Source organism: Variovorax paradoxus (assembly GCF_902712855.1).
Classification (GTDB): domain Bacteria; phylum Pseudomonadota; class Gammaproteobacteria; order Burkholderiales; family Burkholderiaceae_C; genus Variovorax; species Variovorax paradoxus_Q.
This window is the reverse complement of the sequence record NZ_LR743507.1, coordinates 2,315,608-2,369,634: the sequence shown is the minus strand read 5'-3', so window position 1 is coordinate 2,369,634 and position 54,027 is coordinate 2,315,608. Positions and strand designations below refer to the sequence as shown.

The 54,027-nt window shown below is 67.5% G+C and carries 59 protein-coding genes (2 of these 59 cut by a window edge); 22 read left to right on the top strand and 37 right to left on the bottom strand.

Annotated features, from left to right (window positions below; translation table 11 throughout):
- On the bottom strand, positions 1 to 1,377 hold the 5' portion of the coding sequence (locus AACL56_RS10675) for an indolepyruvate ferredoxin oxidoreductase subunit alpha (RefSeq protein ID WP_339089811.1). The gene continues 816 nt to the left of window position 1, outside the view; 1,377 of the gene's 2,193 nt are visible here — the first part of the coding sequence; the start codon lies at positions 1,375 to 1,377; its stop codon lies off the left edge, out of view.
- A gap of 144 nt (positions 1,378 to 1,521) precedes the next feature.
- On the opposite strand from AACL56_RS10675, the gene AACL56_RS10670 reads away from it, so the two are divergent.
- Positions 1,522 to 2,007, top strand: coding sequence for a MarR family winged helix-turn-helix transcriptional regulator (locus AACL56_RS10670; protein WP_339089810.1), 486 nt, complete (start codon positions 1,522 to 1,524; stop codon positions 2,005 to 2,007).
- Between the two features lie 18 nt (positions 2,008 to 2,025).
- Here AACL56_RS10670 and AACL56_RS10665 read toward each other — a convergent pair whose 3' ends face one another.
- The 6 genes from AACL56_RS10665 to orn all read right to left on the bottom strand — a co-directional run bounded on the left by AACL56_RS10665 (position 2,026) and on the right by orn (position 8,730).
- On the bottom strand, positions 2,026 to 2,910 hold the full coding sequence (locus tag AACL56_RS10665) for a quinone oxidoreductase family protein (protein ID WP_339089809.1): 885 nt from the start codon (positions 2,908 to 2,910) through the stop codon (positions 2,026 to 2,028).
- Positions 2,907 to 3,704 (bottom strand): alpha/beta fold hydrolase, encoded by a 798-nt coding sequence (locus AACL56_RS10660; protein ID WP_339089808.1) that lies wholly within the window; start codon positions 3,702 to 3,704, stop codon positions 2,907 to 2,909. Before AACL56_RS10660 ends, AACL56_RS10665 begins: the two co-directional genes overlap by 4 nt.
- Positions 3,701 to 4,705, bottom strand: coding sequence for a 3-hydroxybutyryl-CoA dehydrogenase (locus AACL56_RS10655; RefSeq protein ID WP_339089807.1), 1,005 nt, complete (start codon positions 4,703 to 4,705; stop codon positions 3,701 to 3,703). The genes AACL56_RS10660 and AACL56_RS10655 overlap by 4 nt, the downstream gene beginning before the upstream one ends.
- The gene (locus tag AACL56_RS10650; RefSeq protein ID WP_339089806.1) at positions 4,695 to 5,768 is read right to left on the bottom strand and encodes an NAD/NADP-dependent octopine/nopaline dehydrogenase family protein; all 1,074 of its coding nucleotides are present in this window, start codon (positions 5,766 to 5,768) and stop codon (positions 4,695 to 4,697) included. The genes AACL56_RS10655 and AACL56_RS10650 overlap by 11 nt, the downstream gene beginning before the upstream one ends.
- A gap of 211 nt (positions 5,769 to 5,979) precedes the next feature.
- A complete protein-coding gene (locus tag AACL56_RS10645; protein WP_339089805.1) occupies positions 5,980 to 7,842 on the bottom strand; it encodes a DEAD/DEAH box helicase in 1,863 nt (620 codons plus the stop codon).
- Between the two features lie 291 nt (positions 7,843 to 8,133).
- A complete protein-coding gene (orn, locus tag AACL56_RS10640; protein ID WP_339089804.1) occupies positions 8,134 to 8,730 on the bottom strand; it encodes an oligoribonuclease in 597 nt (198 codons plus the stop codon).
- A 58-nt stretch (positions 8,731 to 8,788) separates the two neighbouring features.
- On the opposite strand from orn, the gene AACL56_RS10635 reads away from it, so the two are divergent.
- From AACL56_RS10635 to rsgA, 3 genes are read left to right on the top strand one after another with little or no spacing between them, the layout of a single operon-like run.
- Complete coding sequence (locus tag AACL56_RS10635) at positions 8,789 to 10,048, top strand: M48 family metallopeptidase (RefSeq protein WP_339089803.1); 1,260 nt, start codon at positions 8,789 to 8,791, stop codon at positions 10,046 to 10,048.
- A gap of 34 nt (positions 10,049 to 10,082) precedes the next feature.
- A complete protein-coding gene (locus tag AACL56_RS10630; protein WP_339089802.1) occupies positions 10,083 to 10,439 on the top strand; it encodes a 4a-hydroxytetrahydrobiopterin dehydratase in 357 nt (118 codons plus the stop codon).
- A 12-nt stretch (positions 10,440 to 10,451) separates the two neighbouring features.
- Positions 10,452 to 11,405: a ribosome small subunit-dependent GTPase A gene (gene rsgA / locus AACL56_RS10625; protein WP_339089801.1), complete on the top strand. Its 954-nt coding sequence runs from the start codon at positions 10,452 to 10,454 to the stop codon at positions 11,403 to 11,405.
- Between the two features lie 10 nt (positions 11,406 to 11,415).
- Here the strand turns inward: rsgA and AACL56_RS10620 are convergent, their stop codons facing one another.
- The 8 genes from AACL56_RS10620 to rpsP form a co-directional block, all read right to left on the bottom strand.
- Positions 11,416 to 12,441 carry a hypothetical protein gene (locus tag AACL56_RS10620; protein WP_339089800.1) on the bottom strand — a complete coding sequence of 342 codons (1,026 nt, stop codon included), beginning with the start codon at positions 12,439 to 12,441 and terminating at the stop codon, positions 11,416 to 11,418.
- 26 nt (positions 12,442 to 12,467) lie between these two features.
- Positions 12,468 to 13,556: a histidinol-phosphate transaminase gene (gene hisC, locus AACL56_RS10615; protein WP_339089799.1), complete on the bottom strand. Its 1,089-nt coding sequence runs from the start codon at positions 13,554 to 13,556 to the stop codon at positions 12,468 to 12,470.
- A 15-nt stretch (positions 13,557 to 13,571) separates the two neighbouring features.
- Positions 13,572 to 14,573: a CobD/CbiB family protein gene (locus AACL56_RS10610; protein ID WP_339089798.1), complete on the bottom strand. Its 1,002-nt coding sequence runs from the start codon at positions 14,571 to 14,573 to the stop codon at positions 13,572 to 13,574.
- A 52-nt stretch (positions 14,574 to 14,625) separates the two neighbouring features.
- Positions 14,626 to 15,345: a CoA pyrophosphatase gene (locus tag AACL56_RS10605; protein WP_339089797.1), complete on the bottom strand. Its 720-nt coding sequence runs from the start codon at positions 15,343 to 15,345 to the stop codon at positions 14,626 to 14,628.
- Between the two features lie 155 nt (positions 15,346 to 15,500).
- Positions 15,501 to 15,881, bottom strand: a complete 381-nt coding sequence (gene rplS, locus AACL56_RS10600; protein ID WP_339089796.1) for a 50S ribosomal protein L19 — start codon at positions 15,879 to 15,881, stop codon at positions 15,501 to 15,503.
- A 111-nt stretch (positions 15,882 to 15,992) separates the two neighbouring features.
- Positions 15,993 to 16,739, bottom strand: coding sequence for a tRNA (guanosine(37)-N1)-methyltransferase TrmD (gene trmD, locus AACL56_RS10595; RefSeq protein ID WP_339089795.1), 747 nt, complete (start codon positions 16,737 to 16,739; stop codon positions 15,993 to 15,995).
- Between the two features lie 16 nt (positions 16,740 to 16,755).
- Positions 16,756 to 17,310, bottom strand: coding sequence for a ribosome maturation factor RimM (rimM, locus tag AACL56_RS10590; RefSeq protein ID WP_339089794.1), 555 nt, complete (start codon positions 17,308 to 17,310; stop codon positions 16,756 to 16,758).
- A gap of 17 nt (positions 17,311 to 17,327) precedes the next feature.
- Positions 17,328 to 17,591 (bottom strand): 30S ribosomal protein S16, encoded by a 264-nt coding sequence (gene rpsP, locus AACL56_RS10585; RefSeq protein ID WP_007831311.1) that lies wholly within the window; start codon positions 17,589 to 17,591, stop codon positions 17,328 to 17,330.
- A 180-nt stretch (positions 17,592 to 17,771) separates the two neighbouring features.
- On the opposite strand from rpsP, the gene AACL56_RS10580 reads away from it, so the two are divergent.
- Together AACL56_RS10580 and AACL56_RS10575 are read left to right on the top strand one after the other, a co-directional pair.
- On the top strand, positions 17,772 to 18,296 hold the full coding sequence (locus AACL56_RS10580) for a GNAT family N-acetyltransferase (RefSeq protein ID WP_339089793.1): 525 nt from the start codon (positions 17,772 to 17,774) through the stop codon (positions 18,294 to 18,296).
- A 7-nt stretch (positions 18,297 to 18,303) separates the two neighbouring features.
- Positions 18,304 to 18,750 (top strand): hypothetical protein, encoded by a 447-nt coding sequence (locus AACL56_RS10575; protein WP_339089792.1) that lies wholly within the window; start codon positions 18,304 to 18,306, stop codon positions 18,748 to 18,750.
- Positions 18,751 to 18,848: 98 nt separating this feature from the next.
- Here the strand turns inward: AACL56_RS10575 and AACL56_RS10570 are convergent, their stop codons facing one another.
- The 6 genes from AACL56_RS10570 to hda all read right to left on the bottom strand — a co-directional run bounded on the left by AACL56_RS10570 (position 18,849) and on the right by hda (position 24,268).
- On the bottom strand, positions 18,849 to 19,859 hold the full coding sequence (locus AACL56_RS10570; protein WP_339089791.1) for an inorganic phosphate transporter: 1,011 nt from the start codon (positions 19,857 to 19,859) through the stop codon (positions 18,849 to 18,851).
- Positions 19,860 to 19,873: 14 nt separating this feature from the next.
- Positions 19,874 to 20,518, bottom strand: coding sequence for a DUF47 domain-containing protein (locus tag AACL56_RS10565; RefSeq protein ID WP_012746613.1), 645 nt, complete (start codon positions 20,516 to 20,518; stop codon positions 19,874 to 19,876).
- A gap of 115 nt (positions 20,519 to 20,633) precedes the next feature.
- Positions 20,634 to 21,242, bottom strand: a complete 609-nt coding sequence (locus AACL56_RS10560) for a trimeric intracellular cation channel family protein (protein WP_339089790.1) — start codon at positions 21,240 to 21,242, stop codon at positions 20,634 to 20,636.
- An 18-nt stretch (positions 21,243 to 21,260) separates the two neighbouring features.
- Positions 21,261 to 21,914, bottom strand: a complete 654-nt coding sequence (gene folK, locus AACL56_RS10555) for a 2-amino-4-hydroxy-6-hydroxymethyldihydropteridine diphosphokinase (RefSeq protein WP_339089789.1) — start codon at positions 21,912 to 21,914, stop codon at positions 21,261 to 21,263.
- Positions 21,911 to 23,554, bottom strand: coding sequence for a polynucleotide adenylyltransferase PcnB (gene pcnB, locus AACL56_RS10550; protein WP_339089788.1), 1,644 nt, complete (start codon positions 23,552 to 23,554; stop codon positions 21,911 to 21,913). The genes folK and pcnB overlap by 4 nt, the downstream gene beginning before the upstream one ends.
- Before the next feature lie 27 nt (positions 23,555 to 23,581).
- Positions 23,582 to 24,268: a DnaA regulatory inactivator Hda gene (gene hda, locus AACL56_RS10545; protein WP_283957789.1), complete on the bottom strand. Its 687-nt coding sequence runs from the start codon at positions 24,266 to 24,268 to the stop codon at positions 23,582 to 23,584.
- Between the two features lie 151 nt (positions 24,269 to 24,419).
- Here hda and purM point away from each other — a divergent pair, with 151 nt between their 5' ends.
- From purM to AACL56_RS10520, 5 genes are all read left to right on the top strand, one after another.
- Entirely contained in the window at positions 24,420 to 25,460 is a 1,041-nt protein-coding gene (gene purM / locus AACL56_RS10540) for a phosphoribosylformylglycinamidine cyclo-ligase (protein ID WP_339089787.1), read from the top strand.
- Between the two features lie 48 nt (positions 25,461 to 25,508).
- Positions 25,509 to 26,600 carry an AI-2E family transporter gene (locus tag AACL56_RS10535; RefSeq protein WP_339089786.1) on the top strand — a complete coding sequence of 364 codons (1,092 nt, stop codon included), beginning with the start codon at positions 25,509 to 25,511 and terminating at the stop codon, positions 26,598 to 26,600.
- 121 nt (positions 26,601 to 26,721) lie between these two features.
- Positions 26,722 to 27,282, top strand: coding sequence for an isochorismatase family protein (locus AACL56_RS10530; protein ID WP_339089785.1), 561 nt, complete (start codon positions 26,722 to 26,724; stop codon positions 27,280 to 27,282).
- Positions 27,279 to 27,938 (top strand): DJ-1/PfpI family protein, encoded by a 660-nt coding sequence (locus AACL56_RS10525; protein ID WP_339089784.1) that lies wholly within the window; start codon positions 27,279 to 27,281, stop codon positions 27,936 to 27,938. Before AACL56_RS10530 ends, AACL56_RS10525 begins: the two co-directional genes overlap by 4 nt.
- Positions 27,893 to 28,903 (top strand): GlxA family transcriptional regulator, encoded by a 1,011-nt coding sequence (locus AACL56_RS10520; protein WP_339089783.1) that lies wholly within the window; start codon positions 27,893 to 27,895, stop codon positions 28,901 to 28,903. The genes AACL56_RS10525 and AACL56_RS10520 overlap by 46 nt, the downstream gene beginning before the upstream one ends.
- Positions 28,904 to 28,958: 55 nt before the next feature.
- On the opposite strand, the gene AACL56_RS10515 is transcribed toward AACL56_RS10520, so the two are convergent.
- From AACL56_RS10515 to murJ, 6 genes are all read right to left on the bottom strand, one after another.
- Positions 28,959 to 30,251: an RNA polymerase sigma factor gene (locus tag AACL56_RS10515; protein WP_339089782.1), complete on the bottom strand. Its 1,293-nt coding sequence runs from the start codon at positions 30,249 to 30,251 to the stop codon at positions 28,959 to 28,961.
- Between the two features lie 4 nt (positions 30,252 to 30,255).
- On the bottom strand, positions 30,256 to 30,681 hold the full coding sequence (locus tag AACL56_RS10510) for a YciI family protein (RefSeq protein ID WP_339089781.1): 426 nt from the start codon (positions 30,679 to 30,681) through the stop codon (positions 30,256 to 30,258).
- Between the two features lie 16 nt (positions 30,682 to 30,697).
- Positions 30,698 to 31,129, bottom strand: coding sequence for a YciI family protein (locus tag AACL56_RS10505; RefSeq protein WP_339089780.1), 432 nt, complete (start codon positions 31,127 to 31,129; stop codon positions 30,698 to 30,700).
- 123 nt (positions 31,130 to 31,252) lie between these two features.
- Positions 31,253 to 31,678 carry a bleomycin resistance protein gene (locus tag AACL56_RS10500; RefSeq protein ID WP_339089779.1) on the bottom strand — a complete coding sequence of 142 codons (426 nt, stop codon included), beginning with the start codon at positions 31,676 to 31,678 and terminating at the stop codon, positions 31,253 to 31,255.
- The gene (locus AACL56_RS10495) at positions 31,675 to 32,529 is read right to left on the bottom strand and encodes a SirB1 family protein (RefSeq protein ID WP_339089778.1); all 855 of its coding nucleotides are present in this window, start codon (positions 32,527 to 32,529) and stop codon (positions 31,675 to 31,677) included. Before AACL56_RS10495 ends, AACL56_RS10500 begins: the two co-directional genes overlap by 4 nt.
- 51 nt (positions 32,530 to 32,580) lie before the next feature.
- On the bottom strand, positions 32,581 to 34,134 hold the full coding sequence (murJ, locus tag AACL56_RS10490; RefSeq protein WP_339089777.1) for a murein biosynthesis integral membrane protein MurJ: 1,554 nt from the start codon (positions 34,132 to 34,134) through the stop codon (positions 32,581 to 32,583).
- Between the two features lie 130 nt (positions 34,135 to 34,264).
- Here murJ and rpsT point away from each other — a divergent pair, with 130 nt between their 5' ends.
- Positions 34,265 to 34,579 (top strand): 30S ribosomal protein S20, encoded by a 315-nt coding sequence (gene rpsT / locus AACL56_RS10485; protein ID WP_007831346.1) that lies wholly within the window; start codon positions 34,265 to 34,267, stop codon positions 34,577 to 34,579.
- 95 nt (positions 34,580 to 34,674) lie between these two features.
- Here the strand turns inward: rpsT and AACL56_RS10480 are convergent, their stop codons facing one another.
- Positions 34,675 to 35,085: a DUF3579 domain-containing protein gene (locus AACL56_RS10480; RefSeq protein WP_339092843.1), complete on the bottom strand. Its 411-nt coding sequence runs from the start codon at positions 35,083 to 35,085 to the stop codon at positions 34,675 to 34,677.
- Positions 35,086 to 35,246: 161 nt separating this feature from the next.
- Here AACL56_RS10480 and AACL56_RS10475 point away from each other — a divergent pair, with 161 nt between their 5' ends.
- The 3 genes from AACL56_RS10475 (at position 35,247) to AACL56_RS10465 (ending at position 37,827) form a co-directional block, all read left to right on the top strand.
- A complete protein-coding gene (locus tag AACL56_RS10475; RefSeq protein ID WP_339089776.1) occupies positions 35,247 to 36,455 on the top strand; it encodes an aspartate aminotransferase family protein in 1,209 nt (402 codons plus the stop codon).
- Positions 36,452 to 37,396, top strand: coding sequence for an ornithine carbamoyltransferase (argF, locus tag AACL56_RS10470; protein ID WP_339089775.1), 945 nt, complete (start codon positions 36,452 to 36,454; stop codon positions 37,394 to 37,396). Before AACL56_RS10475 ends, argF begins: the two co-directional genes overlap by 4 nt.
- Positions 37,397 to 37,518: 122 nt before the next feature.
- On the top strand, positions 37,519 to 37,827 hold the full coding sequence (locus AACL56_RS10465; RefSeq protein WP_339089774.1) for a YkgJ family cysteine cluster protein: 309 nt from the start codon (positions 37,519 to 37,521) through the stop codon (positions 37,825 to 37,827).
- Between the two features lie 77 nt (positions 37,828 to 37,904).
- Here the strand turns inward: AACL56_RS10465 and AACL56_RS10460 are convergent, their stop codons facing one another.
- Positions 37,905 to 38,864, bottom strand: a complete 960-nt coding sequence (locus tag AACL56_RS10460) for a LysR family transcriptional regulator (protein WP_339089773.1) — start codon at positions 38,862 to 38,864, stop codon at positions 37,905 to 37,907.
- 86 nt (positions 38,865 to 38,950) lie between these two features.
- On the opposite strand from AACL56_RS10460, the gene AACL56_RS10455 reads away from it, so the two are divergent.
- The 7 genes from AACL56_RS10455 to AACL56_RS10425 all read left to right on the top strand — a co-directional run bounded on the left by AACL56_RS10455 (position 38,951) and on the right by AACL56_RS10425 (position 45,990).
- Positions 38,951 to 39,958, top strand: a complete 1,008-nt coding sequence (locus AACL56_RS10455) for a tripartite tricarboxylate transporter substrate-binding protein (RefSeq protein WP_339089772.1) — start codon at positions 38,951 to 38,953, stop codon at positions 39,956 to 39,958.
- 10 nt (positions 39,959 to 39,968) lie between these two features.
- Positions 39,969 to 41,081: a M14 family metallopeptidase gene (locus AACL56_RS10450; RefSeq protein ID WP_339089771.1), complete on the top strand. Its 1,113-nt coding sequence runs from the start codon at positions 39,969 to 39,971 to the stop codon at positions 41,079 to 41,081.
- A gap of 70 nt (positions 41,082 to 41,151) precedes the next feature.
- Complete coding sequence (gene kynB / locus AACL56_RS10445) at positions 41,152 to 41,802, top strand: arylformamidase (protein WP_339089770.1); 651 nt, start codon at positions 41,152 to 41,154, stop codon at positions 41,800 to 41,802.
- Between the two features lie 11 nt (positions 41,803 to 41,813).
- Positions 41,814 to 43,124 (top strand): kynureninase, encoded by a 1,311-nt coding sequence (kynU, locus tag AACL56_RS10440; RefSeq protein WP_339089769.1) that lies wholly within the window; start codon positions 41,814 to 41,816, stop codon positions 43,122 to 43,124.
- A gap of 13 nt (positions 43,125 to 43,137) precedes the next feature.
- Complete coding sequence (locus AACL56_RS10435) at positions 43,138 to 43,623, top strand: hypothetical protein (protein ID WP_339089768.1); 486 nt, start codon at positions 43,138 to 43,140, stop codon at positions 43,621 to 43,623.
- A gap of 16 nt (positions 43,624 to 43,639) precedes the next feature.
- Entirely contained in the window at positions 43,640 to 44,476 is an 837-nt protein-coding gene (gene kynA / locus AACL56_RS10430; protein ID WP_339089767.1) for a tryptophan 2,3-dioxygenase, read from the top strand.
- 263 nt (positions 44,477 to 44,739) lie between these two features.
- The gene (locus AACL56_RS10425) at positions 44,740 to 45,990 is read left to right on the top strand and encodes an SMI1/KNR4 family protein (RefSeq protein ID WP_339089766.1); all 1,251 of its coding nucleotides are present in this window, start codon (positions 44,740 to 44,742) and stop codon (positions 45,988 to 45,990) included.
- Positions 45,991 to 46,023: 33 nt separating this feature from the next.
- Here the strand turns inward: AACL56_RS10425 and AACL56_RS10420 are convergent, their stop codons facing one another.
- The 8 genes from AACL56_RS10420 to efeU form a co-directional block, all read right to left on the bottom strand.
- Positions 46,024 to 47,208 (bottom strand): FAD-dependent monooxygenase, encoded by a 1,185-nt coding sequence (locus tag AACL56_RS10420; protein WP_339089765.1) that lies wholly within the window; start codon positions 47,206 to 47,208, stop codon positions 46,024 to 46,026.
- Between the two features lie 4 nt (positions 47,209 to 47,212).
- Positions 47,213 to 47,518: a DUF6587 family protein gene (locus AACL56_RS10415; protein ID WP_339089764.1), complete on the bottom strand. Its 306-nt coding sequence runs from the start codon at positions 47,516 to 47,518 to the stop codon at positions 47,213 to 47,215.
- Positions 47,519 to 47,593: 75 nt separating this feature from the next.
- Positions 47,594 to 49,489: a ferrous iron transporter B gene (gene feoB / locus AACL56_RS10410; protein ID WP_339089763.1), complete on the bottom strand. Its 1,896-nt coding sequence runs from the start codon at positions 49,487 to 49,489 to the stop codon at positions 47,594 to 47,596.
- Positions 49,482 to 49,781 carry a FeoA family protein gene (locus AACL56_RS10405; protein ID WP_339089762.1) on the bottom strand — a complete coding sequence of 100 codons (300 nt, stop codon included), beginning with the start codon at positions 49,779 to 49,781 and terminating at the stop codon, positions 49,482 to 49,484. The genes feoB and AACL56_RS10405 overlap by 8 nt, the downstream gene beginning before the upstream one ends.
- A 204-nt stretch (positions 49,782 to 49,985) precedes the next feature.
- The gene (gene efeO / locus AACL56_RS10400) at positions 49,986 to 50,822 is read right to left on the bottom strand and encodes an iron uptake system protein EfeO (protein ID WP_339089761.1); all 837 of its coding nucleotides are present in this window, start codon (positions 50,820 to 50,822) and stop codon (positions 49,986 to 49,988) included.
- 38 nt (positions 50,823 to 50,860) lie between these two features.
- Complete coding sequence (gene efeB, locus AACL56_RS10395) at positions 50,861 to 52,186, bottom strand: iron uptake transporter deferrochelatase/peroxidase subunit (RefSeq protein WP_339089760.1); 1,326 nt, start codon at positions 52,184 to 52,186, stop codon at positions 50,861 to 50,863.
- Between the two features lie 28 nt (positions 52,187 to 52,214).
- The gene (gene efeO / locus AACL56_RS10390; protein ID WP_339089759.1) at positions 52,215 to 53,402 is read right to left on the bottom strand and encodes an iron uptake system protein EfeO; all 1,188 of its coding nucleotides are present in this window, start codon (positions 53,400 to 53,402) and stop codon (positions 52,215 to 52,217) included.
- 9 nt (positions 53,403 to 53,411) lie between these two features.
- On the bottom strand, positions 53,412 to 54,027 hold the 3' portion of the coding sequence (gene efeU / locus AACL56_RS10385) for an iron uptake transporter permease EfeU (RefSeq protein WP_339089758.1). Its footprint extends 221 nt past the window's final position; the window shows 616 of its 837 coding nt (coding positions 222-837); the start codon falls outside the window, past its right edge; the stop codon is at positions 53,412 to 53,414.

Here is a 54,027-nt window from a genome sequence, read left to right as displayed (position 1 = left end):
CGAGAACAGGTGGCAGCCGATGTCGGCGCTCACGTGGTGCGGCCCGAGTTCGCGCTCGACCAGCTTCATCGCGCTGAAGATCGGACGCTCGGGGCAACCGGTGCAGAAGCCCGGTGGACGGGCATGCACGACTTCGCCCAGCGTGGTGGATGGCAATGCAGGCTCCGGCGCCGCATCGACACCGACTGCCGCGACTTCCACCAGCGGGATCACCTTGCGCACCGGCGCAGGCACGGGCAAAGGTGCAAGGCGCTGATAGCGCTCGCAGAAAGTGCGTGCGCCTTTCAGCAGTTCGGCAGCGGTGTATTCGCCGGCCACGGGCAGCATGTCCTTGCCATGCAGAACGGTGTTCGAGCCAGCGTGGCGCAGGATGGTCGCGAGGTTCTGTTCGACGAAGTTGGGCTGGCCTTCTTCCACCACCATCACTGCGCGCTTTCCTTCGCAGAAGCGGATCACTTCGCTTTCGATGACCGGATAGGCCACGTTCATCACGTAGAGCGGCACCTGGGTGTTGCCGTAGACGTCGGCGAGACCCAATCGCTCGAGCGCGCGAAGCAGCGTGTTGTAGCTGCCGCCTTGCACGATGATCCCGATGTCGTCGGCGTCCTCGGAGAAGAACTCGTTGAGCTGGCGCTCCTCGATGAAACGCACCGCTGCAGGCCAGCGGTCCCTCACCTTTTCCTGCTCGTGCACGAAGCTCGCGGGCGGCAGCACGATGCGGCTGACGTCGCGCTGCGGGTTCTCAAGCGCATCCTTCAACGTGAACCTGGCGCGCTTGTTGTCGCCAGCGATGAAGTGGCCATGCACATGGCACGCACGGATGCGCAACTGGAGCATCACGGGCGTGTTGCTGGCTTCCGAAAGATCGAAGCCCTGCTTCACCGCATCGACGATGCTCGGCAGGTTGGGACGAGGATCGAGCAGCCACATCTGCGACTTCATCGCGAACGCATGGCTGCGTTCCTGCATGATGGACGAACCTTCGCCGTAGTCTTCGCCCACGATGACAAGCGCGCCGCCGGTGACGCCGCCCGAGGCCAGGTTGGCGAGCGCGTCGGACGCGACGTTGGTGCCCACGGTGGCCTTGAAGGTGACGGCGCCGCGCAGCGGATAGTTGACCGATGCCGCAAGAGTGGCTGCAGCAGTGGCTTCGCTGGCACTGTTCTCGAAACGGATACCCTGCTCGGCGAGGATGTCCTGCGCATCGGCCAGCACGTCCATCAGGTGCGATATCGGTGCACCCTGGTAGCCCGCCACATAGGAAACCCCGGACTCGAGGAGGGCCTTGGTCACGGCCAGAATGCCTTCTCCACGAAAGACCTCGCCCCCGGAGAGCCGCAGCTTCTTGACTTCTTCGACGAACGAACGCTCAGCCATGTGGGTCCTTGTTGTCTATCGTGGGACGATGCGCTTCAGCTGCCACATCGTGCTTTCTATAATGTTGACAAATGAATGTATCCACAATCATGAATTACCCTAGACATGCAAGCAGCGTGCCCGCCACATGCACGGGGCGCGTTCATGGCTGAGCCCTCAACACCCGAGTCGGCCTCGCATCGCTTCGTCGACGACTATCTGCCGGCGCTGCTCGCGCAGGCCAGCCAGTTGATCTCTTCGGAGTTCCACGAGGTTGCGCGGCAGCAGGGGTTCTCCATCTCCGAATGGCGTGTGATGGCTTCGCTCGCAGGCAGCGAAGCGATCAGCATCGGCCAGCTCGCGCAGGTGACGGTGACCAAGCAGCCCACGGTGACGCGGCTGCTGGACCGCATGGAGGCACGAGGACAGGTCGAGCGACTGCCCCACGAAAGTGATCGCCGCATCACGCTGGTGCGCATCACAAGGCAAGGGCTGAAGGCGGTCGAGCACCTGATGGAACTTGCTCGCGACCACGAGCGGCGCGTGCTGGAGCCCTTCGGGTTGCGGCGCGCCGAAGAGCTCAAGCACACCTTGCGGCAGATGATCGACTTGCACGTGCATGTGCCCGTCGAGGAGCCGGAAGAGGAGTGAAGCGTTCGGGCTCGCCGATCAGGGGCGAGCCACGAGAACCGCGCGTCCGCGGTGGCCGCGTTGCGCAATCCAATCCAGAGCCCGGGCCGCATCGGCGAGCGCGAACGGCCGGACGTCCAGATGCAGGCGGCCATCGGCCAACCTTGCAAGCAGTTCGGGCGCGGCAGCACGGCCCGCTGATTCACGTCGAAACATGTTGAGCGGCAGGAGCGCAACATCGCGTTGCAGGAAGTGTGCAATGTCCAGCTGCAACGTTGGCCCAGCTGTGTAGCCGATCAGCACGGCACGCCCGCCGGGTCGTACTGCAGGAAGGACTTTCGAGAGAATGTCGCCGCCGACGGTGTCTATCAGCAAGTCGGCGCTGGCGACTGGTGGCGCCTCGGCATTCGGGTCGACCGGCGTCGCCACGCAACCCAGGTCGCTGGCGAGTTGCATCACGAGCGAACCGACGGCGCCGCTCGCACCGCTCACAAGCACTTCTTCCCCGGGCTGCAGCTTGGCCACGTCGTGCAATGCAACCCATGCGGATGTGCATGGAGAGAAGAACGCGGCACCCAGCGTCATCGCGACGCCGTCGGGCAACAGTCCCAGCGCTTCGTCGGGCGCCTCGACGAGTTCGCACCAGGTGCCATCGAAGAGCGTGCCGAGCCCGCTGCCACGCAGCCACACGCGCTGTCCTATGCTGTGGCGATCGCTCGCAACGACAACCCCCGCGGCTTCCACGCCCGGCGTGTACGGCAGCGGCGGGTGGCGCAGGAAGCTGCCGCGCCACACGGTGCGGTCGATATGGCCAACCGTGGCGGCTTCCATGCGCACGATAGTGCGGCCCGGGCGGGCGACAGGGTCCGCGACCTCTTCCAGCACGGGCTCGGCATTGAAGCCATGGACACGCACGGCCTTCATGGCAACGTTGCCAGGAAGTCGAGCACCGTCTGCGCGAAAACCTCGGGCATCTGGTCGGGCAGCGGCACCATGCCGCCGTCGATATCGACGATGCGTGCACGCGGCAGGTGATGCTGCAGTTCTGCCGCATGCGGGGCAGCGAAAGGATCGAGGGCGGCTCGAACGATCAACGTGGGCTGCACGAGGCGTCCGATCCGGTCTTCCATGCGGTACGACGCGACGGCACGGTGACCCTCCTCGACACGCTCGACCTTCAGTGCATCGCGCACGAAAGCCTCGAGCAGATCAGGGCGTCCCGGCGGATAGAAACCCTGGCGCTTCTGCCACAACGCAGCGAGATGCGAACCGTCTTCACTGGGTGCAACTTCGTCGATCGGCGGACGTTGGGCACGCGCGCGACGGAAATGCTCGTCGGTGAAGGGTGTCGACGACAGCACGAGGCTGCGAATCCGATCGGAAAACGCGGCAGCCAGTTCGACTGCCACCACGCCGCCGGTGTGATGTCCGACCACGTCGACCTGCACGATGTTCAGCACGTCGAGCAGCTCACACGCCACGCGCGCCCATTGCTCGATGCTCGCGGGCACGCCGCCATCCTCGGAATCGCCGAAGCCGGCGGTGTCCATTGCAATGGCACGGCGATGCACGCCGATCAACGGCAGCACCGCACGGTACTCGGCCCAGCTGCGCGGCGACTGGTGCAGCAGCAGCACGGCAGGTGCTTGCGCGTCCCCGCATTCCGCGTAGTGCACCTGCCCCACCGACAGGTCCGCAAAGGCGCGGCGGATGTTCATGGCAAGGTCTCGTCGGCGGGCGCACGCCACAGGCCTGCATGACGCAGTTCGCCGAGCGTGCGCGAGAGCACATCGCGCCGGTAGGCCGGAATGTCGCGGCCTTCGTAGCTGTAGAAGCCGCTGCCGCTCTTCAGACCCAGGCGGCCCTGCTCGACCATGCGGCCGACGATGGACGGCGCTGTGTAGCGGCCGGCATCGAGCGAGGCCGACAACTCTCGGCTTGCGTGATGAAGAATGTCGCAACCACCGAAGTCGATGAACTCGACCACACCCAGCGCGGCGAAGCGCAGGCCCAGGCCATATCGCGTGGCCTTGTCGATCTCTTCGGCAGTAGCAGCGCCCTCTTCGATCATGCGTGCGGCTTCGTTCATCACCAGCGCCTGCAGCCGCGGCACGATGTATCCGGGCGAAGCGCCGCAGACCACGGGCAGCTTGCCGATCTCTTCCATCAGCGCCTTGGTCCGCGCGAGCACGGCACCGTCGGTGGCCGGATGGCAGCTGAGCTCCACGACCGGAATCACGTAAGCCGGATTGAGCCAGTGCATGTTGAGGAAGCGCTCCGGCAGCCGCACGAGCGCCGCCAGCTGCGTCACGAGGATGCTGCTGGTGGTCGAGGTGAGGATGGCGTCGTCGCGGCAATGGCGGTTGAGATGCTCGAACGCCTCGCGCTTGGCCTCCATCGTCTCCGGCACGCCTTCGAACACGAGTTCCGCCGCCGCGAGGGCCTGCGGAGCGTCGGAGGCTTTGACGAACTCGACGCGTGCGGCGATTCGCTCGATCTGCGCCGCGTCGATCACGCCGAGTTGCGCAAGACCCGAGAGGCTGCCTTCGATCTCGGCCCTGGCCTCGTCACGCAGGCGCTGCCACGCGTCGTCGGTGCGCGGGCGCAGGTCGATCAGCGAAATGCGGCGACCGGCATAGGCGAACGCGATCGCAATGCCGCGCCCCATGCGGCCCGCGCCGACCGCCGCAAAGCGCGGCAGCGCAGCTTCATTCGCCATCGTGCAGCCTCTGCTTGAGCTGGGCGGCGCTCAGGTCGGCCAGGCCCAGGCTTTCGAATGTGCGAGGACCGCGGCGCAGATCGCGACCGAGAAATCCACCCACGATGGCCAGCAGGCCATGCGCGATGGGAGCGTCCACGCCCGCATGGCGCGCGGCCGACGCCAGAAAAGCCAGGCCGAGCTCGGTGTCCTCGGTGATGTAGCGGTGCGAGTGCAGGTCGATGTTCTCGCGCCAGTCGCCCGATTTCACGAGCTGCTTGTGCGCGTCGCCGTACATCCACTGGTCGTTGTTGTAGTGGTCGGCCAGCGGATAGTGCGGCGCGTGCTGCCCGAAGGCCTCGCGCACTGCAATGCGCTCCTGGTCGAGCCGATCGGTCACATCGCGCACTGCACGTTGTGTGCCTTCGTTGTGGATGTCCCACCGTTCGAAGTGCTGCAGCGGCGCGGCGTTCATCACCATCAGCGGCGGATGGATGATGGGGCCGGCATTCATCAGCGCGCCCGAGAGCGCGTCGCCACAGCCATGCACGGCGGGGTAGGCCTTGCGGATCACTTCGATGGCCTGCGCCTCCTTGCGAGCCGGGTAGACGCCGGTGGGCAGCCGGATGGCGCGGATGGTGACGTTGACCTCCCGCTCGCCGTGCTTGCGCGCCAGATAGGGCAAGGTGCCGGTCTCGGCCCAGGCGACGTCCGCTCGGCTGCCGGCGTCCTTCACCGTCTTCGCCATCACATAGCTGCCGAAAGTGCCTGGCGGCAGGAAGACCACCTGGCCGTCGACGAGATGCGGCGCCATCGCAAGTGCGATGTCGTGCTGCGCAATGGCGGGCGTGGGAATGACGATCAGCTCGGCACCGTTCAGCGCGGCGCCGATGTCGGCGGTGGCCAGTGCAATCGGAGCCTCGCGAGCGCCGTCGGCGTCCTTCAGCGTGATTGCACCGGCGCGAATGACCGGCTCAAGCGCGGCGGCATCGCGGCGCCACAGGCGCACTTCATGGCCGGTTTCAGACAGGTCGGCGGCGGCTGCGTAGGCGCCATGACCACCCCCAAGAATCGCAATTTTCATGTCGAAAGTCGAAAAGCAGGTGTCGAAGAACCGGCGGCCGCAGGACGGACCCGGAGGAGCAATGCGCCATTACATTACTTTTCATCGATTCAGATGTCAATCAATATCCGACAACACCCGACCGCTCGGAAACCCGAGATGAAAAAGCCCGCGTTCGTGAGAAGCGCGGGCTTTCGGGGGACGAAGCGGCTGTCATGCCGCTCGACAAGAATCAGCGGCTGGGCTTGAACGAACGCTTTTGCGCGTCGCGGGGCACGAACACCTTGCCCTGGCCGCCATGGCCTGCGCCGCGGGGCGCGAAGCCTTCGCGCGGAGCGAAGCCGCCGCCGTCGCCGCGGCCGCCACCATGACCGTGGCCGCCACGCGGAGCGCTGTCGCCCCAGCCCGGCTTGCGGCCGTAGCCACCTTCGTCACGACCGCCACCGAAACCGGCGTTCTGGCCCTGGAAGCCACGTGGGCCCGGTGCACCCGGACCGCGCGAATTGCGGTCGTTGAAGCCGCTGGCGCCGGCATAGCCACCGCCGTTGTTGCCACGATAACCACCACCGCCGCCGAACTTGCGGTCGCGCGAATGGTTGTCGCCGCGGCCGCCGCGGAATTCGCCTTGCGGCGGGCGCGACTGCGGCATGCGCTGTTGCGGCTCCATGCCCGGCACCACTTCCGCCTTGAATTGCTGGCGGCTGTAGTGCTCGATGTCCATGATCTTGCGGCGATCACGGAACTCAGCGAACGTGACAGCGATGCCGTCGCGGCCGGCACGGCCGGTGCGGCCGATGCGGTGGGTGTAGTCCTCGGCTTTCATCGGCAGACCGAAGTTGAACACGTGGGTGATGGTCGGCACGTCGATGCCGCGAGCGGCAACGTCGGTTGCCACCAGGATCTGCACCTGGCCTTGGCGCAGTGCCATCAGGCGGCGGTTGCGCAGGCCCTGGCTCAGCGCACCGTGCAGCGCCACGGCGCTGAAGCCGTCCTGCTGCAGGTCGTTGGCGAGACCGTCGCACTCAACCTGCGTGCTCGCGAACACGATGGCCTGGTTGATGGTGGTGTCGCGCAGCCAGTGGTCCAGCAGCTTGCGCTTGTGCTGGGCGTTATCGGCCCAGAACAGCACCTGCTTGATGTTGGCGTGCTTCTCTTGCGGGCTGTCGATGGTCACACGTTGCGGTTCGCGCATCACACGGGTGGCCAGCTGCTGGATGCGCGGCGCGAAGGTGGCGCTGAACATCATGGTCTGCTGGCGCTCGATGGTGAGCTGGTTGACTTCGGCCAGGTCGTCGGCAAAGCCGAGGTCGAGCATGCGGTCGGCTTCGTCGACCACCAGGAACTTGACCTGGTCGAGCTTGATCTGCATCGAGCGTTGCAGGTCGAGCAGGCGGCCCGGCGTGGCGACCACGAGGTCGGCGTTCTGCAGGCGAGCGATCTGAAGCTGGTAAGGCATGCCGCCCACCACGTTGGCGATACGCAGGCCGCGGCAGTGGCGAACCAGCTCGATGGCATCGTGCGCCACTTGCTGCGCGAGTTCACGCGTCGGGCAAAGCACCAAGGCACCGGGTGTGGCGGCCTTGAAATGGCGTGCGTTGGTCGGGTCCTTGCGCTTCGGCTTCTTAGGCGCGGCTTCGCCACGCGCAGCAGCTTCGGCGGCCAGCCGCTGGAACTCGGCCTTGGCTTCGGCTTCGGCCTCGGCCTGGCGCTTGATCAGCGTGTGCAGCACGGGCAGCAAGAAGGCAGCGGTCTTGCCCGAGCCGGTCTGGCTGGAAACCATCAAGTCGACGAAACGCGCCGATTGAGCGGCACCGGCCGGCTCGCCCATGGCAATGGGGATGACCTTTTCCTGGACGGTCGTGGGCTGGGTGAAGCCCATGTCGGCCACGGCGGCGATCAGCTCGGGCGCGAGGCCCAGTTTGATGAAGCCATTGGGCGCGGCGGGTTCTTCGGTTGCGGGCGCCTCGGGCGCAGCTGCATCCAGCACCTCGAGGATGGGCGCCTCGGACACGGTATCCGTGGAAGCGGTGAATTCGTTATGGGTAGCGGATTGCACAGGCGCGAACTCGCCCTGCGCTTCAAAAGCGTCGGTCATGAATATCAATCTCAAACGCGAGCGCTGCCGTGGGCGGCGCCCCGTTGGTGGTTAAAAACATCAACCATCCAACGACATTCAACCCCGGGCTGACGCCCGGGACTGCGGCCCTTTTTTGATCAGCGAATGCGATCGGGCGCGGTGTGCAAGATAGGGAGATGCAAGAGACGCTGGCCGGACTTGAAATACCCGACCGGTCAGCGAAGCCCGCAATTATGGCACGAATTCGGGTTTTTACCTAACGCCGTTGATGCAGAAGGCTGCAATCTGCGCCGCGGCCTGCAACCCGACTCAATCCACGAGACGCAGGAAGGTTTCGCGGTAGTGCGCCAGCTCTTCGATGGATTCGTGCACATCGGCCAGAGCAGTGTGGGCCTGCTGCTTCTTGAAGCTGTTGTAGGCCGCGGGCTTCCAGCGCTTGGCAAGCTCCTTGAGGGTGCTGACATCCAGGTTGCGGTAGTGGAAATACGCCTCCAGCTTGGGCATGTACTTGACCAGGAAGCGCCGGTCCTGGCCGATGGTGTTGCCGCACATCGGCGAGCCACTGCGGGGAATGTACTTGGCGATGAATTCCAGCAGCTGCTGCTCGGCAGCGGCCTCGTCCAGCGTGGAGGCCTTGACCTTGTCGATCAGGCCGCTGCGGCCATGGGTGCCCTTGTTCCACGCGTCCATGGCGTCGAGCACCGCATCGCTCTGGTGAATGACGAGCACTGGCCCGTCAATGCGAGGCGTAAGCTCGGGGCCGGTCACGACCACCGCAATTTCGAGCAGGCGCTCTTTCTCAGGATCGAGGCCGCTCATTTCACAGTCGAGCCAGACTAGGTTCTGGTCGCTTTTCTTCAGGGTGGGCACTTCGGCCGGGGACGTCGGGTCGAGAGATTCAGGCATCGCAGGATTGTCGTCGAAGGCTGCGGCGCCAGATACCCGGGACTAAACTCGCCGCTCCATGTCCTATTCGATCATCTTCACCACTGTTTTTGCGGTCGCGCTGGTTGCCGGCCTGCTCGTGAAGTTCTGGCTCGCCTCTCGGCAGGTACGCCATGTGGCATTGCATCGCGGCACCGTGCCGCCTGCTTTTGCGCAGACCATCACCATCGCCGCGCACCAGAAGGCTGCCGACTACACGATCGCCAAGGGCCGCTTTGGCCTGGTGGAAATGGCCTGGAGTGCAGCCCTGCTTCTTGGGTGGACATTGCTCGGCGGGCTCGACGTGCTCAACCGGCTGCTGCTGACGTGGATCGGCGGCGGCATGGTGCAGCAATTGGCGCTGCTGGCAGCCTTCGCTGCCATCGGTGGGCTATTGGAGCTGCCTTTCACACTCTGGCAAACCTTCCGGCTGGAAGAACGCTTCGGTTTCAACAAGATGACCTGGAAGCTCTGGCTGGCCGACATGCTGAAGTCGACGCTGCTGGGTGCAGCGATCGGTCTTCCCATTGCAGCACTGATCCTCTGGCTCATGGGCGCCGCTGGCCAACTGTGGTGGCTGTGGGCCTGGGGCGCCTGGATGGGATTCAACCTGCTGCTGATGCTGATTTACCCGACCTTCATTGCACCGCTGTTCAATAAATTCAAGCCGCTCGACGACCCTACGCTGAAGGCGCGCGTCACAGCGCTGATGAACCGCTGCGGCTTTGCGGCCAAGGGCCTGTTCGTGATGGACGGCAGCACCCGAAGCGCGCATGCCAATGCCTACTTCACCGGTTTCGGCGCGAGCAAGCGCGTGGTGTTCTACGACACGCTGCTGCGCCAGCTGAACGCAGGCGAAGTCGAAGCCGTGCTCGCCCACGAGCTGGGCCATTTCAAGCATCGCCACATCGTGAAGCGGCTGGTCGCCATGTTCGCGCTGAGCCTCGCCGGCTTCGCATTGCTGGGCTGGGTGTCGACGCAGGCCTGGTTCTACACGGGCCTGGGCGTACAGCCAAACATGGCCGCACCCAACAGTGCGCTGGCGCTGCTGCTGTTCATGCTCGCCGTGCCAGTGTTCGGCTTCTTCGTGGCACCGCTGCCGGCACGGCTGTCGCGCAAGCACGAATTCGAGGCCGATGCCTACGCGGTGGCACAAACCAGCGGTGCCGACCTGTCGGCCGCACTGCTCAAGCTCTACCAGGACAACGCTTCGACGCTCACGCCGGACCCCGTGTACGTCAGCTTCTACTACTCCCATCCGCCGGCATCGGAACGCCTTGCGCGCATGACGCCCGCCTGACCGAACCACTTCATTCTTTCGAACGACGCCCACCATGAACAGCATGTTCAAACCCAAGGACTGGAAGAACTTTCCTCCCCGCAAGGCGCTGAGCGCCACCGAGATCGTGTCGAGCCTCGCGCGCCTCGACGGCTGGAAGCTCACCGGCGACGGTGCCGACGTCGCCATCGAAAAGACCTTCACCTTTGCCAACTACTTCGAGACCATCGCCTTCGTGAATGCGCTGGCCTTCGTGGCGCACACGCAGGACCATCACCCCGACCTGTCGGTGCACTACAACCGCTGCGTGGTGCGCTTCAACACGCATGACGTCGGCGGCATTTCGGCCACCGACTTCGACTGCGCACGCCAGGCCGACGCGCTTGTCGGCGCGCCCGACGCCACCGCATGAGGGATCACGCCCTTGGCTAAGCCCGGCCGCGCCGCCGCCACCGCGGCCACTGCCGCGAAGACTCTTCACGAAGGCCTGGTCATCGCCAGCCACGGGCGCCATTGCATCGTCGAGACACCCGACGGCGAGCGGCGCATCTGCCATCCGCGCGGCAAGAAAAGCCAGGCCGTGGTCGGCGACCGCGTGCACTGGCAGGCCAGCGAGGACGAAGGCACGATCGAGCAGGTGCTGCCGCGGCGCAACCTGTTCTACCGGCAGGACGAAATCCGCACCAAGTCGTTCGCAGCCAACCTCGACCATGTGCTGATCCTGATCGCGGCCGAGCCGGAGTTCTCCGAACACCAGCTGGCGCGCGCGCTGATCGCGGCAGAGGCCGAGCGCATCACGCCGATCATCGCGCTCAACAAGAGCGACCTGGTCGAGCCTTTCGAGCGCGCGTGGGCCAGGCTGGCGCCCTACCGCCGCATGCATCACGGCGTGCTCCCGCTGTCGCTCAAGGCGTCGGGCGAGGCCGATCACGCGTCGCTGATGAAGCTGCTTGCAGGCAAGTCGACACTGGTGCTCGGCCCGTCCGGTGCAGGCAAGAGCACATTGACCAACCTGCTGGTGCCGAGCGCGGCAGCGCTCACGCAGGAAATTTCGCAGGCATTGAATTCGGGCAAGCACACGACCACGAGCACCACCTGGTACTGGATCGACAAAGACCGCACCACCGGCCTGATCGACTCGCCAGGCTTCCAGGAATTCGGGCTGAACCACATCGAGCCGACGCAGCTCGCCGGCCTGATGCCCGACATCGCCGAACACATGGGCGACTGCAAGTTCTACAACTGCACCCACCTGCACGAACCCGGCTGCGGCGTGATCGCGAACGTCGGCACGGCGAACGAGGCCGGTGCCATCAGCCCGAGCCGCTACCGGATCTATGGCGAACTGTTCGCCGAGCTGAGCCAGAAGCGCTACTGAAGCAGGCGCCTCAGCGCACCCATTCGCGGTAGGACTGCCAGCTCGGGTCGAAGACCAGGCCCAGCGTCACGGGCAGATCCATCTCGTCCTGCAGCGATTGGGCATGCGTGATCGCCGCGGCCGCATCGGCCACCTGGAAATTGACGGTCCGCACCCCCTCCTCGAGCACGACGTGCGTGCAGCAGCCTTCCTCGTGGTTCTGCAGCAGGGCCGTCAGGCGGTCTTCGTAGGTGCGGGCTTCTTCAAGCTCTTCGCCGGACTCGACGGGCATGGCGGCTGAGAGGCGATGCCCGAGGTCGGCGCGTCCGACCAGCGCTGCGGCCGAGTCGTTGCGCATCACGATCATCTCGATCTCCTCGCCGCTGTCGGTCTCGCGCGTGGCCCGCAAGCCCGACCAGGCATGCTCGCCCACCGGAAACACACCGGTGTGGCCAAGCTCGTCGCGCCAGCAGGCATCGAACACAGGAACGAAGTCGTCGAGCGGCACACCGTCGAACGAGGCCTGGTCGTCGCCCTCGACGAAATCGACCGGCCCGATCTTCACCGCGAAGTCGTACTCGCCCAGGATGTGGTCGAGCATGATGAAGCTCATATGGCGCGCGTGGTCCTGCATGTCCATGGGAATCGGCTTGGCGAAGCCGACCTCCAGCGCCACCAGGCCTTGATAGGGCTCCTGCTTCAGGAGCACGTCTGCGCTCGCCAACTCGAAATCGTTCATGCGCATCGCGAAGCCCTTGCCCCAACGCTGACGGAAGGCCTCCACCTCGACGCCTGGAAGCTGCGGACTGCTCTGCACCAGCGCCATCAGGTCCTCGAACTCCTCCTTCGCACCGTGTGCGGTCAGCACCAGCTTGAAAGTGGGCGGATCGCCAGCGACCTCGGCCGCCAGCTTCGGGAACAGTGGCTGGAGCAGTTCGTTCAGGCCGTCCATCAGTTCCCTGGCCGGCAGGGTGCGCAGGCTCTCGAGGCGGGAACTCACGGCTTGCCAGAAGGCCGCGCAAGCGGCAGCACGGGGGTCGGTGTCTTGGGTCTGCATGGGTTCCGATCAGGAGCGTGCGGGCTTCAGGTGGGAGCGAGGATGTCTTGAAGGTGCTGCACGAGCTGCATGCATTGCTCGCGCGTGCCGACGCTGATGCGCAGGTACTGTGCAATGCGCGGCTGCCTGAAGTGCCGCACCAGCACCGCTCGCTCGCGCAACAGCGCCGCGAGCTCGGCGGCATCGCGCTGCGGATGCCGCGCGAAAACGAAGTTGGCCTGCGACGGCAGCACATCGAAGCCCAGATCCTCGAGTTGCAGGCTCAGGCCTTCTCGGGTATCGACAATCTTGTCGCAGGTGGTGCGGAACCAGGCTTCGTCGTCCAGCGAGGCCACGGCGCCGGCCGAGGCCAGGCGATCGATGGGATACGAATTGAAGCTGTCCTTCACGCGCACGAGCCCGTCGATCAGGTGCGACTGGCCGCATGCAAAGCCGACGCGCAGGCCGGCCAGCGCACGCGACTTCGAAAGGGTATGCACCACGAGCAGATTGGGATGCCTGGGGATCAGCGACAGTGCGCTTTCACCGCCGAAGTCGACATAGGCCTCGTCCACCAGCACCACGCGCTGGGGGCACGCTTCGAGGAGCTGAACGATGCGTGCGAGCGGAAGGCCGATGCCGGTCGGCGCGTTCGGGTTGGCGATCACGATGCCCCCGCAACCCTTGCGGGCGCGGGCGGCAAGAGCGTCGACGTCGATGCGCAGACCGTCGTCTACGGGTTGCACTTCGCACTGAATGCCGTAGATCTGCGCGTAGACCTTGTAGAAGCTGTAGCTCACGTCGGGCATCAGCAGCGGCTCGGCCTGCTGGAAGAAGGCGAAGAAAGCGTGCGCGAGGACTTCGTCGGAGCCGTTGCCCGCAAACACCTGATCGACCTGCAGGCCGTGTCGTCGCGCGACCGCCTCGCGCAACGCGAGCGAAGTCGGGTCGGGGTAGCGCTCCAGGCCGCTTTCGGCGGCACGCCGGATCGCCTCGACCGCGACAGGCGACGGCGGGTACGGGTTCTCGTTGGTGTTGAGCTTGACGAGGTTCTCGATGCGCGGCTGCTCGCCGGGCACATAGGGCTCGAGCGCGCCGATGCGCGGGCTCCAGAAAGCCGGCACGGTGTTTGTCATGGGTTTTTCCTTCGCTCAGCCCAACAGGCGAGCCAGGGTGAGCAAGGCCAGCAGCACCATCCACATCACGACCGAGCGCCAGACCAGACCGACGACGCTGCGCAGGTGAGCAGGCTCGGGCTCGCGCCCTGGCGTGCTGCCGCTGTCGAGCCGCCGCCCGTCGGCGAACGACTCGCCAGCCTGGGCTCGCGGCAACGGGTCGGCAACAGGGATCGGACTCAGCGAGCCACCGCCCAGGCGCACGTTCACCGCGCCCGACGTGGCCGCAAGGATCACGCCGTCGTTCTCGTTGGGAAAGCGCTGTGCGTCGTTGCGCCAGCAGTCGATCGCCTCCTCGAAGCTGCCGACCACCGCAAAGCCGAGCGCCGTGATGCGTGCGGGCAGCCAGTCGATGACGTGCCAGGCGCGGCTGGCGGCTTCCTGCACGGAAACGCTCGAGGGCTGCAGCGCCGCACCGTTCTTGTGGGCCCAGTAACGCGAGACGAATTCACTCATGCGGTAGAAAACAGCGCCCGCCGGGCCGAGTCCGATCGCCGCGGCAATCGAGAACCACGCCAGCACCCCGAACACGTGGCGGTGCGCGGCGATCACCGAATGCTCGATCACGTGGCGCACTATTTCGCTGCGCGGCAGGTCGGCCGCATCGACACCTTGCCAATGCGCGAGCAGCGAGCGCGCGAGCGGCTCGTCGCGTTCCTCGAGCGCGTCGCGGATGTCCGTGAAGTGGTGGCTGAACTGGCGGAAGCCGAGCGTGACATACAGCACCGCAATGCTCCAAAGCACCGCGAATGGCAGACCCAGTGTCAGCACCAGCAGCCAATGGATACCGAGCGCGGCGAGCGTGGGCACGAATACCGCAAGGCCCCACGCGATCCATCCATGGTGCGGCTTGCCCGCGTCGAAGTTGCGGCTGGTCCAGCGCGTCCACGCCAGGACCCCGCCATACACGGGGTTGTGCGGACCCAGCGGCCGCACCTGCTCGATCAGCAGCGCGCACAGGATGGCAAAGAAGCTCATCCTTCGATGATAGCGAGAGCGCTTGAAGGTTCAGTGCGCCCTCGGACGCGATTCAGGCAGCAAGAAAACGGTAGAGATTGCGCAGCATGCCTGCGGTCGCACCCCAGACGAAACGCTCGTCCGGGCCGTCCTGGTACGGCATGGAATACCACTCGCGCCGGCGGCCGTCGACCGCACTCACGGAGTGACGGCGATGGTTGGCCGGGTCCATCAGCCAGGCGAGCGGCACCTCGAAGGCCTGGGCCACTTCGTAGGGATTGATGGTGAGCTCGAAGTCGGGCTGCACCAGCGCGACCACCGGCGTCACGATGAACGAAGTCACCGTGGTGTAGGTAGGAAGACTTCCCAGCACCTCGATGTATTGCGCCGAGAGGCCGACCTCTTCCCATGCCTCGCGCAGCGCAGCCGCGGCGATATTGGCGTCTTCGGGATCGACACGGCCGCCCGGGAATGCCACCTGTCCAGAATGGTTCGACAGGTGCGTGGTGCGTTCGGTCAGCAGCACCGTCGCGCCTTGCGGGCGCTGCACGATCGGCACCAGCACAGCCGCCTGCGCAGGCGCGCGGTCGACCATTCGCGGTTCTCGGCGCAATTCGGGTGTCCACTCCGGCGGTGCCGCAAAGCGCGCGCGCAGCGCTTGCGCCGTGAGCTGATCGGCTCCAACTGCAGGAAGACCATCGCTGCCATCCACGAATGGCGCCTCGCGCGGGTCGAACTGCAGCAGCGTGGGCGGCACCACGGCATTGACGGGTTCGAGAGGCGCAGATTGCATGGGAGCGACGGTGGGTGTGGTCAAGAGATGAGATGGCCCGAAGGCGAAGCAGAGAGGAAGTAGAGCCTAAAAATGCGGGGCTGTCTTTTGTGCGAAGCACCAATGCAAAAAGCCGCCAGAGCGGCGGCTTTTCTTGCACGACAGGAGGGCAGCGATCAAGCGGCCATCGAAGCCGTCGACTTGCTCGGCAGCTTTTCCTTGATGCGTGCCGAACGGCCGCTGCGCTCGCGCAGGTAGTACAGCTTGGCGCGGCGCACATCGCCACGACGCTTGACTTCGATGCCGGCGATCAGCGGGCTGTACGTCTGGAACGTGCGTTCCACGCCTTCGCCACTGGAGATCTTGCGCACGGTGAAGCCGCTGTTGAGGCCGCGATTGCGCTTGGCAATCACCACGCCTTCGTAAGCCTGCACGCGCTTGCGGGTGCCTTCGACAACGTTCACGCTGACGATGACCGTGTCGCCGGGCATGAAATCGGGGATGGTCTTGCCGAGGCGGGAAATTTCTTCCTGCTCGAGGGTCTGGATGAGGTTCATGATTTCCTGATATTCGATCGTGTCGGGCTACACAGAAGGCGCCTTGGGCTTTCGCGGAAGAACCGCAGGAAGACCGGGCGCGGCCGGGCAGAGGATCGGGGAAGCCCGCGATTATAGCTTTTTTTTCAGCACAGCCTCATCGGCTTTGCCAAGGCGTCCGGCCGCCCGGGCCGCATCGATCAATTCCGGCCGCCGCTCGGCCGTGATGGCCAGCCGCTGGTCGCGCCGCCAGCGCTCGATCTGAGCATGGTGGCCGGAAAGCAACGGCGCCGGCACGCCCTCCCCGTTCCACTGCTCCGGCCGCGTGTAGTGAGGGCAGTCGAGCAGGCCGTCGAGCGCGGGATTGAAGCTGTCCTGCACATGGCTGGCCTCGTCGCCAAGCACGCCGGGCTGCAGGCGCGCCACTGCGTCGAGCAAGGCCATCGCCGCGATCTCGCCGCCGGACAGCACGAAATCACCGAGGCTGATCTGATGAGTGACACGCGCGTCGATGAAACGCTGGTCGATGCCTTCATAGCGGCCGCAGACCAGCACGGCGCCTTCGCTCGCCGACCAGCGCTCGACGGCTTCGTGCCGCAGCGCCTCGCCGATCGGCGAGAACAGCACGACAGGCGCCGGCGCTCCACGCGCCGCGAGGGCCGCATCGAGGCAGTCGGACAGTGGCTCGGCCATCATGACCATGCCAGGTCCGCCGCCGAACGGCCGGTCGTCCACACGCTTGTAGTTGCCCTGAGCGAAGTCGCGCGGATTCCACAACACGACTTCGACCTGCTTCGACTCGTAGGCACGGCGAGTCACGCCGCTGGCCAGGAAGGGCGCAAACAGCTCGGGAAACAGCGTGAGGACGTCGAAGCGCATGACGCGCGAGGGCCGATCAGTAGTCGGGCTGCCAGTCGACCGTGATGAGCCGGCCAGCCAGGTCGACCTTGTCGACGAAGGCCGAGACGAAGGGCACCATGCGCTCCACCGCCTTGCCGTCCGACTCGGCGGCCAGCACCAGCGTGGTCTGCGGACCGGTCGCCAGCAGTTCGCGCACAGTGCCGAGCGTCACGCCCTCGCGGTTGACGACCGAAAGGCCGATCAGGTCGACCCAGTAGTACTCATCGTCACCGGCGGTGGGGAAGCTCGAACGGGGAACGAACACGCGCGCACCACGCAACGCTTCTGCAGCGTTGCGGTCGGGCACGTCCTCGGACGTGGCGACGATGCAATCGGAATGTTCTTTGGCTTCGCGGACCGCGAGCCTGAAAGCGGTGCTTGCCGAGGCTCCGGGAGCCTGCAGGAACCAGCGCTTGGAAGAAAAAAGCGCCTCGGGTTGGGCGCTGTGGGGCAAGACCTTGAACCAGCCCTTGATGCCCCACGCATCGGCGATGCGCCCTACTTCGATCGCGTCCGCCGGCAATTCGGCGGCTTCGAGTCCGGGCAACATCGCCGTTTCGGAACGGATCAGGCCGCTGCCTTGGGAGCCGCTGCAGCGGCTTGCTTGATCAGGCGCAGAACGGTGGGCGAAGCTTGTGCGCCGACGCTCTTCCAGTAAGCCAGACGGTCCTGGGCAATACGGATGCTTTCTTCGTTTTCCTTGGCGGTCGGGTTGTAGAAGCCCAGGCGCTCGATGAAACGGCCATCGCGGCGAACGCGCTTGTCCGACACGACGATGTTGAAGAACGGACGGCCTTTGGAGCCGCCGCGGGAGAGTCGAATGACGACCATGATTTATCCTTGGGTGGTCAGCAGGCTCCATGGATGAAGAAGAAGCCCGCTCACAATGTTCTTCCAGCGTCGAGACACGCGACATGGCCACCCGGCCAGCGACACGCTGAAAAGCCCGCGATTATAGCCCGACAAGCGATTTCTCCGAATCCCGGCCACGCGCCATCCGTTTTCATCCGCATGCCCCTCACCATCCGACCCAGCCGCGACGAAGACATCGCAGCCATCACGACCATCTACGCGCACCACGTGCTGCACGGCACCGGCACCTTCGAAACAGAGTCTCCCTCCGCTGCTGACATGGCCGCCCGCCGCGCCGATGTGCTGGCCAAAAACCTGCCGTATCTGGTCGCCGAGGAAAACGGTGAAGTGTTGGGTTTTGCCTACTGCAACTGGTTCAAGCCGCGTCCGGCCTACCGTTTCTCGGCCGAGGACTCGATCTACATGTCGGAATCGGCACGCGGCAAGGGCTTGGGTGCCAAGCTGCTGGCTGCCCTGTCGCAGGCCGCCGAAGCCGCGGGCGTGCGCAAGCTGATCGCCGTGATCGGAGATTCCGCCAATGCCGGCTCCATCGGCGTGCACCGCAGCCAGGGATTCACGCACGTCGGCGTGCTGAAGGACTGCGGCTGGAAATTCGGCGAATGGCGCGATGTCGTCCTGATGGAAAAGGTGCTCGGAGAAGGCAGCACCACCCGGCCCGAGTGAGCCCCGCATGAAAAACAAGACGACCGCAGCCTGGCTCTCCTTCCTGGGCGGCCCGCTCGGCCTGCACCGCTTCTACCTGCGCGGCCTCGGCGACTGGCTCGGCTGGCTGCTGCCCATTCCCACGGCGCTGGGCATCTACGGCATCGAGCGCGTGCGCATGTACGGCGTGGATGACGGGCTGAGCTGGGCGCTGATTCCGCTGCTTGGATTCACGATCGCCGGCTGCGCGCTGATGGCCATCGTCTACGGACTCATGACGCCGGAAAAATGGAACGCCCGCTTCAACGCGAGCGCACCGGCCGATGCGGCACCCGGGCAAACCAACTGGCTCACCATCGGCGCAGTGGTGCTGGCGCTGTTCTTCGGCAGCACGATCCTGATGGCCAGCATCGTGTTCAGCTTCCAGCGCTACTTCGAGCACCAGATCGAAGAAGGCCGGAAGATTTCACAGTAAGTTGCTCGGCGCGATGCTTCGCGAACTCCGCGTCGCTTCCCCGCCCCGACAAGGGGTAAGCGGTCGTGCGCGCAGCCCCTTGAAGGGGCGGCTCCCCTTTAAAACAGCTGGATGCTGATCCAGTAGGCGATGGCCGCCACGAAGGCCGACGCCGGGATCGTGAAGATCCACGCCCATACGATGTTGCCCGCCACGCCCCAGCGCACCGCGCTCGCGCGCTGCGCGGAGCCCACGCCGACGATGGCGCCGGTGATGGTGTGCGTGGTCGACACCGGAATGCCCAGCGCGGTGGCCAGGAACAGCGTCAGGGCCCCGCCCGTCTCGGCGCAGAAGCCGCCCACGGGCTTGAGCTTGGTGATCTTCTGGCCCATGGTCTTCACGATGCGCCAGCCGCCGAACATGGTGCCCAGCGCGATCGCCGCATAGCAGCTCACGATCGTCCAGGTCGGCGGGTTCGCGTCGCTGGCCGAGGCATAGCCGGTGGCGATCAGCAGCATCCAGATGATGCCGATGGTCTTCTGCGCATCGTTGCCGCCGTGGCCCAGGCTGTAGGCACCGGCCGAGACCAGCTGCAGCCGGCGGAACCAGCGGTCCACGCGCGAGGGCGTGGCGCGGCGAAAGCCCCAGGCCACCAGGACCATCATCATCGAGCCCAGCACGAAGCCCAGTAGCGGCGACACGAAGATGAAGGCCACGGTCTTCCAGATGCCCGAGGCCACGAGGCCACTGGTGCCGGTCTTGGCAATCACCGCACCGACGATGCCGCCGATGAGCGCATGCGACGAACTGCTCGGAATGCCGTAGTACCAGGTGACGAGGTTCCAGCTGATGGCGCCTACCAGCGCGCCGAACACCACGTGCACGTCGACCACGCCGGGATGGGCGATGCCCTTGCCCACGGTGGCGGCCACGCTCAGGTGGAAGATGAAGATCGCGATGAGGTTGAAGAAGGCCGCGAACACCACGGCCTGCCCGGGCTTGAGCACCCCGGTGGAGACCACTGTCGCGATCGAATTGGCGGCGTCGTGGAATCCGTTCATGAAGTCGAACAGGATCGCCAGCGCGACCAGCACCACCACCACCCAGAGGGCGACCTGAACCGTTGCCATCGGTTGCTGCCCGCTCAGGAATTCTCGAGGACGATGCCCTCGATCACGTTGGCCACGTCCTCGCACTTGTCGGTGATCGTCTCGAGAAGTTCGTAGATCGCCTTGAGCTTGATGACCTCTCGCACGTCGGGCTCCTCGCGGAACAGCTTGCTCATGGCGCTGCGCATGACGCGGTCGGCGTCCGACTCGAGGCGGTCGATTTCCTCGCAGGTCTTCAGCGTGGCCTCGGCCACGGCCGGGTCGGCGATCTTGCCGAGGAACTTGACGGCGTCCTTCAGGCGGTCGCAACACTTCACGCTAAGTGCCGTGAGGCGCACGATCTCGTCGGTCATGTGGCGCACGTCGTACAGCGCCATGGTCTCGGCTGAGTCCTGGATCAGGTCGGCCACGTCGTCCATAGTGTTGATGAGCTTGTGGATCTGCTCGCGGTCGATGGGCGTGATGAAGGTCTTGTGGATCAGGCGGTTGACGTCGTGCGTCACGCGGTCGGCGGCGCGCTCGGCGTTGTCGACGTCGCGGTTGTACTGCTCGCGCAGATGCACGTCGCTGTAATTGGCCACCAGTTGCTCGAACGCCCGCGCAGCCTCCACGATGCGCTCGGCGTGCTGGTTGAACATCTCGAAGAAATTGCCCTCGCGGGGCAGCAGCTTGCCGAACATGGAAACTCCTGGGGGTGCGCCAACCACAACTTGATGACGCCTTCGTGAAAAACCGGCGAAGTTTAACGGGAGCGAGGAAGGTCCCCAGGCCGGCCCGCTTTTCAGCCCCTCGGGCTCAACCCGCCAGCCGCAGCACCGGCAGGTGCCAGCCGCCGTAGATGCCGCCCATGCGCAGCGCCACGATCAGCAGCACACCCCAATGGAAAGCCCAGCGCCGCGGCATGCGGGCGGCCTGCAGCAGCAGGTAGCCGGCAATGCCGGCGATGGCCGCCGAGCCGTAGATGCCGCTGCTCAGCAGCAGCGGGATGCGGGCGGTGAAGACGTCGCGCAGCAGGCCGCCGGCCGCGCCCGTCATGGTGCCCACCAGCATCACGATGACGGCCGGAAGGCGGCGCTCCTCGGCGATCTGCGCGCCGGTGATGGCGAAAAGCCCCAGCCCGAGCGCATCGGCCAACGCCAGGGCGTGCTCGGGGATCGGCATGGCGTGCGCCCAGGCGATGCCGGCCGCGCAGGCGGCCAGGATCACGTACACGTAGCGCACGTCGCGGATCCAGAAGACGGGGTGGCGGTCCAGCAGCAGGTCGCGCAGGGTGCCGCCGCCCACGGCCGTGACGGAAGCGATCACCACCACGCCCAGCCAGTCGAGTCCCGCATGGCCCGCCGCCAGCACGCCGCTGATCGCGAACACGGCCACGCCGGCGAGATCGAGCACGTACAGCAGCATGGCCGCCTCCTGCCGCGTTCAGCGCAATCGCTGGATGACCTGGCCCGACACGCGGGCAAGCGCCGCGCGCGGCACCTTGTCGGGGGCGATCTCGGCCAGCGGCTTGATCACGAAGGCGCGCTCGCGCATGCGCGGATGCGGCAGCGTGAGCGCGGGCGTGTCCTTGACGGTGTTGCCGTGCATCAGCAGGTCGAGGTCGAGCGTGCGCGGTGCATTGGGAAACGGCCGCTCGCGCCCGGCCTGCTCCTCGAGCAGTTGCAGTTCGGAAAGAAAAGCCTCGGCCGTCAGGCCGGTGCGCACCGCCACGACGGCGTTGATGTAGTCGGGCCCGGTCGCCTCGACCGGCGCGCTCTGGTATAGCGACGAACGCGCCGTCACCACGGTGCGCTCGATGGTGCCGATGGCGTCCATCGCCGCCCGCACGGCCGCCTGGGCATCGCCCAGATTGGCACCGATGGCGACGAAGGCCTGCACCGTCGGATAGTCCTCCTTCGGGCGGCGCATCGCCGGACCGCTGCCTGAGACCGGCTTGCCCGAAGGCCGCGCCGCAGGACGACGCGCGGGCACGCCGTCGCCGCCGCGCCCACCGCCTGTACCGCCCCTGGCCGATTTGCCCGCAGGCGGCCTGCCGCTGCTTTTCTTGCCGTCCTTCGGCCGACCGGTGGCGCTCATGCGCCTGCGGCGCTCCCGCCGCCCTCACCGCCGGAACCGCCAGAGCCACCGCCGCCCGCCGGACGCGGCTTGCGGCGGCGCCGGCGCTTGCGCGGCACGGCTTCGCCGTCGGGCGGCACGGCACCGGCCTCGACTTCCGGCTCGTCCTCGTTCTCGCCAGCGGCGTCGGGCAGGCGCGCAGCCATCTCGCTGCGCGGCCTGACGGGCGCCTTGGGCGCGGGCGCGGTTTCGCGGATGCGCACACGCTGGCGCACCTTCTGCTCGTCGCGCACCTGCTCCAGCAGGTCCTGGCGACGCAGATCGTCGGCGGTGCTGAACTCCTGCCACCACTCGGCGATGGCCTCGCTCACCTCGCCCACGTCGGCACGCAGGCGCATGAAGTCGAAAGCGGCGCGGAAACGCGCCTGCTCGACCAGGCTGTAGGGCGTGGAGCCGGTGCGCTTGTCGAAGCGCGGCTGCATCATCCAGATCTCGCGCATGTCGGCGGCCAGCTTGCCGCGGCCCGAGACGTCGCCGATACGCGCGTTGAAAACATCGTCGATCGCGTCCTGCAGCGCCGGGAACGGCGGCTGCGCGCGCTGGCCGTGGCGGCCTTCCTGGCGCTGGGCCCAGCCATCACGCACGTCGGCCCACAGCACGCAGGCCAGCAGGAAGCTCGGCGCCACCGGCTTGCCCTCGCCCACGCGGCGGTCGGTGTCCTGCAGGGCGGCCTTCACGAAGGGCTGGTCGGCACGTTCGACCACCACGTCGAGCAGCGGATAGATGCCGCGCGCCAGGCCGAGCTTGTTGAGTTGCTCGACGGTCGCGATCGCATGGCCGGTCTGCAACAACTTGAGCATTTCGTCGAACAGGCGACTCTGCGGCACGTCGGCCAGCAGCCGGCTCGATTCGACCAGCGGCGCGGCCGTCTTGGCCTCCATCTTGAAGCCGAGGGCGGCGAGCTTTGCGGAGAAGCGGATGGCGCGGATGATGCGCACCGGGTCTTCGCGATAGCGCGTGGCCGGGTCGCCGATCATGCGCAGCGTGAGCTTCTGCGCGTCCTTGATGCCGTTGTGATAGTCGACAACGACCTGGTTGGCCGGGTCGTAGTACATGGCGTTCACGGTGAAGTCGCGGCGCGCCGCGTCTTCCTCCTGCGGACCCCAGACGTTGTCGCGCAGCACGCGGCCACTGGCGTCCACGGCGTGCTTCATGCTCGCCAGTTCGCCCTTGCTGGTGCGCTCGTTGCCCGACACCTGCTCGGCCGCGGTGTTGTCCATGTAGGCGCGGAAGGTCGAGACCTCGATCACCTCGTGCTCGCGCCCGCGGCCGTACACCACGTGCACGATGCGAAAACGCCGGCCGATGATGAAGGCGCGGCGGAACAGCGACTTGACCTGCTCGGGCGTGGCGTTGGTGGCCACGTCGAAGTCCTTGGGGCGCAGCCCCAGCAGCAGGTCACGCACCGCACCGCCCACCACGTAGGCCTCGAAGCCCGCCTGCTGCAGCGTGGTGACCACGTTCTTCGCGCGTTCGTCGACCAGGGCCGGATCGATCTTGTGAACCTCTGCCGGCACCTCCTGGCGCTTGCCGAAGCGGCTCTTGCCCTGCGTGCTGTCGGCGCTCTTGCCGAGCAGCTTGTCGATGAATTTCTTGATCATTGTTGGTTGGAAGCCTTGTTCGCTCTTTTATTCGTTCTCGAGCATGGAGCGGATCAGCGGAATGGTGATCGCGCGTTGCGTCTGCAGGGCGTAGCCGTCGAGCTGCGTGAGCAGCTCCATCAGGCTGCCGAGGTCGCGGCTGAAGCGGTGCAGCATGTAGTCGAGCACGTCGTCCGACAGCATCACGCCGCGCGCGTCGGCCGCCTGGCGCAGCACCGCGCGGCGTTCGCTTTCGCTCAGCACCTGAAGGTGGAACACATGGCCCCAGCCGAGGCGGGTGCGCAGGTCTTCGCGCAGCGGCAGGTCGGCCGGCGGCAAGGCGCCGGCGGCGACCACGCCGCGCTGCAGGGTCTGGGCGTTGACGAACCAGTTGAAGGCCGCGTGCTGCTGAACCGCGGTGTAGAGGTGCACGTCGTCCAGAAGGACGGCGCCCCAGCGCTCGTCGAACTCGGGCGGCTCAAGCAGGCCGGCGTGAAGCCAGCCCACGCTCGCGCCCTGCTCGCGCAGTGCGACACGCACCGATTCGAGCAGATGGGTCTTGCCGCTGCCGCCGTCGCCCCACAGATAGGTAGGCACCGGCGAGTGCAGCGCGGGGCTGCCGGCGCCGCCCACCCACACTTGCAGGTGGCGCAGCGCAGCCTCGTTGGGGCCGGCAAAGAAAGCGTCGAAGCTGGGGCCCGTCGCAATGCCGATATCGAGCGCGAGCTGTTTCATCCCGGAAAGGTTCATGGAGGGGGCCGCGAGGGCCCTTAAAATCGTGAGGAATTCTATCGGCCCGGCCACCATGGTTACCGGCGCCCCCTTTCAGCTCCTACCCTTCCCGTCCTCCCGCGCCCTTTCGCGTCCTTCCCGAGCCCGACCACCCATGACCTCCTCCACGCCCACCCCGCTCAGCTACAAGGACGCCGGTGTCGACATCGACGCAGGCGACGCCCTGGTCGACCGCATCAAGCCGCTGGCCAAGAAGACCCTTCGCGAGGGCGTGCTGGCCGGCATCGGCGGCTTCGGCGCGCTGTTCGAGGTGCCCAAGCGCTACAAGGAGCCGGTGCTGGTGAGCGGCACCGACGGCGTGGGCACCAAGCTCAAGCTGGCTTTCGAATGGAACATGCACGACACCGTCGGCATCGACCTCGTGGCCATGAGCGTCAACGACGTGCTGGTGCAGGGTGCCGAGCCCCTGTTCTTCCTCGATTACTTCGCCTGCGGCAAGCTCGACGTGGACACGGCCGCGGCCGTGGTCGGCGGCATCGCCCGCGGCTGCGAGCTCTCGGGCTGCGCGCTGATCGGCGGCGAAACCGCCGAAATGCCCGGCATGTACCCGGCCGGCGAATACGACCTGGCGGGCTTTGCGGTCGGCGCGGTCGAAAAGTCGAAGATCCTCACGGGCCAGAACGTCAAGCCCGGCGACGTGGTGCTGGGCCTCGCCTCGGCCGGCGTGCATTCCAACGGTTTCAGCCTGGTGCGCAAGGTGATCGAACGCGCCGGCGCCGACCTTCCCGCCACCCTCGACGGCAAGCCCTTCCGCGAAGCCGTGATGGAGCCCACCCACCTTTACGTGAAACCGGTGCTCGAGGCGCTGGACAAGCACCCGATCAAGGCGCTGGCCCACATCACCGGCGGCGGCCTGCTCGAGAACATCCCGCGCGTGCTGCCCGAAGGCACCGCCGCGCACCTGAAGAAGGGCAGCTGGCCGCAGACCGAGCTGTTCGCCTGGCTGCAGAAGGTGGCCGGCATCGACGACATCGAGATGAACCGCACCTTCAACAACGGCATCGGCATGGTGGTCGTCATCGACGCGGCCGAAGCCGCTGCCTGCGCCGCCACGCTGCGCGCGGCCGGCGAATCGGTGCACGAGATCGGCGTGATCGCCGAGCGCGGCGAAGGCGCCGCGGTGATCGTCGGCTGACCGCCGGCTGCTCCGTCCACTTATTGAGCAGAGCAAGCACCGCCCCGGATGGCCAAGAAGCCGCAACCCATCAACCCCGCCGTGACGGCGGTACCCACCTACCGCCCCACCGCCTCGCGCGGCGTGATGATCGCAAGCTACCTGCTGATGCTGGCAACCTTGCTGCTGGTGATGTGGGAACACCTGCTTCCGGGGCTGCTGTGCGTCTGCATCGGTTTCCTGGCCACACGCTGGTTCGCGCGCGTGCTGGACGGCGCGCTGCTGCGCATTCCCGCGCTGGGCAGGCGGCCCGAACGCGCCCGGGGCTGGGCCAACGTACTGGCCGTCGTCCTGGTGTTGCTGGGGCCGATCGCCCTGCTCACGCTGGCGCTGTCCCAGGCGCGCGAGTACATCGTCGACGCGCCCGACCAGTACCGAGAGCTGCTCGACTACACGGCCCGCACCGTGCTCGAGCTGCGCTCGAAGCTGCCGGTCGAGATCGCGGTGTACCTGCCCGAAGGCGCGGCCGAGGTGCAGCGCGTGATCGCCAACTACCTGCGCGCGCAGGCCGGCTCGCTGGCGGTGGCCGGGCGCGCCTGGCTGCACGGCATCCTGTTTTCGTACGTGGGCCTGATCGTGGGCAGCCTGGCCGCCGTGGCGCACTCGCCGCTGCGCCGCCTGCCGCTGGCAGAGCAACTGCACCAGCGCGTGCAGACCTTCGGCGAGGCCTTCGGGCAGATCGTGGCGGCGCAGTTCTGGATCGCCGCCTTCAACACGCTGCTGACGGCCATCTTCCTGCTCTTCGTCATGCCGCTGTGGGGCGCGCACCTGCCGTACACGCCGGCGCTGATCACGCTCACCTTCCTGGCAGGGCTGGTGCCGATCGTGGGCAACCTGGTCTGCAACTCGGTCATCACGCTGGTGGGGCTGTCGGTGTCGCCGGTGACGGCCGCCGCCTGCCTGATCTTCCTGATCGTGATCCACAAGGCCGAGTACGTCATCAACGCCAAGGTGGTCGGTGCGCGCACGCAGATGAGCGTGTGGGAGCTGCTGGCCGTGATGTTCGTGGCCGAAGCCGTTTTCGGCCCGGCAGGGCTGGTGGCGGCGCCGCTGTACTACGCGTACCTGAAGAAAGAGCTGCAGGCCGCCGCGCTGGTTTGAGGCCGCTGCCCGGGCGGCGATGTCCGGATCTGATCGATTCCGGTCCGCTCCCGAGCGGCGCATGGGCTGGCAACGCAGAAGAATAGTCGGCATCATCCACTTTGCCGCCGTGAACGCCGCCATGAAAACCTGTCTGATTGTGATCGACGCCCAGCAATCGTTCCGCCAGCGCGCCTACTGGAACGAAGCCCTGGGCAGCGCCTACCTGGCCGAACAGAACGCCCTGATCGCGGGCTGCGCGGCCATCGGCGTGCCGGTCGTGCGGGTCTTCCACACCGACGAACCTTCCAACGCGACCAACCCCTTCGCGGTCGAATCGGGCCATGTGCGGCCCCTCGACGGCCTCGCGCCGTTCGACGCCGCGGCCACCTTCATCAAGCACCGGCACAGCGCGCTGGTCAACAGCGGGCTGGACATCTGGCTGGTGCAGAACGGCATCGGACGGCTGATCGTGAGCGGCATCCGCACCGAGCAATGCTGCGAGACCACCACGCGCCATGCCTCCGACCTGGGCTGGGAGGTCGACTACGTGCTCGACGCCACGCTCACTTTCGACATGGTGCAGCCCGACGGCCGGCCGCTGCCGGCCGCCGACATCAAGGCACGCACCGCGACCGTGCTGGAGGGCCGCTTCGCCACCGTCTGCAGCGTGGCGCAGGCACTCGAACGGGCCGCCGCATGAGCCGCGCGAGCGAAAAGGCGACCTGGCGCGTGCTGATCCTGGCCTTCGACGGCGTCGAGGCGCTCGACTTCGCCGGCCCCTTCGAGGTGTTCACCACCGCCAGCCGGGTCGCCGGGCGCCTTCGGCCCGGCAGCACGCCCCCGTTCGAGGTGGCTTCGGTGGCCGACGCCGCCCCGGGCCAGCCGGTGCAGGCGCGTGCCGGCCTGCAGCTGCTGGCCAGCCACGCGCTGGCCGGCAGCCCGCAGGCCGACCTGCTGCTGGTGCCCGGCGGCGTGGTCGATGCACCGCTCGCCAGCCCCGCCGTGCTGAGCTGGATCGCCACCCAGGCCGCGGGCGCACAGGTCGTCGCTTCCGTCTGCACCGGTGCCTTCCTGCTGGCCGCCAGCGGTGTCGTGACCACCGACGCCGTCACCACCCACTGGGAAGACATCGCCGACCTGCGCGCCCGATTTCCGGCGCTCGACGTGCGCGCCGATGTGCGCTGGGTCGACAACGGCCGCGTCGTCAGTTCGGCAGGCATCAGCGCCGGCATCGACATGAGCCTGCACCTGGTGGAGCGGCTGGCCGGGCGCGAACTGGCCGAGCGCACCGCGCGCCAGATGGACTACGCATGGACCCGAAACCCCGCCGCCCTCCCCGCCAACCCATCCGCGTAGTCTTCGTGCTGCTGCCCGGCAGTCTGGTGCTCGACTGGGCCGGGCCGGCCGAGGCGCTGCGCATCGCCAACCAGCGCCTGCGGGCCATGGGGCAGCCCGAGCGTTTCGCCATCGAGTTCGCGAGCCCCCGGCCGAGCTCGATGAGTTCCGTCGGTGTCGAGATTGCCGGGCTCTCGCCCTTGCCCACGCAATGGGACGGCCCGGGCTGGGTCGTGCTGGTGGGACTTCCCGGCGACGCCATCGCCACCGACAACCCCGAGGCGCAGGAACTGCTGCACTGGCTGCGCGGCCTGCGCTTCGAGCGCGACAGGCTCGAACTGGTGACCGTCTGCGCCGGCGCAGTGCTGGCCGCGCATGCCGGCGCGCTCGCGGGCCGGCGCGCCACCACGCACCACCATCACCTGGGCGAGCTGCGGACGGTGGAGCCGCGCTGCGACGTGGTGAGCAACCGGGTGTTCGTGATCGACCCGCCCGTCTACAGCAGCGCGGGCGTCACGACCGGCATCGACCTGATCCTGCATCGCATCGCCGAACTGTGCGGCGAGGCGCTGGCGGCACAGGTCGCGCAGACGATGGTGGTGGCGCTGCGCCGCGGCCCTCACGACCCGGAGCTGTCGCCGTTCCTGGCCTACCGCAACCATCTGCATGCCGCGCTGCACCGCGTGCAGGATGCCGTCAGCGAACAGCCGCAGGCCGACTGGAACGTGCCGCGCATGGCGGAGGTGGCGCACACCTCGGCGCGGCATCTCACCCGGCTGTTCGTCGAACATGCGGGCGTGGCGCCGCTGGCCTACCTGCGCCGGCTGCGGCTCGCCACGGCGCAACTGGCGCTGGCCTCCGGCGCGAGCGTCACCCGGGCCGCGGAGCAGTCAGGATTCGGCTCCGACACGCAGCTGCGCCGTGCGTGGCACCAGTTCGGGCTGCCCGGCTCGCCGTCGGAGGCGAATCCGGGAGCGGGCGCGTGATGGCCGCATGCCGCCGCGTGCCGGGCGCCCTCGTGCGATCCGGCAGAAAGGCGGCTCACGCGGGCAGGCAGGCACGCGCACGCGCCAGCAGCAGCGCCTTCTCGCGCGTGTTGCGCGTGAGCGCGGCGGCGCGGTCGAACTCCCTGCGCGCCTCCTCGTGGCGCCCGAGCTTGAAGAGCAGGTCGCCACGCACGGCCGGCAGCAGGTGGTAGGCCTTGAGCGCCGGCTCGTCGACGAGCGCGTCCACCACCTCCAGCCCGGCCGCCGGCCCGAAGGCCATCGACAGCGCCACCGCGCGGTTGAGTTCCACGATGGGCGACGGCGCAAGCTCGGCCAGCGCGTCGTACAGCGCGGCGATGCGGGCCCAGTCGGTTTCGGCGGCGGAGCGCGCGCGGCCATGACAGCTGGCGATGGCGGCCTGCAGCGCATAGGGCCCGAGCGCGCCGCCCAGCGCCTGTGCACGCGCCTCGGCACGCGCGAGCGCCGCCAGGCCGCGGCCGATCAGCATCCGGTCCCAACGCGCGCGGTTCTGCTCGAGCAGCAGCACCGGCTCGCCTGAAGGTCCCAGGCGCGCCGCGGTGCGCGAGGCCTGGATCTCCATCAGCGCGACCAGTCCGTGCACCTCGGGCTCCGCGGGCACCAGCTCGGCCAGGATGCGCCCCAGCCGCAGGGCTTCCTCGCACAGCGAAGGCCGCATCCAGTCGTCGCCCGCCGTGGCCGAGTAGCCCTCGTTGAAGACCAGGTAGATGACTTCGAGCACCGACGCGAGCCGCGCCTCGAGCTCGTGCCGGCGCGGCACCTCGAAGGGCACGCGCGCCTCGGCCAGCGTGCGCTTGGCGCGAACGATGCGCTGCGCGACGGTGGCCTCGGGCACCAGGAAGGCACGCGCGATCTCGTCGGTGGCGAGGCCGCCCATCACCCGCAGCGTGAGCGCCACGCGGGCCTCGGTCGACAGCACCGGATGGCAGGCGGTGAACACCAGCCGCAGCAGGTCGTCGCCGATGTCGTCGTCGAGCGCCGCATCGACCGCCTCGGCAAGCTCGGACTGCGCGATGTCGTGCTGCGCGTCGAGTTCGCGGCCGATCTCGCCGGCCTTGTGCTCGGCCAGCTGCAGGTGGCGCAGGCGGTCGAGCGCGCGACGCTTGGCCACGGCGGTGAGCCACGCGGCGGGGTTGTCGGGCACGCCGTCGGACGTCCACTGCTCGAGCGCCGAGACCAGCGCATCCTGCGCAAGCTCTTCTGCGAGGCCCACGTCGCGCACCATGCGTGCGACGGTGGCGATGATCTTCGCGGACTCCATGCGCCACACCGCCTCGAGCGTGCGGCGGGTGGCGTCGTCTTGGCTCATGGCCTCAGGGCCCGGCCTTCTTCACGGTCTGCATCGACGTGAACTCGGTGGCCACCGCCTGCACTTCGGCCGGGAAGTCGCCGATCTCCTGGATCTGGCGGACCTCGATGACCTCGTTGTCGCCGCCCGGGCAGCGCGCGGCCCACTCGATGGCGGCGGCGCGCGACGGCACGTCGATGATCCAGAAGCCGCCGAGCACCTCCTTGGCCTCGGCGAACGGACCGTCGACGACCGAGGGCTTGCGTCCCTTGAAGCTGACGCGCGCCCCCATCGAGGGCGGGTGCAGGCCATCGCAGGTGATGAGCACGCCGGCCTTCTGCATCGACTCGTTGTAGGCCATCATGGCCGAGACGGCTTCGACGTCGTCGGGAATGGTGCCGGGCGCGGCCGTTTCGTAGCCGTGGGGAATCATCAGGAGCATGAATCGCATGGCGTGTCTCCCGGGTTCAGCTGCCGGCCTTGGTGCGAGCCTCGGCCTCGGCGCGCAGGCGGTCTTCCTGCGCCAGCAGTTCGGGCGTCATCGAGTCGCCGAAGTCGGCCGCCTCGAACACCTGGCGGATCTCGATCTCGCCTTCCTGGAACGGACTGCGTTTGATCCATTCGATGGCTTCTTCCTTCGACTTCACCTGGAACAGCCAGAAGCCGGCCAGCAGTTCCTTGGTTTCGGCGAACGGGCCGTCGATGACGGTGCGCTTCGTCGGGCCTTCGCAGCGCACGCGCACCCCCTTGGAACTGGGATGCAGGCCCTCGCCGGCCAGCAGCACGCCGGCCTTGACCAGCTCCTCGTTGAACTTGCCCATCGCGGTGAGGATCTCGGTGCTCGGCATCACGCCGGCTTCGGAATCCTTGTTGGCCTTGACCAGAATCATGAATCGCATGTCTTTTCTCCTGAAGGTTGATGAGCTCGGGAGCGGCTTCGGACCCGCCTGCTCCTGTTCACACGTCGGGCGAGCGCACGCCGGATCGACACATCGGCATCGATCCGCATGTAATTTTGTGTTTCAGGCTTCCGCAGCGAAGCGCAGCAGGTGGCCGTCAGGCTCGCGGATCGCGAACTCGCGCAGGCCCCAGGGGTGCGAGACAGGCGGCTCGACGATCGCCACGCCGCGCTTCACGTACGCGGCGTGCAGCCCGTCGATGTCGTTGCCCACGCAGATCACGATCTCGCCGCGCCACGGCCCGGCGTCGCGCACGTTGCACTGCCACAGCCGCAGGTAGACCGGGTCGCCGTGGCTGCCGTCGCCCTTCTTCACGCGGGCGTAGCTCGGCGGCTCGCCGGCGATGAAGTCGAGCTCGAAGCCCAGCACATCGCGGAACCATCGCGCGGCGCGAGTGACGTCCGACACCGGCAGCACCGGCTGCACACCGTGGAACCGGTGCAGCGTGCCCAGGTCGGGCGCCGCACTCACGCCGGCCTTGGCTGTCATCCGTTGGCCGCCCTGCGCAGGGCGGCCACGCGCTCCGCGACGGCGTCGATGTCGAGGGCGTCGTCGGCCTTCGCCAGGTAGGTCTCGAGGTCGCGCACGGCCTGCGCGGCATTGCCCTGCTCGGCATGCGCGATGCCGCGGTCGCGGTACTCGCCCCAGGCGGCCGGCAGCAGCACGATGAGGCGGTCCTGGACGGCGATGACGCGCTGCCAGTCTTCCTGCGCGTGGTGCACTTCCTTCAGGTTGCGCAGCATGCGCGCGATGATCTCGCGCGGGCTGGCGGGCTGCAGGTACAGGCCCAGCGGCACGTCGAAGTCGCCCACCAGGCCGTTGCTGCGCTTGTAGGGCTCGAGACGCTCGCCGAGTTCCTCGCGCGAGAGCGACTTGCCGGTGAACGGGTCGATCACCACCTGCCCCTTGGGCAGCGTCACCTTCAGCATGAAGTGCCCCGGAAAGCCGATGCCGCGCGCCTGCAGGCCCAGGCCCTGCGCCAGCTCCATCCACAGGACGGCCAGCGAGATCGGGATGCCGCGGCGGGTTCGCAGAACAGCATTCAGGTAGCTGTTGTCGGGGTCGTAGTAGTCATTGACGTTGCCGCCGAAGCTGAGGTCGCTGAAGAAGAACTGGTTCAGCGCACGCAGGCGGGCGAGCGGCGCGGCATCGGCGGGCAGGCGGCGCTTCAGGCGCGCCAGCAGCTGGTCGACGTCGCCGAGCACCTGCTGCACGTCGAGTTCGGGGTATTCGTCCTGCGCGAGGCTGGCGGCGGCTTCGAGCAACGGAAAGTGATCGTCGCTGCGGACCAGCGATTCGAAGTACTCCAGCGCGGTGGGAAGCTGAAAGCTGAACGTCATGTGTCTTTGTAGAGGAGCCCGTGCGGAGCGTCAAGGACGCGGCGCCAGGCTTCAGCGGCGGATGAAGCTGCGCAGCCGCACGCCCACGGCAAGCAGCACGGCGAAGTAGAGCAGCGCCGAGCCGGCGATGAGCGCGGCCAGCAGCCCGATGCGCCCCAGCCGGTGGTCGCGCAGGCCGATCCAGTCGAAGTGCTGCGAGCCCCACACCAGCAGGCCCGCCAGCACAAGCGTGCCGGCCAGCACCTGCAGCGCGAACTTGCCCCAGCCCGGTTCTGGCTTGTAGCTGCCACGGCGCATGAGGCCTGCCAGAAGCCACGCGGAATTGACCAGCGCGCCGATCGCGATGGTCAGCGTCAGCGCCGCATGCTGCAGCACGGGCACGAGGAACACGTTGAGCACCTGCGTGAGCACCAGCACGCCCACCGCGATCAGCATGGGGGTGCGCGTGTCGTGCTTGGCGTAGTAGCCGGGCGCGAGCACCTTCACCGCCACGATGCCGACGAGCCCCACGCCATAGCCCATCAACGCCAGCGTGGTGCGGCCCACGTCCTCGCCGGTGTAGGCGCCGTTGTGGAAGAGCACCGCCACCAGCGGCTTGGCGAACAGCAGCAACGCGACGGCGCACGGCGCCGACAGCAGCACCACGAGGCGCAGGCCCCAGTCGAGCAGCGACGAATAGCGCGCGTCGTCCTTGGCGGCGCGGGCGCTGGCCAGTTGCGGCATCAGCACCACGCCGAGGGCCACGCCGAGCATGGCGGTGGGAAATTCCATCAGGCGGTCGGCATTGGTGACCCAGGTCACGCTGCCCACCGCAAGATGCGAGGCGATCTGCGTGTTGATGAGCAGCGAGATCTGCGCCACGCTCACGCCCAGCAGCGCGGGCAGCATCAGCCTGAGCACCTTGCGCGTGGTCGGGTCGCTCCATGCAGTGCGCAGCGCCTTGAAGCTGGCGCCGATGCGCGGCATCAGGCCGAGCTTGCGCAGCGCCGGGACCTGCAGCGCCAGCTGGAGCACACCGCCGACCAGCACGCCCACGCACTGGGCATAGATCGGCTCGATGCCCCAGCGCCGGAACAGCGGTGCGCCGACCGAGATCGACAGGATCAGCGCGATGTTGAGCAGCACCGGCGAGGCGGCCGGCACCGCGAACTTGCGCCAGGTATTGAGGATGCCGCCCGCCAGGGCCACCAGCGACATGAATCCGATGTACGGGAACATCCATCGCGTCATGACCACCGCGGCGTCGAAGCCGGCCAGTCCGCTGGCCATGGCCCAGACCATGAGCGGCGCGCCCACCACGCCGGCCACGCAGACGATCACCAGCGTCCAGGTAAGCAGCGTGGCGACATGGTCGATCAGCTGGCGGGCGCCCTCTTCGCCGGCCTCGGTCTTGCGCGCTGCCAGCACCGGCACGAAGGCCTGGCTGAAGGCACCCTCGCCGAACACGCGGCGAAACAGGTTGGGAATGCGGAAGGCGACGTTGAAGGCGTCGGTCAGCGCGCTCACGCCGAAAACCGAGGCGAACAGCACGTCGCGCACGAGGCCCGTGATCCGCGAAGCGAGGGTCAGCAGGGAGACTGTGGAGGCGGATTTGAGCAGGGACACGGGGGCCGAGTGTAGGGCCCGGCAGGCGCCGGAAAGGGCTCCTCGGGCGCTGGATTGGGCGCAATCGCCAACCCGGCCTATAATCGAGGGCTTTGCTGCATCATCCTCAGACACACTAAGGACACAAATCATGGCATCCGCCAAGCCCAAGAAGAAGAACCCGCGCCTCGCCTCCGGCCGTAAGCGCGTCCGCCAGGACACCAAGCTCAACGCTGCGAACACCTCGCTGCGCTCCAAATACCGTACCGCTGTGAAGAACGTCGAAAAGGCTGTTCTCGCTGGCGACAAGACCAAGGCAAGCGAACTGTTCGCGAAGGCCCAGAGCATCGTCGACACCGTCGCCGACAAGGGCATCTTCCACAAGAACAAGGCAGCCCGCGACAAGAGCCGCCTGTCGGCCAAGGTCAAGGCCCTCGCCCTCGCGCCTGAAAAGGCAGCCGCCTGACACCTGTCAGGCAAGCCCGGACCGGAATCCTCCGGTCCGCCGTTTGATCGGGGTGCGCTGCAGCAAAAGTGAAAAACCGCCTTCGGGCGGTTTTTTCATGGGCGATCGGTTTTCGGAAGATCGACGGGAATGACCGGGGCAACAGGGTCGGACCGCACGGCGGCCGCCACAGGCGTCTGCGCAGCCTTCGGCGTGGCCGGAGCGGGCGGCACCGGCGACACGTCCGAGACCTGCAGGTCGTTGTCCTTGGCGAAGTTCACGCAGAAGTCCCAGGCCATGGGTTCCGCGTTGCGCAGTTCGCGGTTCACGATCACGCACTTAACGCCGTTGATCGACGTGGGCACGCACCATGGCGAATAGCTCAGGTAGCTGCCTGGAAACGCGCCGCCAGGGCGAAACGAACTCATGACACCGGCCAGACGCTCGGCCCAATCGCTCGGGCGAAAGGTCCGGCCATCCTTGGTGATGCCCTGGATGAAGATTTCTTTGGCTGTGGGGGAAATCATCGTTGATAGAGGCGGCCGCAGCAGGTGCTGCGGTGCAACAAGCGATTCTATCCGCGGCACTTTTTGCATCCTGAACATGGGGCATTGCTGTGATGCGCAATCCTCAACGAAGCCGTCAAACGCGCCGCCTAGAATTCGCGTTCCCTTATTGGAGATACCGAATGAGCGCCACTGCCCAGCCCACCTCGCCCCACGTCATGAACACCTACGGTCGCCTGCCGATCGCGCTGTCGCACGGCCAGGGCTGCCGAGTCTGGGACACCGCGGGCAAAGCCTACATCGACGGCCTCGGCGGCATCGCCGTGAACACGCTCGGCCACAACCACCCCGAGCTGGTGCCGGCCCTCCAAGACCAGCTGACCAAGCTGATCCACAGCTCCAACTACTACCACGTGCCCGGCCAGGAACAGCTCGCCACCAAGCTGACCGAGCTGTCCGGCCTCACCAACGCCTTCTTCTGCTGCACCGGCCTCGAGGCCAACGAAGCCGCCCTGAAGCTGGCGCGCAAGTTCGGCCATGACAAGGGCATCGAGCGCCCCGAGATCGTGGTCTACGAAGCCGCCTTCCATGGCCGCAGCATCGCCACCCTGTCGGCCACCGGCAACCCCAAGGTGCAGGCCGGCTTCGGCCCGCTGGTCGAGGGCTTCATCCGCGTGCCGCTGAACGACATCGAAGCGCTGAAGAAGGCCACCGAGGGCAACCCCAACGTGGTGGCCGTGTTCTTCGAAACCATCCAGGGCGAAGGCGGCATCCACCCGATGCGCATCGAATACCTCAAGCAGGTGCGCGCCCTGTGCGACGAGCGCGACTGGCTCATGATGATCGACGAGGTGCAATGCGGCATGGGCCGCACCGGCAAGTGGTTCGCCCACCAGTGGGCCGGCATCAAGCCCGACGTCATGCCGCTGGCCAAGGGCCTGGGTTCGGGCGTGCCGATCGGCGCCGTGGTGGCAGGCCCCAAGGCCGCCGGCATCTTCGGGCCCGGCAACCATGGCACGACCTTCGGCGGCAACCCGCTGGCCATGCGCGCCGGTGTCGAGACCATCCGCATCATGGAAGAGCAGAACCTGATCGAGAACGCCGCCACCGTGGGCGCCCACCTGAAGGCGGCCCTGGAGCGCGAACTGGGTGGCCTGCCGGGCGTGAAGGACATCCGCGGCCAGGGCCTGATGCTCGGCATCGAGCTCGACCGCCCCTGCGGCGTGATCCTGAACCGCGCCTGCGACGCCGGCCTGCTGCTCAGCGTCACGGCCGACAAGGTCATCCGCCTGGTGCCCCCGCTCATCCTGAGCGTTGCCGAGGCCGACGAGATCGTTGCCATCCTCGCGCCCATCGTCAAGAATTTCCTGTCGGAGCCTGCCGCCCAATGACGACTGCCACGACAACGACCGCGCCCAACGCCATCCGGCACTACCTGCAGTTCTCGGACCTCACGGCCGACGAATACACGTACCTCTTCGACCGCATGGCGGTCATCAAGAAGAAGTTCAAGACCTACGAGAAGCACCAGCCCCTGACCGACCGCACGCTGGCCATGATCTTCGAGAAGGCCAGCACACGCACCCGCGTGAGCTTCGAGGCGGGCATGTACCAGCTCGGCGGCAGCGTGGTGCACCTGACCACCGGCGACAGCCAGCTCGGCCGCGCCGAGCCCATCGAGGACAGCGCCAAGGTCATCAGCCGCATGGTCGACCTGGTGATGATCCGCACGTACGAGCAAACCAAGATCGATGCCTTCGCGGCGCACTCGCGCGTGCCGGTCATCAACGGCCTGACCAACGAGTTCCATCCCTGCCAGATCCTGGCGGACATCTTCACCTACATCGAGCACCGCGGCTCGATCCAGGGCAAGACCGTGGCCTGGGTGGGCGACGGCAACAACATGGCCAACACCTGGCTGCAGGCCGCCGAGATCCTCGGCTTCACCGTGCACGTCAGCACGCCCAGCGGCTACGAGGTCGACCAGTCGATCGCCGGCATCCGCTCGGGCGACAGCTACAAGGTCTTCAAGGACCCGATGGAAGCCTGCCGCGGCGCCGACCTCGTCACCACCGACGTCTGGACCAGCATGGGCTACGAGGCGGAGAACGAGGCCCGCCGCAAGGCCTTCGCCGACTGGTGCGTCGACGAGGACATGATGCGCGCAGCCCAGCCTGACGCCCTCTTCATGCACTGCCTGCCCGCGCACCGCGGGGAAGAGGTGCAGGCCGAAGTCATCGACGGGCCGCAATCGGTGGTGTGGGACGAGGCCGAGAACCGCCTGCATGCGCAGAAGGCGCTGATGGAGTTCCTGCTCCTCGGCAAGTTGTAAGCACTCCCCCGGCTTCGCGCACTTCGTGTCGCTTCACCGCTGCCTCGCCGGGGGCAGCGCCTGCGGCCCGGCAAAGCCGGTTCCGCGGTGTTGATGGAATAGACAGTGAACTGGTCCCTGCCATGAACGACTGCCAGCAATGCGGCGCCTGCTGCGCCAGCTACCGCGTCGACTTCAGCGTCCACGAACTCGACGACAACGGCGGCCGGGTGCCGTCCGGCCTCGCGGTCGAGGTGAACGACGCGATCTGCCGCATGCGCGGCACGGACCACACGCCCATGCGCTGCGCCGCCCTGGGCGGCAAGATCGGGCAATCGGTCAGCTGCGGCATCTACGAATGGCGACCCAATCCCTGCCACGAGCTGCAGGCAGGCAGCGGCGCCTGCGAGCGAGCGCGCGCCCGGCATGGACTGCCTTCGCTGGCAACCTAGCCGCCGGGTTCGCGGCAGTCTCGCTCATGCGCAGGGGGCAAGGCAGGCGCGACGAACGAGGTTGAAGTTGCCGCGCATCACACCACGCCCTCGATCGGCGTTGCCGCCTCCTTCGCTGCACGCCGCAGGCAGTCGATGAAGATGCGCGCAGCCGGCGTCAATGCCTGGGCATCGCGAACCAGCAGCGTGATCCGCAACAGCGCCAGCGGCGGCCCGGGAAGCGGGAGCCGCACCAGGCCGTGCGAGGTGCCCCGTCCACCGATCAGGTAGCCGGAAAGCAGCGCCAGCGCGTCGGTTCGATGCAGCAGCGTCAGTGCCATCTGCAAGGACTGGCAGGCAATGACATCCGCGGGCGGCGGCATGCGCCGGGCGGCGAACAGGCGCTGCAGCAACGGCAGCCCGTACCCGGGCACCAGCCACAGACAGTGCTGCAGACCCTTGAGCGAGCGCGCCCGGGCCTGCGGATGGCTCGCACGCGCCGCCACGAACAGCGGTTGTTCAAGCAGCATTTCGCGCTCCAGCCCATCTTCGGTCGGCCCGTCCAGTTCGCTGATCACCGCGAAGTCGTAGCCGCCACGGTGCCAGCGCTCGTCGGCGCTGGGCCATGTCAGCTCCTGCAGTTCCAGCAACACGCCGGGCCGACGCGCACGGAAATCCATCAGTGCCGTCGGCAGCAACTGGGCTGCGGCTGAGCTGAACGCGATGGAGAGCCGCCCGCCCGTGCCGTCGCGCAATTGAGCGATCTCTTCCTGCGCACGGCGCATCTCGTTGAAGACCAGATGGCTGCGACGCAGCAGCGCTGTGCCGATCTCGGTCACGATCACCCCCTTGACGCTGCGCGCGAACAGCGGCGCGCCGACGCTGCGCTCGAGTTCACGCACGGCATGCGTGGCGGCCGGTTGCGTCAGATGCAGCTCTCGCGCGGCTGCACGGATGCTGCCGCACTCGGCCACCGCACGAAAGATCTGCAGCTGGCGCAGGCTCGCAAGCGAAGGCGCAGACGCGGCAACGTCGGCACCATCAATTGAATTGATCATTGACTAAAAACTCTTGTCTTTCTTTTATACAGCCGCGTTTCTACAGTGGGGCCGACGTTTTTTCCACCATCCCAAGGACCATCCGGATGTCACCCTCTCCCTCACGCGCGAGCGCGGCCGCTCGCTGGACCCGTTGGACTCGCTGCGCGGCGCTTCTGACACTCGGGCTTGCCGCCACCTGGAATGCCACGGCGCAGGACAAGCCGCCGGTACGCATCCTGGTCGGCTTCGCCGCCGGGGGCGGTGTCGACACCGTCGCACGCATCCTGGCCGAAGGCATGGGCCAGGCGCTGGGCCAGCCCGTCGTGGTGGACAACCGGCCCGGGGCGGGAGGCCTCATTGCCGCGCAGGCGCTGAAAGCCGCAGCGGCCGACGGCAACACGCTCCTGCTGACCAACGACCACACCGTGGCCATCCTGCCTCACACACTGAAGAACCCGGGTTTCAGCGCCAGCAGGGATTTCGCACCCGTTGCACTGGTCAGCGACAAGCTCGTGTTCGCGCTGGCAACGAATTCCGGGACGCGCCTTGAACATCTCAATGACATTGCCGATTGGGCGCGCCGGAGCCCGGGCAAGGCCAACTTCGGCGTCCCGGCGCCCGGCAGCATGCCGGAGTTCGCGGTCGGACTGCTGGCCAGGGGCCTGGGCATCGACGCCACGCCCGTTGCCTACCGTGGCGGCTCGCCCATGGTCATGGATCTGTCGGCAAGCCAGATCCCGTTCGGCATGACCTCCACGATCGAGCTCATCCCGTTTGCCAAGAGCGGGAAAGTCCGGATCCTGGCCGTCTCGGGCAGCGCGCGGCAACCCGATCTGCCCGAGGTACCAACCTTCTCGGAACTCGGCATCCAGGGGCTCGAGTTGCCCAACATCATCGGCCTCTACGCGCCGGCGGGCACCACGCCGGCGCTTGTCGCGCGCTACAGCGAGGCCGTGCGCGTCGCGCTGGCCTCGGACAAGTCAAGGGAGCGCCTGCAGACCCTGGGCTCGCCGGCGAACTACGGCGGCCCCGAAGCGCTCGCTCAGGGCATTCAGCGCATCTCGGACACCTGGGGTCCGGTGATCCGCCGCTCCGGCTACCAACCGCAATGAAAAGGCATGCATGCAAAGCCGCACGCTCCTGAATCACACCCCGGTGCGCGACTGCTTTTCGCAGGACTACGCCGAAGCCCGCGCCAGGTTCGTTGCCGCCGCCCGACGCGCCGGTGCCCAGCTCGAACACCACGTACAGGTGGACCTGGCCGGCGCTCAGGGCGAAACTCTGTCCACCGACGTGGCGCTCATCGGCGCTGCCGAAGCCACATCGCTGCTGATCCTGAGTTCGGGCGTTCACGGTGTGGAGGGCTTCTGCGGTTCGGGCTGCCAGGTGGCCCTCCTGCGCGATGACGCCCTGCTGGCGCTGGCACGGCAGCGCCGCGTGGCCTTGCTGCTGATTCACGCGGTCAACCCCTTCGGTTTTTCGCATCTACGCCGCACCAACGAACACAACGTCGACCTGAACCGGAACTTCATCGACTTCGCCCGGCCTACGCGCAATCCGGCCTACGCCGGGCTGCACGATCTGATGCTGCCCGCGCAATGGCCGCCTTCCGCTGACAACGCCCAGGCCATCGCAAGCTACATCGCCATGCACGGCGAAGCCGCATTCCATGAGGCCGTGACCACGGGACAGTCCGAGTTTGCCGACGGGCTGTTCTATTCGGGTACGGCGCCAAGCTGGAGCAACGAGATGCTGCGCGCGGTCCTTCGCGCCCACGGCGCCGGCCGCCGCCGCATCGCCTGGATCGACGTGCACACGGGTCTCGGACGCTGCGGTCACGGCGAGAAGATCCACGCCGGCTTGCCCGGCACCTTCGACAACCTGCGGCTGGCCCGCAGCATCTGGGGAGCGGACGTGGTCGCCGCCTGGGCGGGCGACTCGGCCTCGCGCCAGGTGGTCGGTCACGCAGTCGGTGCAGTGTTCGGCGAATGCCCGCAGGCCGAGAGCGTCGGCATCGCGCTCGAGTACGGGACGCGCAAGACCTCGATCCTGGACATGCTGCGTCCCGATCAATGGCTGCACCGCTACCCGGGGACGGCCAGTGCCGAGCAGCAGGCCGCCATCAAGCGGGAATTGCGCAACGCCTTCTACGTGGACGACGACGAGTGGCGCGGCATGGTGTCGGGTCAATGCCGCACTGCGCTACTGCAGGCCTGCCTGGCACTCGGACACTGAAACAACATTCGGCGTTTCGTGTTGGAAATTACCGACACCACGCCCCATCGCCCGGCGCTAACTTCCAGCCATGGCTACTTCACACCCGCAACGTATCCGGGACATTTCACCGCCCGTGCATGAGGGCGCGCCGGTCTTTCCCGGCGACACGCCCTACCAGCAGCGCTGGGCCGCGACCATCTCCCCGGGGTGCCCGGTGAATGTCAGCGAGATCAGGCTCTCGCCCCACGTCGGCGCGCATGCCGATGCGCCACTGCACTACGACCCCGAGGGCCAGACCATCGGCGACGTCGACCTCACGCCGTTCCTCGGGCCCTGCCGCGTGATCCACGCGATCGGCAAGGGTCCGCTGATCGAGTGGGAGCACATCGCCCACGCCGTCGACAGCCGACTGCCGCCGCGCGTGCTGGTGCGCACCTACGCCACGATGCCCGTCGGCCGCTGGGACCCTCAGCTCGCTGCCTATGCCCCCGCCACCGTCGAGCGCCTCGCGGCCATGGGCGTGAAGCTCATCGGCATCGACACCGCGAGCATCGATCCGGCCGACAGCAAGACGCTGGAGAGCCATCAATGCATTCGCCGCCTCGACCTGCGCGTGCTCGAGAACCTCGTGCTCGACGACGTGCCCGAGGGTGACTACGAACTCATCGCGCTGCCGCTGAAGCTGGTCAGTGCAGATGCCTCCCCCGTTCGCGCCGTGCTGCGCGAACTCCCCCGCTGAAACCTCCGCTTATGACGACCCTTTCAGACTGCCGCGCGCTCGACGCGCAAGACCCGCTGCGCGCCCTGCGCGACCAGTTCATCGTTCCCGCCGACGTGCTCTACCTCGACGGCAACTCGCTCGGCGTGATGCCCAAGGCCGCGCCCGCGCGCATCGCCGAGGTCGTCACCAGGGAATGGGGTGAAGGCCTGATCCGCTCGTGGAACACGGCGAGCTGGTTCGACCTGCCGCAGCGCCTGGGCGACAAGGTCGCCCGCGTGATCGGCGCGGCCCCCGGCGAGGTGGTGTGCACCGACAGCACATCCGTCAATCTCTACAAGGTGCTGTTCGCGGCGCTGTCTCAACAGAAAGACAGCGGACGCAAGCTGGTCGTCAGCGAGCGAAGCAACTTCCCGACCGACCTCTACATCGCCGAGTCGCTCTGCCGCGAGCGCGGCTTCACGCTGAAGCTGATCGAAGCGCACGAACTGCAGGGCCCGGACTCTGTGCTGACCGACGAGGTCGCCGTGCTGATGCTCACGCACGTCAACTACCGCACCGGCGCCATGCACGACATGAAGGCCATTACCGCCGCTGCGCACGCCGTGGGCGCGCTCACCGTGTGGGACTTGGCGCACAGCGCCGGCGCGGTGCCCGTGGCACTCAACGACGCCGATGCCGACTACGCGATCGGCTGCGGCTACAAATACCTCAATGGCGGCCCCGGTGCGCCGGCGTTCGCCTGGGTGCACACGAAGCACGCCGGACAGTTCGAACAGCCGCTGTCGGGCTGGTGGGGCCACGCGGCGCCCTTCGAGTTCACGCCGCACTACCGCCCCGCGCCGGGCGTGGGCCGCTACCTCTGCGGCACGCAGCCGATCATTGCGCTGGCCGGACTGGAATGCGGCCTCGACACGGTGCTCGCGGCGGAGTCCTTCAATGGCGACCAGGGCGCCATGTCCGCCCTGCGTACCAAGTCGCTCGCGCTCACCGACCTGTTCATCCGGCTGGTGGAAGAGCGCTGCGCCGGCCACGGCCTGTCGCTGGTCACGCCGCGCGACCACGCACAGCGCGGCTCGCAGGTCTGCCTGAGCCGCAAGAACCCGGAAGACCCGCAAGGCGGCTCGGGCGCCTATGCCATCGTGCAGGCGCTGATCGCGCGCGGCGTGATCGGCGACTACCGCGCAGGCGATTCGCAGATGCCCGACATCCTGCGCTTCGGCTTCACGCCGCTGTACATCGGTTTCGAGGACGTGTGGAACTCGGTCGAGCATCTCGTGCAGGTGCTCGAGACGGGCGAGTGGAAACGCGAAGAGTTCAACCGCAAGAACGCAGTGACCTGAGATGAAGCCTTCGATGAAACACCGGCTCACCACCTTTTGCGCCGCCTTGCTGATGCTGTCGGCGCCCGCCTTCGCGCAGCAACCGGCGTTCACCCTGCCGCAGCTCAAGGCACTGGCCGGGCTGACGCCCGACGCCTTCCGCGAACAGATCAGGAGCCAGGGCTTCTCGTATGCGGACAAGACCGTGACCGACGAGGTGAGCATGATCGAATACGAAAAGTCCGTCGACGGTCAGACCACGCACCTGATGAAGTCCACCTACGTGGAAAGCCGTCGCAGCGAGGATGGCGTGCAGCTCTCGCTGACCGACAAGGCCGCCTTCGAGCGCCTCGTGAAGGAAGCGCGGGACGCAGGCTATACGCCTGGCGAGAAAGGCCGCATTCCCGGCGGCGAGACCTACCAGGAATACAAGCGCAAGAATGAAGTCGTTCGCTTCGTCTATCCGAAGAAGGCGTCCGGCATGGGCCTGCCTTCCTACACCGCCGTGGTCTGGCGATGATCCGCCAGCAAACATCATGAGCACCGAAAAAATCGTCCACGAAGAAAAGGCGCAGCTCGACTTCAGCCAGTCGATGAGCTACGGCGACTACCTGCACCTCGACGAAATCCTCAACGCGCAGCATCCGCTCTCGCCCGCCCACGACGAGATGCTGTTCATCGTGCAGCACCAGACCAGCGAACTCTGGATGAAGCTCATGCTGCACGAGCTGCGTGCCGCCACGAAGTGCATTGCCGAAGAGAAACTGGCCGACGCCTTCAAGATGCTCGCGCGCGTGAGCCGGATCATGGAACAGCTCGTGAGCGCATGGACCGTGCTCTCCACCATGACGCCGCCCGAATACACGGCGATGCGCCCCTACCTCGCCAATTCCAGCGGCTTCCAGAGCGCGCAGTACCGCTGCATCGAGTTCGCGCTGGGCAACAAGAACGCCGCCATGCTCAAGCCGCACGCGCACCGTGCCGACCTGCTGGCCCAGGTCGATGAGGCCTACCGCGCGCCATCGCTGTACGACGAGTCGCTGCGCCTGCTGGCGCGCCACGGCCTGCCGGTGCCGGCCGACCGGCTCGAGCGTGACTGGACGCAGCCGTACGAGCCGAGCGACGGCGTCGAGGCGGCATGGCTCGAGGTGTACCGCGCACCGCATGCGCACTGGGACCTGTACCAGCTCGGCGAGAAGCTCACCGACCTCGAAGACGCCTTCCGCCTCTGGCGCTTCCGCCACGTGACCACCGTCGAACGCGTCATCGGCTTCAAGCGCGGCACGGGCGGCACGGGCGGCGTGAGCTACCTGCGCAAGATGCTCGACGTGGTGCTGTTCCCCGAGATCTGGAAGCTGCGCACCGACCTGTAGGCCGGAGCGGCCGCGCACCTCCGGCAGGGCTCGCTCGCGCCGGCGAACCTCGGCACGTGCGCCTCGGCCTCCCGCTCTAAGGCCTGGCCTGCACGCGCTGGACCGACGACCCCTCGTTCCATGTGCCGGCCTCGCTGCGCGAGGGCGTCGGCAACAGGCGCGACCGATGCGGTCGACGACAACGCCCTCATGAAGCTGGGGTGTCATGGGTTGCCCGCACGGCTCAAAGCGCTACAGTTTTCAAAACAACGGAGGCCTCAGCCATGAACGACATCCGGTTCACACCCGACGAACTCTCCACCCTCCGCCAGCATGGCGTCGTGCTGTTCGCCGACCGCGTGATCTTCGACGCGCAACCGCCGATGCCCGAAGCGGAGCTTGCCGCGGTGCAGGCCGCCTGCGCCGGCCCGATCCCCGAGGCACTGCTCGGGCTGTGGCAGCAGACAGCGGGCGGCCGCCTCGACTACGACCTCTCGCTCGAGATGCAGGGCAACCTCGAAGCCATCAGCTGGAACGAGCTCTTCTGGAACGGCAGCGACGGCTACAACGACCTGCAGGGCTGGATCGAGCACGAGCTCGAACTCGCAGAGGAAGCCGCCCAGGAGAGCGGCACGCCATGGAGCGGCAAGCTCACGCACCTGCCCTTCGGCGGCTTCGAGTACACCGACCGCATGTACGCGGTGGTCGAGCCCGGCGCCGAACACGGGCAGGTCGTCGCCTGGAAGAAGGGACTACCGCCGGCGTGGACCCATGCGCTGCACCAGGACAGCGTGAACACCGTCGCCGCCGAACTGCACGGCGCTTTCGCCGCGCTGCATCTCGACGAAGACCCGCTCGCGCCCACCAGCGACTATTTCTCGGGCCAGACGCTGCTCGAGTACCTCGACGACCGGCACGAGGAACACGGGCTCGACCTCGACCTGATGGACAAGCTGGTCGCCTACTACCGGCGCGCCGTGGCCGACTGGCGCACGCCGCTGACAGCGGGCACGCTGCGCCACCATCCTGCGCTGGCGCGCGTCGCGGTGCGCCATGCCGTCGGCGCGGACGACGGCGAGCTGGTTGCCCAGCTTGCCGCCGCGGGCATCGGCTTCGACGGGCCGTTGCAAGGCAGTGCGCTCGCCACCGACGTGGCGGTATCGCACGGCGCCTATGCCGCGGCCGCCGCATTGGTGCGCGCCGGTGCGCCGGTGGCGGCCGACGTGCTGCGCAACATCGACGGACAGATCTCGCCCGAACTCACGCAGGCATTGCTGGACAACGGCGCGGAGCCCGACGTGCAGGCCATCGTGAAATGCGCGGCCTGCGGCGCACCCGCGAGCGCGCACCTCGTCGCGGAAGCCTGTGCCAGGGCGGACATCGACGTGCCGCCCGCCTTCGCGGTGGAGCGCGACGCGATGCTGAAGGATCTCGAAGACACGCTGGCGAAGATCCAGGGCGGCGCCTACAGCCACTACCTGGGACAGGAAGGCATCGCCGAACGCATCGGCCACCTGCAGACCTTCAGGCTCTGAGGTAGCCCGGCCCGCGCGGCCACACGGCCGCGCTCAGCCGCCGTACAGCCAGGGCTGATCGAGCAGCCTCGCACCCAGCACGCGCATCGCCATGTCGCGGCCCAGCCGCACGAGGCCGGTCGCATGAAAGATCTCGCCATTGCGGCGCGCACGCGCCTGCACCTGCGCATTGCGCGACCAGCGCGCCTCGGCATAGCGGGAGAAGGCGCCGGGCACTTCGGCCGCACTGCCATCACCCAGCGCGTCGGCCAGCGCCACCGCGTCCTCGATCGCCATGCCCGCACCCTGCGCCAGGTACGGCACCATCGGGTGCGCCGCGTCGCCCACCAGCGCGACGCGTTCGTGCGCCATGTCGGCCGCGGAAGTCATGGGCGCGCGGTCGCCGAGCGACCAGGCACGCCAGCCCGGCATGGCGTCGAGCAGCGACTGCAGCCCGGCGCAACTGCGGCCCATGGCCTGCTTCAGCGCGGCGACGCTGCCGGCCTGGTCCCAGTCGCGGGCATCGCCCGCCGGTGCCGATTCGGCGATCACCACCACGTTCAGCCAGTCGCCGCCGCGCACGGGATACGCCACCGCGTGCAGCCGCGCGCCAAGCCACACCCGGACCTGCCTGCTGCGCAGCCCGGCGGGCAGCGTCGCCTGCTCGACCATGGCGCGCCAGGCCGTATGCCCGGTCACGCGCGGGGGCTGCTCGGCCGAAGGCGTGTCGAGCTGCCTGCGCACCATGCTCCACAGGCCGTCGGCGCCGACGATCGCCTCGCCTTCCCAGGCCCGTGCGTCGGTGCTCGACAGGCAGACCAGGTCGTCGCTGGTCTCGACCTGGCGGATCTGCGCCGCCGTGACGAGCGTGCCGTTGCCGCGCGCGCGCACGGCCTCGAGCAGCAGGCCGTGCAGGTCGGCCCGGTGAACGCAGAAGTAAGGCGCGCCGTAGCGCTGCTGCATCGCGTCGCCGAGCGGCATCTGCGCGAGTTCGTTACCGCTCTCGGCGCTGAGGACGGCCAGCGCATCCGGCCGTGCCGCGATGGCAGCCAGCGCCGGGCCGAGGTCGAGTTGCTGCAGGCGCCGCGTGGCATTGGGGCCGAGCTGCACGCCGGCGCCGATCTCGCCGAAGGCCTGTGCCTGTTCGAAGACGTCGGCACGATGCCGCCGACGGGAAAGCGCCAGCGCAGTGGCCAGCCCCCCGATGCCGCCGCCGGCGACGAGGATGTGCGCGGGCATCTGCTCAGCGGCCGTGCGTGGACGACGGCGCGCTGGCGTTGTGGCGGGTGGCTTGGTCGGCTTCCGGTTGTTGCTTGAGGGGAGCCTTGGGCGCGCAACTGCCGCAGCTGTCGCACGAACCGCAGCCCGAGGTCTTGGCCAGCGATGCGGCCAGTTCCTTGGCCCGTTCCTCGTCGACCCATCCCGCGCGGTGCGTGCCGGCGGCCAGCTTCTGCGCGGCGCCGCGGCGCCAGCCCGCAGGCATCCAGCGCCAGACCGCGTAGAACGCGGCGGCCGCGACGATCAGCCCGACGATCAATTGTTGCGTCATATCTCGAATACTCCAATCCCGGGCCCGGCGGGGCTGGCGGCCGACGAAGCCGGCCAGCCCGGGCATCTGCCGGTTTTACCCCGCTCCGAGTGCCACTGCAACGTGGTAGGTCACGAAGCAGGCCCCGTAGGCCAGCGCGAACAGGTAGCCGGCCATGATCCACACGTACTTCCACGAGCCCGTTTCGCGTTTCACCGCGGCCAGCGTCGAGATGCACTGCGGCGCGAACACGTACCAGACCAGCAGCGACAGCGCCGTGGCCAGCGTCCAGCTGCCCGCGATCAGCGGTTCCAGCGCGCCCGCCACGTCGTCACCGGTGGCCGACAGCGCATACACCGTGCCCAGGGCGCCCACCGCGACCTCGCGCGCGGCCATGCCGGGCACGAGCGCGATCGAGATCTGCCAGTTGAAGCCGATGGGGGCAAAGATGTGCTCCAGCCCGCGGCCGATCATGCCGGCCAGGCTGTACTGGATGGCCGGGCCGGTCGCGCCCTCGGGCGGCGAGGGGAACGTCGACAGGAACCACAGCAGGATCGTCAGCGTGAGGATGATCGTGCCGACGCGCTGGATGAAGATCCATGCGCGCTCGTACAGGCCCAGCGCCAGGTTGCGCGGGTTCGGCCAGCGGTACGCAGGCAACTCCATCAGCAGCGGCGAATGCGAGGTGTTGTCTCGGAAGCGCTTCATCACCCAGGCGACTGCCATCGCCGAGACGATGCCGAACACGTACAGCGCGAACAGCACCACGCCCTGCAGGTTGAAGATGCCGCCCACGGTGCGAGCCGGAATGAAGGCCGCGATGAGCAGCGCATACACCGGCAGCCGCGCCGAGCAGGTCATGAGCGGCGCGATCATGATGGTGGTGATGCGGTCGCGCCAGTTGCTGATGGTGCGCGTGGCCATCACACCGGGAATGGCGCAGGCGAAGCTCGACAGCAGCGGAATGAACGAGCGGCCCGACAGCCCCACCGTGCCCATGACGCGGTCGAGCAGGAAGGCCGCGCGCGGCAGGTAGCCCGAGTCTTCCAGCGCGAGGATGAAGAAGAAAAGAATCAGGATCTGCGGCAGGAAGACCACCACGCCGCCCACGCCCGCGATCACGCCGTCAACCAGCAGGCTCTGCAGCATGCCTTCCGGCATGTGCGCCTTGAGCAGGTTGCCCAGCGACTCGGTGCCGGCCTTGATGGCATCCATGGGCATGTTGGCCCAGCTGAACACGGCCTGGAACATCAGGAACATGGTGACGGCCAGCACCAGCATGCCCCACACGGGGTGCAGCACCACGCGGTCGATGCGGTCGCTGGTGGCGAGGCTGCCCACGGGCTCATTCACCGCCAGGCCGAGGATGCGGCGCACCTCGCGCTGCGTGGCCAGCACGTCGTCGAGTCCGGGCGCCTGCCAGGGCTGCGGCACGGCGGCGGCCACCGGCGCGTCGAGCGCCTCGAGCAGCCCCTGCGCGCCGCCGGAATGCACGCCCACCGTTTCGATCACCGGGATTCCCAGCTCGCGCGACAGCACGGCGGCGTCGACCGCGATGCCCTGCTTCTTCGCCATGTCGGTCATGTTCAGCGCCATGACCATCGGCAGGCCGAGGCGCTTGGCCTCCAGCACCAGCCGCAGGTTCAGCCGCAGGTTGGTGGCGTCGGTGACGCACACCAGCAGGTCGGGAAGCGTTTCCTTGCTCTGGCCGGTGACGATGTCACGGGTGACGGCCTCGTCGGCGCTCAGGGCGTTCAGGCTGTAGGCGCCCGGCAGGTCGAGCACGAACACGCGGCGGCCCGAGGCGGTGCGCAGCGTGCCTTCCTTGCGCTCGACGGTCACGCCGGCGTAGTTGGCCACCTTCTGGCGGCTGCCGGTCAGCAGGTTGAACAGCGCGGTCTTGCCGCAGTTGGGATTGCCGAGCAATGCGATGCGCCCCGGCTGCGCAGTGGGGGCCAGGCGGCCGGGGCCCTGGATGACGGCTTCAACCATGGTGGGCGACCCCCGGCGTGACGTGGATCAGCGCTGCCTCGTGGCGGCGCAGCGCGAAGGTGGTGTGCCCCAGGCGGACCGCCAGCGGCTCCCGGCCCGGGATGCCGCTCGCGACGATGCGCACGGCCTCGCCCGGCACGAAGCCGATCTCGGTCAGCCGCAGGACGAGCTCGCGGTCGTCCGCGTCGTCGGGGCGGACCACGTCGAGCACGGTGGCCCATTGGTTGTTCGGTAGCTGGTCGAGACGCAGGGCGGCGGAGGCCGGCGCTGCGCCAGAGTCGTTGGTTTGCACGGTGAGAGTGCGCACCGGATGTCGGGCGCGCCAATAAGCAAAACACGGATGCTAGCAATTCTCAATCGCGAAAACCTGACCAACCCTTCAAAAAGGGGGGTGCGCAAGGCCGAAACACCGCCAGGCCGGCTTGGCAGGCCGGCTGGTGCCGCCCTGCACGGGATTGCCGATGCGACGCCAAGTGCGCGAAGCCTGGGACCGTTCCTAGTTCAGCCCCAGCATGCCGCGCAGCTTGGACAGGTCTTCGGCCAGCGTGTTGACCCGGCCGGCCAGCAGCTTGCGGTCTCGTTCGCTGAGCTTGGAGTACGTCTCGAAGCCGCCATCGGCCGTCTTGTACTTGGCCAGCGTATCGAACACCACCTTGAAGTTGGCATCGGTCTTTTCCGAGAAGGCCTTGTTGTCCTTCACCACCAACGGGCGCAGCAGTTCGACGATCTTGAAGGCGCCCTCGAAGTTCGACTGGAAGTCCCACAGGTCGGTGTGGCTGTAGCGGTTTTCCTCGCCCGAAATCTTGGTGGCGGCCACTTCCTCCATCAGCACCGCGGCGCCGCCCACGACCTTCTCGGGCGGGAAGGTGAGCGCGCCCAGGCGCTTCTGCAGCTCGAGCACGTCGGCCAGCAGCTTGTCGGCCACCGGGTTCAGGTCCTTGGTGCTCTTCTGCGTCCACAGGCCGTACTCGATGCGGTGGAAGCCGCCGAAGGCCGGGTCCTTCTCGGCCTTCTCGTGGTCGTCGGCGCGCGAGTCGATCGACTTGTCGAGGTCGTTGAAGAGCTCCGCCACCGGCTCGATGCGCTCGTAGCTGGTGCGCGTGGGCGCGTACAGCTTCTTCGCCTTCTCGATGTCGCCGGCCTTCACCGCGGCGGTGAAAGTGCGGGTGTCCGCGGCCAGCTTGCGCACGTTCTCGGCGACGTAGATCTTGTAGTCGGAGATCGGTCCGACCAGTTCGAGCGGCGACACGGCGGCCTGCGCGCCGACGGCATAGAGCCCGGCGAAGCCTGCGATGAAAGTGGCGAGGAAGCGGCGGCGGAACTGCACGGTCATGGATCTCCTTGGGTCTGACGGTGGTGAAAAAAGTGGCTTCATGCGGCCATCAGGCCGCGGCCCAGCCAGTCGCGCTCGTCCTTCACGCCGGGCAGCGTGAAGAAGAAGCCGCCACCGATGGGCTTGATGTATTCCTCGAGCGGCTCGCCGTCGAGCCGCTTCTGCACGGCGATGAAACCGTTCTCCAGGTTGGCCTGGTAGCAGATGAACAGCAGCCCCATCTCGAGCTGGCCCGACTTGGTGACGCCGTTCGAATAGTTGAAGGGCCGGCGCAGCATCAGGTTCTTGTCCGAAGCCTTCGTGCGCGGGTTGGCCAGGCGGATGTGCGCGTCCATCGGCGTGACCTTGCCTTCGGGGTCTTTGGCGTAGTCGGGCACGTCGTGCTCGGTCCTGCCGCCGTCCATCGGCGCGCCGGTGGGCTTCAGGCGGCCCATGATGGCCTCCTGCTCCTGCAGCGGCGTGCGGTCCCAGCGCTCCACGAAGTTGCGGATGATGCGCACCGCCTGGTAGCTGCCGCCCACGGTCCATGCCGGCTCGTCGCTGCCGGGCTGCACCCACACGAGCGTGTCCATGAGCTTGTCGTCGGCCGAATCGGGATTGGCCGAGCCGTCGCGAAAGCCGAGGAAATTGCGTGCGCTCTCGGCAGGCTTGCCGGGCACCGCCGGAATCGGCGGCACGGTGCCCTCCTGCTTCCAGTGCAGCACCAGCAGGTCGGGCGTGTTCTTGATGATGTCGCGCAGCGCGTGGATGTTGGTGTCGGGGGTGTTGGCGCAGAACTGGATCGACAGATCGCCATGGCACAGCGCGGCATCCAGCGCGTCGTTCGGGTGGCGCTGCATCTGGTTCAGGCGCACCGGCTTCTTCTTCTCGAGGCCGAAGCGCTCGTCGAACAGCGAGGTGCCCACCGACACCGTCACCGTGAGCCCGTCGGGCTGCACCACCGGCCCGAGGATGCCGGAGCCCGCGGGCGGCAGCTTGGGGTCGGGGTCGGTCTGCGGGCCGCCCTGTGTGAGGAAGGCGATGCGCTCGGTGAGCGTGCGGAACAGGCGCTCAAGGTCGGCGCGGTTCTCGGCCAGCACGTAGAACGACGCGATCATTCCCGCGGTCGGGCGGGGCGTGACGATGCCCGCCTGGTGCCTGCCGCGGAAAGGAACGCGGTCCTGGGTATGGGTGCTCTGCGGAGCGTCGGTGACCTGAGCGCTGCTGTCGGGCGCAGCGGGCGCAACGGGGTCTACGGCGTGGGCCGGACGGGCTGCCGCCGCGAGCCCCGCGATGGCGGCGCCGGCCGCGCCGATCATGCGGCGGCGGTTCGGGGATGCGGGTTGCCCTTCGGCGGGCGCGGATTCGTTCTTCTGCTTTTCCATGGGGATTCTTCCGGGTCCTGTGCCAGCCTCACTCGAGGCCGAGCGCGGCATTCACCTTGCCGAGTTCCTCGGCCAGCGCGCGCACCGGTTCGGCCAGTGCCTTGCGTTGCGCCTCGTCGAGCGGCGCGGGCTTGAAGCCCTCGCCTTCGCGGTAGGGCGCCAGCGCGGCGTCGAAGGCCGCGAAGCGCTCGTCCACGCTCTTCTGCAGGGCAGGCGCGGCCTTCACCAGCAGCGGCTGCAGCAGCTCCGAGATCTTCTTCGTGCCTTCGTAGGTGCCCTGCAGGTTCACGAGCTCGGCATGGCCGTAGTGGTCCTCGCCACCGGCAGGCAGGTTGTCGGCCACGCGGCGCAGCAGCTTCGACGCCGAGCCGGCCAGCCGCTCGGGCGGCATGTTCAGCCCGCGCAGGCGCTCCTTGAGGACACCGATGTCGGCCGTGAGTTGCTCGACCACCGGCGGCAGCGACTTCGCTTCGTTCTGTCCGTACAGCGCGTACTCGATGCGGTGGAAGCCGGTGAAGCCGGGGTCGGCCTCGCGCTTCTCGAAGTAGTCGGCGCGCGCGTTGATGCGCGTATCGAGGTCGGAGAACAGTTCAGCCATCGGCTCGATGCGCTTGTAGGCCTGGTGGGCCGGCGCGTAGAGCGCACGGGCCTGCTGCAGGTCGCCGGCCTTCACGGCGTCGGCCAGCGCGCGCACCGCGTCGTCGAGCGAGCCGGCCTCCAGGCGCAGGAAGGTCTGGTACTCCGCCAGCGCGCCCACGTAGTTGACGAGCGACGGCCGCGCCGCCTCGGCGTCGGAAGCGGCCGACGGCGTCACCCGCAGCTTGCCGCGCGGGTTGCTCAGGAGGCCGCAGGTGATGGCGAACTCGCCCGGCTGCAGCTTGACCGTCATGGTCTGCGAGAAGCCCGGCGCGATGTTCTCGCGCTCTTCCACCACCATCACGCCGTCGAGGATCTCCCACTCGAGCGCGCGGTTCGACTTGTTGACGATGGTGAAGGTGGTGCGCCCCGCGGGCACGGTGATCTCGGCGGGCTCGCAGGCGTTGCCCTGGATGGTGACGGTGACGGCGTTGTCGGCCGCCTTGGCCGGCGCCTTTTTGGCCTCGTTCGAGGCATACCAGAAGGCCGCGAGGCCGGCGATCACTAGCACGGCCGAGCCGGCCACCGCCAGGCGCATCAGGTGGGATGAGGAAGCTTTGGGTTCGGAAGAGGAAGGCATCGAAGGGTTTCAGCGGGCCGTGGCCGCGCGTGGCGCCGGAGCGGGTGCCGAGCGCAGGAAGAAGAACAGGGCGACGGCCAGGAAGGCCAGATAGACGACGACCTCGCCCACCACGGGCGCAGCCTGGTAGCCCAGCAGGCCCGACAGGACGGCGCCTACGGGGCTGTCCATGGGCAGGGCGTCGCTCATGTCGAACACCACCGACTGCAGGTGGTTCCACACGCCGCCCTCATGCAGCTTGCGCAGCACGCCGGCCAGCAGGCCCGCGGCCACCAGAAGAATGAAGAGACCGGTGAACCGGAAGAATCGGCGCAGGTCGAGCCGCACGCCGCCCGAATAGAGGCCCCAGCCGATCACGACCGACACCGCGATGCCGGCCAGCGCGCCCACCGGCGCCTCCCAGCCGCTGCTCTGCTGGAACACGGCCAGCAGGAAGAACACCGACTCCAGGCCTTCGCGCGCGACCGCCAGGAACACCATGCCGATCAGCGCCCAGCCCTGGCCGTCCGCGCCTTTCGCCAGCGCACTGTCGATGGAGGCCTGCAGTTCGCCCTTGATGGAGCGCGCGGCCTTGCGCATCCAGAACACCATCGAAGTCAGCATGACCACCGCGATGAGCCCGACC

Coding starts and splice junctions, on each gene's coding strand:
- AACL56_RS10670 (WP_339089810.1), top strand. CDS start 1,522: ATGGCTGAGCCCTCAACACCCGAGTCGGCCTCGCATCGCTTCGTCGAC.
- AACL56_RS10665 (WP_339089809.1), bottom strand. CDS start 2,910: ATGAAGGCCGTGCGTGTCCATGGCTTCAATGCCGAGCCCGTGCTGGAA.
- AACL56_RS10660 (WP_339089808.1), bottom strand. CDS start 3,704: ATGAACATCCGCCGCGCCTTTGCGGACCTGTCGGTGGGGCAGGTGCAC.
- AACL56_RS10655 (WP_339089807.1), bottom strand. CDS start 4,705: ATGGCGAATGAAGCTGCGCTGCCGCGCTTTGCGGCGGTCGGCGCGGGC.
- AACL56_RS10650 (WP_339089806.1), bottom strand. CDS start 5,768: ATGAAAATTGCGATTCTTGGGGGTGGTCATGGCGCCTACGCAGCCGCC.
- AACL56_RS10645 (WP_339089805.1), bottom strand. CDS start 7,842: ATGACCGACGCTTTTGAAGCGCAGGGCGAGTTCGCGCCTGTGCAATCC.
- orn (WP_339089804.1), bottom strand. CDS start 8,730: ATGCCTGAATCTCTCGACCCGACGTCCCCGGCCGAAGTGCCCACCCTG.
- AACL56_RS10635 (WP_339089803.1), top strand. CDS start 8,789: ATGTCCTATTCGATCATCTTCACCACTGTTTTTGCGGTCGCGCTGGTT.
- AACL56_RS10630 (WP_339089802.1), top strand. CDS start 10,083: ATGAACAGCATGTTCAAACCCAAGGACTGGAAGAACTTTCCTCCCCGC.
- AACL56_RS10620 (WP_339089800.1), bottom strand. CDS start 12,441: ATGCAGACCCAAGACACCGACCCCCGTGCTGCCGCTTGCGCGGCCTTC.
- hisC (WP_339089799.1), bottom strand. CDS start 13,556: ATGACAAACACCGTGCCGGCTTTCTGGAGCCCGCGCATCGGCGCGCTC.
- AACL56_RS10610 (WP_339089798.1), bottom strand. CDS start 14,573: ATGAGCTTCTTTGCCATCCTGTGCGCGCTGCTGATCGAGCAGGTGCGG.
- AACL56_RS10605 (WP_339089797.1), bottom strand. CDS start 15,345: ATGCAATCTGCGCCTCTCGAACCCGTCAATGCCGTGGTGCCGCCCACG.
- rplS (WP_339089796.1), bottom strand. CDS start 15,881: ATGAACCTCATCCAGACCCTCGAGCAGGAAGAAATTTCCCGCCTCGGC.
- trmD (WP_339089795.1), bottom strand. CDS start 16,739: ATGCGCTTCGACGTCCTCACGCTGTTTCCCGAGCTGTTTGCGCCCTTC.
- rimM (WP_339089794.1), bottom strand. CDS start 17,310: ATGTTGCCCGGACTCGAAGCCGCCGAATTGCCGGCGGACGCGATCGAA.
- rpsP (WP_007831311.1), bottom strand. CDS start 17,591: ATGGTCGTCATTCGACTCTCCCGCGGCGGCTCCAAAGGCCGTCCGTTC.
- AACL56_RS10580 (WP_339089793.1), top strand. CDS start 17,772: ATGCCCCTCACCATCCGACCCAGCCGCGACGAAGACATCGCAGCCATC.
- AACL56_RS10575 (WP_339089792.1), top strand. CDS start 18,304: ATGAAAAACAAGACGACCGCAGCCTGGCTCTCCTTCCTGGGCGGCCCG.
- AACL56_RS10570 (WP_339089791.1), bottom strand. CDS start 19,859: ATGGCAACGGTTCAGGTCGCCCTCTGGGTGGTGGTGGTGCTGGTCGCG.
- AACL56_RS10565 (WP_012746613.1), bottom strand. CDS start 20,518: ATGTTCGGCAAGCTGCTGCCCCGCGAGGGCAATTTCTTCGAGATGTTC.
- AACL56_RS10560 (WP_339089790.1), bottom strand. CDS start 21,242: ATGCTGCTGTACGTGCTCGATCTCGCCGGCGTGGCCGTGTTCGCGATC.
- folK (WP_339089789.1), bottom strand. CDS start 21,914: ATGAGCGCCACCGGTCGGCCGAAGGACGGCAAGAAAAGCAGCGGCAGG.
- pcnB (WP_339089788.1), bottom strand. CDS start 23,554: ATGATCAAGAAATTCATCGACAAGCTGCTCGGCAAGAGCGCCGACAGC.
- hda (WP_283957789.1), bottom strand. CDS start 24,268: ATGAAACAGCTCGCGCTCGATATCGGCATTGCGACGGGCCCCAGCTTC.
- purM (WP_339089787.1), top strand. CDS start 24,420: ATGACCTCCTCCACGCCCACCCCGCTCAGCTACAAGGACGCCGGTGTC.
- AACL56_RS10535 (WP_339089786.1), top strand. CDS start 25,509: ATGGCCAAGAAGCCGCAACCCATCAACCCCGCCGTGACGGCGGTACCC.
- AACL56_RS10530 (WP_339089785.1), top strand. CDS start 26,722: ATGAAAACCTGTCTGATTGTGATCGACGCCCAGCAATCGTTCCGCCAG.
- AACL56_RS10525 (WP_339089784.1), top strand. CDS start 27,279: ATGAGCCGCGCGAGCGAAAAGGCGACCTGGCGCGTGCTGATCCTGGCC.
- AACL56_RS10520 (WP_339089783.1), top strand. CDS start 27,893: ATGGACCCGAAACCCCGCCGCCCTCCCCGCCAACCCATCCGCGTAGTC.
- AACL56_RS10515 (WP_339089782.1), bottom strand. CDS start 30,251: ATGAGCCAAGACGACGCCACCCGCCGCACGCTCGAGGCGGTGTGGCGC.
- AACL56_RS10510 (WP_339089781.1), bottom strand. CDS start 30,681: ATGCGATTCATGCTCCTGATGATTCCCCACGGCTACGAAACGGCCGCG.
- AACL56_RS10505 (WP_339089780.1), bottom strand. CDS start 31,129: ATGCGATTCATGATTCTGGTCAAGGCCAACAAGGATTCCGAAGCCGGC.
- AACL56_RS10500 (WP_339089779.1), bottom strand. CDS start 31,678: ATGACAGCCAAGGCCGGCGTGAGTGCGGCGCCCGACCTGGGCACGCTG.
- AACL56_RS10495 (WP_339089778.1), bottom strand. CDS start 32,529: ATGACGTTCAGCTTTCAGCTTCCCACCGCGCTGGAGTACTTCGAATCG.
- rpsT (WP_007831346.1), top strand. CDS start 34,265: ATGGCATCCGCCAAGCCCAAGAAGAAGAACCCGCGCCTCGCCTCCGGC.
- AACL56_RS10480 (WP_339092843.1), bottom strand. CDS start 35,085: ATGATTTCCCCCACAGCCAAAGAAATCTTCATCCAGGGCATCACCAAG.
- AACL56_RS10475 (WP_339089776.1), top strand. CDS start 35,247: ATGAGCGCCACTGCCCAGCCCACCTCGCCCCACGTCATGAACACCTAC.
- argF (WP_339089775.1), top strand. CDS start 36,452: ATGACGACTGCCACGACAACGACCGCGCCCAACGCCATCCGGCACTAC.
- AACL56_RS10465 (WP_339089774.1), top strand. CDS start 37,519: ATGAACGACTGCCAGCAATGCGGCGCCTGCTGCGCCAGCTACCGCGTC.
- AACL56_RS10460 (WP_339089773.1), bottom strand. CDS start 38,864: ATGATCAATTCAATTGATGGTGCCGACGTTGCCGCGTCTGCGCCTTCG.
- AACL56_RS10455 (WP_339089772.1), top strand. CDS start 38,951: ATGTCACCCTCTCCCTCACGCGCGAGCGCGGCCGCTCGCTGGACCCGT.
- AACL56_RS10450 (WP_339089771.1), top strand. CDS start 39,969: ATGCAAAGCCGCACGCTCCTGAATCACACCCCGGTGCGCGACTGCTTT.
- kynB (WP_339089770.1), top strand. CDS start 41,152: ATGGCTACTTCACACCCGCAACGTATCCGGGACATTTCACCGCCCGTG.
- kynU (WP_339089769.1), top strand. CDS start 41,814: ATGACGACCCTTTCAGACTGCCGCGCGCTCGACGCGCAAGACCCGCTG.
- AACL56_RS10435 (WP_339089768.1), top strand. CDS start 43,138: ATGAAACACCGGCTCACCACCTTTTGCGCCGCCTTGCTGATGCTGTCG.
- kynA (WP_339089767.1), top strand. CDS start 43,640: ATGAGCACCGAAAAAATCGTCCACGAAGAAAAGGCGCAGCTCGACTTC.
- AACL56_RS10425 (WP_339089766.1), top strand. CDS start 44,740: ATGAACGACATCCGGTTCACACCCGACGAACTCTCCACCCTCCGCCAG.
- AACL56_RS10420 (WP_339089765.1), bottom strand. CDS start 47,208: ATGCCCGCGCACATCCTCGTCGCCGGCGGCGGCATCGGGGGGCTGGCC.
- AACL56_RS10415 (WP_339089764.1), bottom strand. CDS start 47,518: ATGACGCAACAATTGATCGTCGGGCTGATCGTCGCGGCCGCCGCGTTC.
- feoB (WP_339089763.1), bottom strand. CDS start 49,489: ATGGTTGAAGCCGTCATCCAGGGCCCCGGCCGCCTGGCCCCCACTGCG.
- efeO (WP_339089761.1), bottom strand. CDS start 50,822: ATGACCGTGCAGTTCCGCCGCCGCTTCCTCGCCACTTTCATCGCAGGC.
- efeB (WP_339089760.1), bottom strand. CDS start 52,186: ATGGAAAAGCAGAAGAACGAATCCGCGCCCGCCGAAGGGCAACCCGCA.
- efeO (WP_339089759.1), bottom strand. CDS start 53,402: ATGCCTTCCTCTTCCGAACCCAAAGCTTCCTCATCCCACCTGATGCGC.